Source organism: Megasphaera sp. AM44-1BH, assembly GCF_003467125.1.
Taxonomy (GTDB): domain Bacteria; phylum Bacillota; class Negativicutes; order Veillonellales; family Megasphaeraceae; genus Megasphaera.
On the sequence record NZ_QSFA01000021.1, the window covers coordinates 1 to 41,742 of the forward strand.

General features: G+C 49.1%; 37 protein-coding genes and 1 other RNA gene. 30 read left to right on the forward strand and 8 right to left on the reverse strand.

Annotated elements, in window-relative coordinates; all coding sequences use genetic code 11:
• Positions 1 to 143 precede the first annotated feature (143 nt).
• Positions 144 to 1,100, reverse strand: a complete 957-nt coding sequence (locus DW949_RS11460) for an NAD(P)H-dependent glycerol-3-phosphate dehydrogenase (RefSeq protein WP_118023351.1) — start codon at positions 1,098 to 1,100, stop codon at positions 144 to 146.
• A gap of 165 nt (positions 1,101 to 1,265) precedes the next feature.
• On the opposite strand from DW949_RS11460, the gene deoD reads away from it, so the two are divergent.
• Positions 1,266 to 1,973, forward strand: a complete 708-nt coding sequence (gene deoD / locus DW949_RS11465) for a purine-nucleoside phosphorylase (RefSeq protein ID WP_118023352.1) — start codon at positions 1,266 to 1,268, stop codon at positions 1,971 to 1,973.
• A gap of 28 nt (positions 1,974 to 2,001) precedes the next feature.
• Positions 2,002 to 2,316: an MGMT family protein gene (locus DW949_RS11470; RefSeq protein ID WP_118023353.1), complete on the forward strand. Its 315-nt coding sequence runs from the start codon at positions 2,002 to 2,004 to the stop codon at positions 2,314 to 2,316.
• Between the two features lie 81 nt (positions 2,317 to 2,397).
• Here the strand turns inward: DW949_RS11470 and DW949_RS11475 are convergent, their stop codons facing one another.
• Together DW949_RS11475 and DW949_RS11480 are read right to left on the reverse strand one after the other, a co-directional pair.
• Positions 2,398 to 3,393, reverse strand: coding sequence for an isocitrate/isopropylmalate dehydrogenase family protein (locus tag DW949_RS11475; RefSeq protein WP_118023354.1), 996 nt, complete (start codon positions 3,391 to 3,393; stop codon positions 2,398 to 2,400).
• A 2-nt stretch (positions 3,394 to 3,395) separates the two neighbouring features.
• A complete protein-coding gene (locus tag DW949_RS11480) occupies positions 3,396 to 4,736 on the reverse strand; it encodes a citrate synthase (RefSeq protein ID WP_118023355.1) in 1,341 nt (446 codons plus the stop codon).
• A 314-nt stretch (positions 4,737 to 5,050) separates the two neighbouring features.
• Here DW949_RS11480 and DW949_RS11485 point away from each other — a divergent pair, with 314 nt between their 5' ends.
• Positions 5,051 to 7,330: a hydratase gene (locus DW949_RS11485; protein WP_118023356.1), complete on the forward strand. Its 2,280-nt coding sequence runs from the start codon at positions 5,051 to 5,053 to the stop codon at positions 7,328 to 7,330.
• 20 nt (positions 7,331 to 7,350) lie between these two features.
• Here DW949_RS11485 and DW949_RS11490 read toward each other — a convergent pair whose 3' ends face one another.
• A complete protein-coding gene (locus tag DW949_RS11490; RefSeq protein WP_118023357.1) occupies positions 7,351 to 8,190 on the reverse strand; it encodes an AraC family transcriptional regulator in 840 nt (279 codons plus the stop codon).
• 173 nt (positions 8,191 to 8,363) lie between these two features.
• Here DW949_RS11490 and dapF point away from each other — a divergent pair, with 173 nt between their 5' ends.
• The 4 genes from dapF to DW949_RS11510 all read left to right on the forward strand — a co-directional run bounded on the left by dapF (position 8,364) and on the right by DW949_RS11510 (position 12,075).
• Entirely contained in the window at positions 8,364 to 9,203 is an 840-nt protein-coding gene (gene dapF, locus DW949_RS11495; protein WP_118023358.1) for a diaminopimelate epimerase, read from the forward strand.
• A gap of 141 nt (positions 9,204 to 9,344) precedes the next feature.
• A complete protein-coding gene (locus tag DW949_RS11500; protein WP_158570682.1) occupies positions 9,345 to 10,229 on the forward strand; it encodes an ROK family protein in 885 nt (294 codons plus the stop codon).
• Positions 10,219 to 11,367 carry a DNA/RNA nuclease SfsA gene (gene sfsA / locus DW949_RS11505; RefSeq protein ID WP_118023360.1) on the forward strand — a complete coding sequence of 383 codons (1,149 nt, stop codon included), beginning with the start codon at positions 10,219 to 10,221 and terminating at the stop codon, positions 11,365 to 11,367. Before DW949_RS11500 ends, sfsA begins: the two co-directional genes overlap by 11 nt.
• A gap of 120 nt (positions 11,368 to 11,487) precedes the next feature.
• A complete protein-coding gene (locus tag DW949_RS11510; protein WP_118023361.1) occupies positions 11,488 to 12,075 on the forward strand; it encodes a hydrolase in 588 nt (195 codons plus the stop codon).
• 50 nt (positions 12,076 to 12,125) lie between these two features.
• Here the strand turns inward: DW949_RS11510 and DW949_RS11515 are convergent, their stop codons facing one another.
• Positions 12,126 to 12,716 carry a phosphoribosyltransferase family protein gene (locus tag DW949_RS11515; RefSeq protein ID WP_118023362.1) on the reverse strand — a complete coding sequence of 197 codons (591 nt, stop codon included), beginning with the start codon at positions 12,714 to 12,716 and terminating at the stop codon, positions 12,126 to 12,128.
• Between the two features lie 169 nt (positions 12,717 to 12,885).
• Here DW949_RS11515 and DW949_RS11520 point away from each other — a divergent pair, with 169 nt between their 5' ends.
• From DW949_RS11520 to eis, 13 genes are all read left to right on the forward strand, one after another.
• Positions 12,886 to 13,335, forward strand: coding sequence for a GtrA family protein (locus tag DW949_RS11520; RefSeq protein WP_118023363.1), 450 nt, complete (start codon positions 12,886 to 12,888; stop codon positions 13,333 to 13,335).
• Positions 13,336 to 13,352: 17 nt separating this feature from the next.
• Entirely contained in the window at positions 13,353 to 14,903 is a 1,551-nt protein-coding gene (locus DW949_RS11525; protein WP_118023364.1) for a M20/M25/M40 family metallo-hydrolase, read from the forward strand.
• A 160-nt stretch (positions 14,904 to 15,063) separates the two neighbouring features.
• Entirely contained in the window at positions 15,064 to 16,161 is a 1,098-nt protein-coding gene (locus DW949_RS11530) for an OmpA family protein (RefSeq protein ID WP_118023365.1), read from the forward strand.
• Positions 16,162 to 16,214: 53 nt separating this feature from the next.
• Positions 16,215 to 16,434, forward strand: an RNA gene (gene ffs / locus DW949_RS11535) — signal recognition particle sRNA large type.
• Between the two features lie 50 nt (positions 16,435 to 16,484).
• On the forward strand, positions 16,485 to 18,419 hold the full coding sequence (gene dnaX, locus DW949_RS11540) for a DNA polymerase III subunit gamma/tau (RefSeq protein WP_118023366.1): 1,935 nt from the start codon (positions 16,485 to 16,487) through the stop codon (positions 18,417 to 18,419).
• Between the two features lie 24 nt (positions 18,420 to 18,443).
• Positions 18,444 to 18,764, forward strand: coding sequence for a YbaB/EbfC family nucleoid-associated protein (locus tag DW949_RS11545; RefSeq protein WP_118023367.1), 321 nt, complete (start codon positions 18,444 to 18,446; stop codon positions 18,762 to 18,764).
• Complete coding sequence (gene recR, locus DW949_RS11550; RefSeq protein WP_118023368.1) at positions 18,764 to 19,354, forward strand: recombination mediator RecR; 591 nt, start codon at positions 18,764 to 18,766, stop codon at positions 19,352 to 19,354. Before DW949_RS11545 ends, recR begins: the two co-directional genes overlap by 1 nt.
• Positions 19,355 to 19,361: 7 nt before the next feature.
• Positions 19,362 to 19,607, forward strand: coding sequence for a pro-sigmaK processing inhibitor BofA family protein (locus DW949_RS11555; protein ID WP_118023369.1), 246 nt, complete (start codon positions 19,362 to 19,364; stop codon positions 19,605 to 19,607).
• A gap of 19 nt (positions 19,608 to 19,626) precedes the next feature.
• Entirely contained in the window at positions 19,627 to 20,766 is a 1,140-nt protein-coding gene (locus DW949_RS11560) for an efflux RND transporter periplasmic adaptor subunit (protein ID WP_233539587.1), read from the forward strand.
• Positions 20,767 to 20,785: 19 nt separating this feature from the next.
• On the forward strand, positions 20,786 to 21,562 hold the full coding sequence (locus tag DW949_RS11565) for an IclR family transcriptional regulator (protein ID WP_118023370.1): 777 nt from the start codon (positions 20,786 to 20,788) through the stop codon (positions 21,560 to 21,562).
• A complete protein-coding gene (locus tag DW949_RS11570) occupies positions 21,563 to 22,192 on the forward strand; it encodes a DNA-3-methyladenine glycosylase (RefSeq protein WP_118023371.1) in 630 nt (209 codons plus the stop codon). It abuts the gene before it with no gap.
• A 91-nt stretch (positions 22,193 to 22,283) separates the two neighbouring features.
• On the forward strand, positions 22,284 to 23,147 hold the full coding sequence (locus DW949_RS11575; protein ID WP_255417831.1) for a DUF2156 domain-containing protein: 864 nt from the start codon (positions 22,284 to 22,286) through the stop codon (positions 23,145 to 23,147).
• 58 nt (positions 23,148 to 23,205) lie between these two features.
• The gene (eis, locus tag DW949_RS11580) at positions 23,206 to 24,369 is read left to right on the forward strand and encodes an enhanced intracellular survival protein Eis (protein ID WP_118023373.1); all 1,164 of its coding nucleotides are present in this window, start codon (positions 23,206 to 23,208) and stop codon (positions 24,367 to 24,369) included.
• A 106-nt stretch (positions 24,370 to 24,475) separates the two neighbouring features.
• On the opposite strand, the gene DW949_RS11585 is transcribed toward eis, so the two are convergent.
• Together DW949_RS11585 and DW949_RS11590 are read right to left on the reverse strand one after the other, a co-directional pair.
• Entirely contained in the window at positions 24,476 to 24,694 is a 219-nt protein-coding gene (locus DW949_RS11585) for a hypothetical protein (protein WP_118023374.1), read from the reverse strand.
• Positions 24,695 to 24,884: 190 nt separating this feature from the next.
• Positions 24,885 to 25,448: a flavodoxin family protein gene (locus DW949_RS11590; protein WP_118023375.1), complete on the reverse strand. Its 564-nt coding sequence runs from the start codon at positions 25,446 to 25,448 to the stop codon at positions 24,885 to 24,887.
• A gap of 203 nt (positions 25,449 to 25,651) precedes the next feature.
• Here DW949_RS11590 and DW949_RS11595 point away from each other — a divergent pair, with 203 nt between their 5' ends.
• Both DW949_RS11595 and DW949_RS11600 read left to right on the forward strand, forming a co-directional pair.
• Positions 25,652 to 26,254 carry a hypothetical protein gene (locus DW949_RS11595; RefSeq protein WP_118023376.1) on the forward strand — a complete coding sequence of 201 codons (603 nt, stop codon included), beginning with the start codon at positions 25,652 to 25,654 and terminating at the stop codon, positions 26,252 to 26,254.
• A gap of 129 nt (positions 26,255 to 26,383) precedes the next feature.
• Positions 26,384 to 27,295 carry a ketopantoate reductase family protein gene (locus DW949_RS11600; protein ID WP_118023377.1) on the forward strand — a complete coding sequence of 304 codons (912 nt, stop codon included), beginning with the start codon at positions 26,384 to 26,386 and terminating at the stop codon, positions 27,293 to 27,295.
• A 78-nt stretch (positions 27,296 to 27,373) separates the two neighbouring features.
• On the opposite strand, the gene DW949_RS11605 is transcribed toward DW949_RS11600, so the two are convergent.
• Complete coding sequence (locus DW949_RS11605) at positions 27,374 to 28,741, reverse strand: aminopeptidase (RefSeq protein WP_118023378.1); 1,368 nt, start codon at positions 28,739 to 28,741, stop codon at positions 27,374 to 27,376.
• 119 nt (positions 28,742 to 28,860) lie between these two features.
• Between DW949_RS11605 and DW949_RS11610 the strand changes: the two genes are divergently transcribed.
• The 8 genes from DW949_RS11610 to DW949_RS11645 all read left to right on the forward strand — a co-directional run bounded on the left by DW949_RS11610 (position 28,861) and on the right by DW949_RS11645 (position 41,604).
• Positions 28,861 to 30,090, forward strand: a complete 1,230-nt coding sequence (locus tag DW949_RS11610) for a M20 family metallopeptidase (RefSeq protein ID WP_118023379.1) — start codon at positions 28,861 to 28,863, stop codon at positions 30,088 to 30,090.
• A 91-nt stretch (positions 30,091 to 30,181) separates the two neighbouring features.
• The gene (gene fusA / locus DW949_RS11615) at positions 30,182 to 32,257 is read left to right on the forward strand and encodes an elongation factor G (protein WP_118023380.1); all 2,076 of its coding nucleotides are present in this window, start codon (positions 30,182 to 30,184) and stop codon (positions 32,255 to 32,257) included.
• Positions 32,258 to 32,362: 105 nt separating this feature from the next.
• Positions 32,363 to 33,664, forward strand: a complete 1,302-nt coding sequence (locus DW949_RS11620) for an acetyl-CoA hydrolase/transferase family protein (protein ID WP_118023381.1) — start codon at positions 32,363 to 32,365, stop codon at positions 33,662 to 33,664.
• 181 nt (positions 33,665 to 33,845) lie between these two features.
• Positions 33,846 to 35,171: an acetyl-CoA hydrolase/transferase family protein gene (locus tag DW949_RS11625; protein ID WP_233539589.1), complete on the forward strand. Its 1,326-nt coding sequence runs from the start codon at positions 33,846 to 33,848 to the stop codon at positions 35,169 to 35,171.
• 295 nt (positions 35,172 to 35,466) lie between these two features.
• Positions 35,467 to 37,947 carry a DNA gyrase subunit A gene (gene gyrA / locus DW949_RS11630; RefSeq protein WP_118023383.1) on the forward strand — a complete coding sequence of 827 codons (2,481 nt, stop codon included), beginning with the start codon at positions 35,467 to 35,469 and terminating at the stop codon, positions 37,945 to 37,947.
• 199 nt (positions 37,948 to 38,146) lie between these two features.
• Positions 38,147 to 38,860: a GntR family transcriptional regulator gene (locus tag DW949_RS11635; RefSeq protein WP_147349061.1), complete on the forward strand. Its 714-nt coding sequence runs from the start codon at positions 38,147 to 38,149 to the stop codon at positions 38,858 to 38,860.
• A gap of 295 nt (positions 38,861 to 39,155) precedes the next feature.
• Complete coding sequence (locus tag DW949_RS11640; protein WP_118023385.1) at positions 39,156 to 40,124, forward strand: bile acid:sodium symporter family protein; 969 nt, start codon at positions 39,156 to 39,158, stop codon at positions 40,122 to 40,124.
• Between the two features lie 64 nt (positions 40,125 to 40,188).
• Positions 40,189 to 41,604 carry an FAD-binding oxidoreductase gene (locus DW949_RS11645; protein WP_118023386.1) on the forward strand — a complete coding sequence of 472 codons (1,416 nt, stop codon included), beginning with the start codon at positions 40,189 to 40,191 and terminating at the stop codon, positions 41,602 to 41,604.
• The last annotated feature ends 138 nt before the right edge of the window (positions 41,605 to 41,742 follow it).

Below are 41,742 nucleotides of genomic sequence, written 5' to 3' on the forward strand. Positions count from 1 at the left end.
TGTATGTAGCTGCGTAAAAAGGCCGGCAGACGAATCTGCCGACCAAAGAAATCTTATATTTTTTATTGTCCTCTTGACGGGGAGCAGTTCATACTTCATGCGGCAGCCTGTTCTTTAGTTATTCCTTTGCAATGATCCAGCTGTCATTCCTCCTTCTGGGAACGAAGGAAAAGCGTACGCAGTTCTTCTGCCGGATCTTTGTGCTGGAAAATGATATCGTAAATAGCCTGGGTGATGGGAAGCTCTACCTGCCATTGAGACGACAAATCCATGAGCGCTTCACAGGTATATACCCCTTCGGCTAATTTATGGAATGGTTTCTGCAGAATAAAATCTTCACCAAAACGGCGGTTATTGCTGTGCTGGGAAAAGAGTGTTGCTTCATAGTCCCCAAGATGGCTCAGTCCATATACGGTCATGGCACTGCCACCCATAGCGGCGATGAGATGGGATAATTCATGGGTACCCCGGGCCATAAGAGCACCTTTAAGACTGCTGTAATGAAATCCATCGAGCATGCCGGCAGCAATGCCATAGACATTTTTGGCAGCTGCGCCGATTTCCGTACCCAGTAGATCCGTTCCATAATAAAAGCGGATGAGAGAACTGCTGAAAATGTCGGCAATGCGCCGCGTCCGTTCTTTATTATCCGAGGCCATGACCATGCAGTTCGGCATGCCGGAAAGAAACTCCTGTACATGGCCGGGACCTACCCAGACGACGGTACGGACATCTTCTCCCAGTTCTTCTTTCATAACAGTAGAAAGCCGTTTACCGGATCCCTTTTCCAGTCCCTTCATGCATAGAACAAAGGGCATATGAGTCAGACGCGTAGCTCTGATTTGTTTTGCCAGACTGCGAAGCTGCTGGGCACTGATACTGATAATGACGATATCGGCACCAGCCAGGGCTGCTGTAAGATCTGCCGTGAGGGCAATGCCGAGAGGCAGATGAAGATATTCATTCTGACGCTGTGAAATGAGTTCTGCCAGATGGGGAGAACCGGGACGGCCCCAGAGCGTGACATTATGACCGATACGATGGGCATACCAGGCGTGGAAAGATCCCCAGCGGCCACAGCCTAAAACGGTAATATTCATAAAGAGAAAACCTCCGGATGATACAAGAATCAACAAACAGGATGTATTCCTGTGCGTTTATATTATACCATGAATCAGGAGCAGGATAAAATTAGGCAGACTAACAGGATTCATGATACAATACATATATCAAAATAATTCTGAATGGAGAAAGGAGTCCTTGTCATGAGTTTACATATTGAAGCCAGAGACGGAGAGATTGCAGACCGTATTTTACTTCCCGGAGACCCTTTGCGGGCAAAATATATCGCTGAAACATTTCTGGAAGGCGCCCGGTGTTTTAACCGCGTACGCAATATTCTGGGATATACAGGTACGTATAAAGGACAGCGCGTTTCTGTCATGGGAACGGGAATGGGAATCCCATCCATTTCTATTTATGTCCATGAACTCCTGGAAAGCTACGGAGTAAAGACCCTGATCCGCGTCGGTACGTGTGGCGCCATGCGGGAAGATATACAGCTGCGGGATGTCCTCATTGCCCAGGGGGCTACGACCGATTCATCCATTGTCCGCAATATTTTCGGCCCGTCTATCAACTATGCTCCTCTGGCTGATTTTGATCTGCTCCGCACGGCCTATGAAAAAGCCAGAGCCAACGACCTTTCCGTCCGCGTCGGCAATATCGTATCGGTAGACCGTTTTTATGATGAAGAAATCGATAATAAAAAACTCACCGATTATGGTATCATGGCTGTAGAAATGGAAACAGCCGCTCTGTATATCCTGGCAGCGAAATATAAAGCCCATGCCCTGGGGATTTTTACGGTCAGCGACCATCTCCTGACGGGGGATGCCTGCACGGCAGAAGAACGGCAGACTTCGTTCAATGACATGATCCGCATTGCCCTCGATACGGCAGTGAGCGAATGAAAAAATCCGTACGGCAGAAGGCAGCGATATGACCGTTTTACAGGATGACCTGATTTATGAAATTCTTTCCGTGGTCAGTGAAATACCGGAAGGCCGGGTCGCTTCTTACGGACAGATTGCACGGCTCATCGGCAGAGATAACAATGCCCGTCTGGTAGGAAAAGTCCTGAGTATGGCAGAATATTATGGCAGATATCCCTGCCACCGGGTTGTCAATAGTGCCGGCAGACTGGCACCTTCTTTTTCATCACAAAGGAAGCTTCTGGAAAAAGAGGGCGTTGCATTTAAGAAAAATGGCTGTGTGGATATGAAAACGTATCAATGGGATGAGGGTATGATTTGAACCAGACAGGTTACGCAAAAAAAGCGATGTATCTGTAATAGACGTTATTACAGGTACATCGCTTTTGTCATATCTTCTGTTTCAGAGTTTGGCGATGATAGCGTCGCGGTATTCTTCTGTTTTAGCTGTTCCCCCCAGATCCGGTGTGAGGCATTTCTTTTCAGCCAGCACCTCATCGACGGCACGGCGGATTGCTGAAGCCGTGTCTGTTTCTCCTATGTATTCGAGGAGCATGCAGGCCGACCAGAGAAGGGCTGTAGGATTGGCAATGTGTTTGCCGGCAATATCAGGAGCACTGCCATGGACGGCTTCGAACATAGCGTAGTCGCTGCCGATATTCATGGACGGAAGAAGACCCAGGCCGCCGATAAGGCCACTTGTCAGGTCGGAAATGATGTCGCCGTAAAGATTCGGCATGACCATGACATCGAAGTTTTCGGGATGCATGACCAACTGCATGCACGTGTTGTCTACGATTTTGTCATCACTTTCAATCTGGGGATATTCTTTGGCTATATCGCGGAAAATGGACAAGAACATGCCATCGCTGAGTTTCATGATATTGGCTTTGTGGACGCAGGTCACTTTATGACGATTATGGGACAGGGCGTACTCAAAAGCGGCGCGGATGATGCGGCTGCTGGCATGACGGGTAATGATTTTGATGGAATGCATTTCATCATCATTGATTTTTTCTTCTACGCCGGCATAGAGATCTTCTGTGTTTTCACGGAACGTCACCAGATTGACGTTGGGAAATGGCGTTTTGACGGCTGTGTTGGATTTTGCCGGGCGGATATTGGCAAAGAGATCGTATTTTTTGCGCAGCATGACATTAATGGAACGGAATCCTTTGCCGACCGGTGTGGTAATTGGCGATTTGAGCAGGATGTGCGTCTTTTCAAAGGACTGGAATGCGGCATCCGGCACGAGGGCACCGTGGCGTTCGTATTCAGCAGCACCTACGTTGAAAAATTCATAATCAAGAGGGGCTTTGGCAGCATTCAGGATGTCAATGACGGCATCGGTGATTTCCGGGCCAATGCCATCGCCTTTAAATACAGTAATCGTTTTCATCGTTATCGATCCTCCATAGGAATATATTCGCGGATTTCGCCGACATACTTGGCAGCCGGACGGACGATGCGGTCGTCATATTGTTTATGTTCGATATTATGAGCCAGCCAGCCGACGAAACGACTGATGACAAAGAGCGGCGTATACAGATCACGGGGAATCCCCAGAAGCTGATACGCAAAGCCGCTGTAGTAATCGACATTGCTGCACATGTGGGTTCCTTTGGCTTCGGAAAGAGTTTTTATGGCTACTTTTTCAAAGCGGCGGTAGAAATTGTATATTTCATCCATGCCTTTTTCTTTGGCAACGATGCCGCAGAAGTGGCGCATGATTTCGGCACGGGGATCGGACAGCGTATAAACGGCGTGACCGAATCCGTAGACCAGACCGCTGTGGTTCTTGAATTTCTTCTGCAGTATTTTATGTACGACATCTTCCATCTGGGCATCGGTCGCCTTGATACCGATGGCATCGATAATGCGTTCCATCATGATGGATACTTTGACATTGGCACCGCCGTGACGGGGCCCCTTGAGGGCTGCGATAGAAGCGGCCATGGCAGAATAGATGTCCGTATTGGTAGAAGACACGACGAGATTGGCAAAGGTCGAGTTGGTACCGCCGCCGTGATCGGCATGGAGAAAGAGGAGAATATCGAGAAGATGCGCTTCTTCTTCAGTAAATCTGCCGTCCAGGCGGAGCATGGAAAGGATATTCTGGGCCGTCGAGTAATCTTTACGGGGATAGTGGATGACCAGACTCTGCCGGTTGTAATAATGTACTTTGGACATATAGGCGTAGACGGCAATAGAGGGCAGTTTACTCATAATATTGAGGCCTTTGCGCAATGTCTGATAGACATCGATATTATCCGGATCGGGGTCATAATTGTACAATGTGATGAGTGCATGCTGTAATTTGTTCATCAGGTTCTTGCCGGGCAGACGCAGGAGATTCATTTCCAGAAATTCGTCAGGCAGGTCATAGCCGCTCTGCAGGACTTTACAGAAGGCATCGAGTTCTTCCCGTGTCGGCAGGTAGCCGAAAAGGAGAAGAAAACAGGCTTCCTCATAGAGAAAACCGTGATAATCTTCCCGTTCGATGAGAGTACGCACATCGATACCACGATAGTACAGGATGCCGTCACAATCTATTTTATGGCCTTCGGCGTCGCGTTTATAGCCGACGACATCGGCAACCCGGGTCAGACCGACTAATACGCCTGTATGGTCTTCATTACGCAGACCCCGTTTGACGCCAAACTTAGGGAACCATTCACGCGGAATCTGTGTGTAGTTTTGTGATTTGCCATAAAATTGCGCCAGATAAATATTCTTATCCATGAAATTCCTCTCTTTCCGATAACGGTATAAATAACGAAATGAAAACTTTTAAATATTTATCATTTTTTATATTTATACATTCATAGATTTACTCCGCCAAGCTCTCTGAGAGTATAAGTTATTATAGCATAATTACGGGAAAAGTAAAACGAATGGCGAAAATAATTTTCCCATTTCTGACACTAGGCAGGATAAGAATAATTATGATATAATATGGACGTAACGAATAATATTTTCAATATGTGAAAATTATTTACGTTCATTTCAATATCAGCAAACAAAAACAATTGTACAATAAGGGAGGAATCAAGGCGATGATAAAGCTATTTGACGGTGGTGCCTGGCTCATCCATGGGACAGAAGTCGTTCCGGAACAAGAAGAAAAAAAGGCAGAGGCTCTGGCAGGTCATGCTCTTTCTAAAAAAGAAGGGCAGAAGGGAACGATTGCCTATTCTATTTTAAAACAGCATAATACAGCTCCGGATATGGATCATCTGAAAATAAAATTTGATGCTATGGCTTCCCATGACATCACTTTTGTAGGGATTATCCAGACAGCCAAGGCATCAGGCATGACGAAGTTTCCACTGCCGTATGTCATGACCAATTGTCACAATTCTCTTTGTGCCGTCGGCGGTACGATCAATGAAGATGACCATCTTTTTGGATTATCAGCGGCTAAAAAATACGGCGGCATCTATGTACCGCCCCATATTGCCGTCATCCATCAGTATATGCGGGAAAAAATGGCCGGCTGCGGCCGCATGATTCTGGGCTCGGACAGCCATACACGGTACGGAGCCCTGGGAACGATGGCTATGGGGGAAGGCGGCGGTGAACTGGTCAAACAGCTCCTTTGCGATACCTATGACATTGCCTATCCCGGCGTCGTCGGCGTATATCTGACGGGCCGGCCCCGCCCCGGCGTAGGACCTCATGATATTGCTATTGCCATCGTCGGTGCTGTATTCAAAAATGGCTACGTAAAAAATAAGGTCATGGAATTTGTTGGTCCCGGCGTTGCTTCCATGACGACAGATTACCGTAACAGTGTCGATGTTATGACGACAGAAACGACCTGTCTGTCGTCCGTATGGCGTACCGATGATGACACGAAAGCCTACCTTACCCAGCACGGCCGGCCCGATGCATACAAAGAATTAAATCCGGCTGATGTGGCATATTATGATGGGTTTGTCGAAGTAAATCTTTCGACGATCAAGCCGATGATTGCCCTTCCATTCCATCCGAGCAATTCTTATGAAATCGATGAATTTAATCAGAATGCCGGTGATATTCTCCGGGAAGCAGAAAAACGGGCCCAGGAACTCATCGGGGACAGGGACATTCCCTTCAGTCTGACCGATAAACTCGTCGATGGCCGGCTCCATGTCCAGCAGGGCGTCATTGCCGGCTGTGCCGGAGGCAATTATGTCAATGTCATGGCAGCAGCGCATATACTGAAGAATGCATCGTGTGGCAATGGCGTATTTTCCCTCGATGTATATCCGTCCAGTCAGCCCGTTTATATGGATCTTGTCAAAAAAGGTGCTGTTTCAGAACTTCTGGCAGCTGGTGCTGTCTTTAAGACGGCTTTTTGTGGTCCCTGCTTTGGTGCTGGTGATACACCGGCCAATAACGCGCTCAGCATCCGTCATACGACGCGGAATTTCCCGAACCGTGAAGGCAGCAAGCCCGGTCAGGGACAGTTCGCTGCTGTGGCACTCATGGATGCCCGTTCTATTGCGGCAACCGCTGCCAATGGCGGTGTCCTCACATCAGCGGAAGCCTATGCCGATGACTATGAAGTACCGCCTTATGACTATGATGACAGTGCCTATGCAGCCCGTGTATACCACGGATTTGGCAAAGCAGAAACCGGTGCGGATCTCATTTATGGGCCGAATATCAAGGACTGGCCGGCTATGGAACCATTGGCCGATGATATCCTCCTCCGGGTATGTTCCAAAATTACCGATGCCGTCACGACGACAGACGAACTGATTCCGTCAGGAGAAACGAGTTCTTATCGTTCCAATCCCCTGGGTCTTGCTGAGTTTACCCTGTCCCGCCGCGATCCTGGTTACGTGGGACGGGCCAAAGACGTCCAGAAACTAGAACAGGCACGTCTTTCCGGACAATGCCCGGCAGGAGTGGACCCGGATATGAAAGGTGTGTACCAGACGATCAGCCAGCATTTCCCACAGACTTCGATGAAGACGACGGAAATCGGCAGCATGATTTACTGCACCCGTCCCGGTGACGGTTCTGCCCGTGAACAGGCTGCCAGCTGCCAGCGCGTCCTGGGAGGACTGGCCAATATATGCCAGGAATATGCAACCAAACGGTACCGTTCCAATGTCATGAACTGGGGGATGCTGCCGTTCCAGATGCGGGGAGAACCGGAATTTGAAGTAGGCGACTATATCTTTATTCCCGGTGTACGCCAGGCCCTTTCGGGCGACCTGCAGCATATCAGGGCTTACGTTGTCGGCTCATGGAAAGAACTGGATTTGTATATTGCGCCTATGACCGATACGGAAAAGGAAATCGTCAAAGCCGGATGCCTCATTAATTTCAATCGCAACCGCTGACATGTCCACAGAATCTGAGATTATTCCGTAAAATCTGAATCGAGAATCTGATTGCTGTATTTGGGCGCAATGGCATATTGCTTTTTCCAGGCACGGTAAAACGTGGAATAATGAGTGAAACCGCAATCGTAACATACGGTAGTGAGAGCCCGTCCCTCTTCGATGAGGTGACGGGCTTTTTGCAAACGTTTAGTAGTTATATACTGGCCGATAGAAAGTCCCGTTTCTTCTTTAAACAGATGCATGATGTAGTCCGGACTGAGAAAGCAGGCCCGGGCAATAGAAGAAATGGTCAGCTTTTCGGTCAGATGAGCAGCTATGTAATCCATGACCTGCACGATTTTTTCATTTTTTTTGTCCTGATGGACATAACCGATTTTTTTATCGTTGACAGCCTGGGTGAGATATATGAGGAATTCCGTAAAAATGGCCTCTTTCAGTATATCGCCGGCCGGCCCGCTGACGGACCAGGCCTGACGGAGCCGGCAGGCCGTGCTGTATACGCTGCCTGCTTCCTGATGCTGGCGCAGAATAGGCGAGGGAGTCTGAAATACAGGACGGACAGGGAAACCGCGGCGGGCAAAAGAATCTATGAAGGAAGGAGACAAATAAGCGATAATCCGTTCATAGACGTCATCGCCACTGATGACAGGACGATGAATCTGGCCAGCGGGAATGACGACGACATCGAAAGGTTGCAATACATAGGACGTGCCTTCAATATCATAGGTGACATGGCCCTGCAGAAACAGTGTGATTTTGTCGAAGTCATGATAATGATAGGGACAAGTCCAGGACTTTTTATCGCAGACATGGAACAGCCGGAATTTTTCGTAGAGATATCCTGTTTTTTCTGCCATCGGTTTCTCCTTTTTTACTAAAATTCACTCTTTGATTAAACAGAATTTGCAATATATAAAGCATTATTTACATATATTTGTCACTTTCGGTTATTGTATAATACTGCTTGTAAGATTTCAAGAAGAAATGAATGTGTCTATATAAAACTAGATAGAGTTTGGAGGTATATCCTATGAAATTTGTAAAAATGCATGGGTTAGGCAATGATTTTGTATTCCTGGAAGATAAAAACGGAGCAGATAAAGATTTTTCCGGACTTGCCAGAAAGATGTGTGCTCCTCATACGGGCATTGGCGCCGATGGCATCATCGTAATCGTCCCTAGTGATACAGCCGATGTACGCATGCGGATTATTAATGCCGATGGCAGTGAAGCGGAAATGTGCGGCAATGGCATCCGCTGCTTTGCCAAATATGTATATGATCATGGCATTATCCAGAAAAAAGAATTTGCTGTAGAAACACTGGCAGGCATTATGAAACCGAAAGTAACCGTAGGGGATGACGGCAAAGTCAGCCTGGTCACCATCAATATGGGAAAACCCTTTACGGACCGTGCCCAGATTCCTATGGAAGGCCCGGCAGGCCCTGTCATTGACGAACCTGTCGAAATCGATGGAAAAACCTATCGTATTACCAGTCTTCTCATGGGCGTACCCCACACGATGACTTATGTCAAAGATGTAGACGCTGTCAATCTTCCTGAACTGGGACCTAAATTTGAAACGTATAAAGCCTTTCCCCGCAAGACGAACATGAATTTCGTACAGGTCATAGATGATCATACGATCAAAGTCCATACGTGGGAACGCGGAGCTGGTGCCACCCTGGCCTGCGGAACCGGTTCCTGTGCCTGCGCTGTCGGTTCGTTCCTCAATGGCTTTACGGGACGCAGCGTCGATGTCCAGTTGTATCTCGGTACTCTTCATATCGAATACAATGAAGAAGACGGCAACGTATATATGACCGGTCCGGCTGCTGTTACCTTTACCGGTGAATGGCTGGAAGACTGAAAACTATAGAAGAAATGAAAGGGCTGTCCTGGAGACGGCTCTTTTTTTCGTGTCACCGGAGCAGTAAATATGCTATACTAGAAAAGAATGCCAGTAAGGTTTTCTGTCAGATATAACCGATATGCGAAGGGATGTGTGCCTATGAACTATATATGTGCCGATATCCGTACGGATATGATTGTTTATAGTCTGGCTGACGAAAGGGGAACGTTGTCAGACTCCAAAGGAATCCCTGTAACGGAGAAAGACTGGAAGTCGGTAGTGCAGGCACTTCATTCTATAGTCCGTTCTTATGACGGAGAAGAAAAACTGGACGGACTGGCTCTGTCGGTTCCCTGTCTGGTCGAACCGGGAGAAGGTATCATCCTTTCCGGAGAGGAACAGGGTCAGGACTATCATCTGGCAGAATCGGTGACGGCAGCCTGCGGACTCCCGTGCAGTGTGGAAAATACGGTCAAATGCACGGCTCTGGGGGAATACTGGCTCGGTGCCGGACAGCGGTCCCATCTGCTGTTCTGCCTGAGCATGGGAAACCGTATCAGCGGTGCTGCTGTCATCGATGGATGTATACTCCATGGTGCTTCTTTCAGCGCCGGAGAAATCGGTTATATGAAAATCGGTTCTTCCGTGACCTTTGGCGAAGCCGCCTCCATACAAGCCCTTCTTCAGAATGTCGCTGCAGCCCGGCAGGTTCCGGCATCCTCGCTGGATGAGAAAAAGCTGTTCCGTCAGGCAAAAAGCGGTGATGCTGTGGCAGTCATGGCAATCCGCCGCCTTGTCGATCATATGGCTGCCGGGATTGCCAATATCTGCTATCTTTACAATCCCGATATGGTCATCATCAGCGGCAGTCTGGCGGCCCAGATGCGGTATGTCCGGCCCCTTCTCATGGGAGAACTCAAAAAAAGACTCCGACCCATGGTATATGAACATACGCGCGTCACCTTTGCTCATCTGGGAGAAACGGCAGCCCTGACCGGCGCACTATATTGGTTATTACAGAAAGTACGTCACCATGATATATAAAGAACCTGTAGAAATTGGATATTTTATCAGCCGGCCCAACCGGTTCATCGCCTTTGTTTCTATCCATGGCAGAGAAGAACGCTGTCATATGCCGAATCCGGGACGGATGTGGGAATTGTTGTACCCGGGTACGAAGCTCTATGTCCGGCACAGTGCCAAGCCGGGACGGCGGACGGCCTGGGATGTAGTGGGAGTGGAGCGGGACGGCGTGCCCATCCTCCTCGATACCCAGTATAACAACGATACGGCGGCCCGCCTGATTGCAGAAAAAAAGATTCCGGGATGGGAAGACTGGCAGCTCCTGCGCCGGGAAGTTACCGTCGGGGACAGCCGGTTTGATCTGCTTCTGGGACGGGGAAAAGAATTATTTTATGTAGAAGTCAAATCGTGTACTCTGTTCAGTCGCACGGGGGCTATGTTTCCTGACGCAGTCACGGCACGGGGACGCAAACATATCCTGGAACTGGCGGCCATGCACCGTCAGGGCATTCATACGGGACTGTTGTTTCTTGTACACTGGGACCGGGCCCGCTGGTTCCTGCCCGATTATCATACAGATCCCGATTTTGCCTCGGCGTTCATGGAAGCTGCGCCGGATCTGGACTGGAAGGCGCTGGCTCTTTCGTGGGACCCGTCCTTTACGGAACCGTCACCGGCACGACTTCTTTCCTATCCTGAAGACGTTCTTATAAGGGAACATCATGACTGTGGCGATTATCTCTTTGTCATGCATCTGAAAGAGACGGAAGACATTGTCATCGGGGCCAGAGGCAGCCTGCATTTTCCAGCCGGATATTACGTGTATACGGGATCAGCCCGGAAACATCTTACTGCCCGTCTGGCCCGTCATCAGCGGCGCCGCAAGAACATGCACTGGCATATCGATTATCTGCGTCAGTATGCTGATGTTGTTGCGGCCATTCCCATACGGACGACTCAGGACCTGGAGCATGATCTGGCTCATGCCGTCGATAGTATTGCCATGTGGCGGATAGAAGGCTTTGGTTGTACCGATTGTGACTGCGCCAGTCATTTATTTGGCTTTTCAGAAAATCCCGTCCATCTGCCTTCCTTCATTCAGATCGTCGAAGATTTCCGCATGAACCGTCTGGATGACGAGATATATGCCGGTATTTGAATTACAGTTATAGAATTATATTCTAAAAATATAGAAGCCGTGGCAAAAAAGGCTGGCCACGGCTTATTTCTATGGTATAATAAATACTAATCTAATGTAAATACAGGGGGTATATAAAACATGGAAAGAGCAGAAGCACTAGCTTTACTTCGCAAATATAACGGGGAACCGTTCCATATCATGCATGGCCTTACCGTCGAAGGTGTCATGCGCTGGTATGCCAAGGAACTGGGATACGGCGATGACGTCGATTTCTGGGGGCTCGTAGGACTGCTCCATGATATTGATTTTGAAAAATATCCGGAACAGCATTGCAAAAAGGCGCCGGAACTCCTCGCTGAAATCCATGCCGATGATAAACTGATCCACGGTGTCGTCAGCCATGGATACGGCCTGACTGTCGATGTCAAACCGGAACATATGATGGAAAAGGTGCTTTACGCTGCAGACGAACTGACTGGCCTTATCTGGGCCGCTGCCAAGATGCGTCCATCGAAAAGCACAAAAGATATGGAAGTCAAAAGCCTGAAAAAGAAATTCAAAGACAAACGGTTTGCCGCCGGCTGTTCCCGGGACGTCATCAAAAACGGTGCAGAAATGCTGGGCTGGGATTTGAATGACCTCTTTGAAAAAACGATTCTGGCTATGCGTTCCTGCGAAGATTCGGCACGGAAAGAATGTCTGGAACTGACAGGGGTAGAAGAATAAAAATCGTTCAGGAGACCGCCTGATGGATTGTCATCGGGCAGTCTCCTTTTTCATTCACTGTAATCCGGTACAGGCAGTGTCTTCAGGAAATAATACGAAGGCAGGGTTGCCAGCCGTTTGTCTTTTTCACAATCTTCATCAAAAATAGCAAAGAAAGAAGCCCGCACGTTTACATTTTCCAATACGTTGTGGATGGCAATAAGGGTCTTGCCTGTGCTCGACACGTCGTCGAGGACCAGGACTTGTTTTCCTTCCATCATCCGTGCCTTATCTTCTGTCAGATACAGGTGTTCCAGTCCGTTATGGGTGCGTGACTGATAGGTGCCGCTCCAGAACGGATGCTGTTCCTCATCAGCAGATAAGGATTTGCGGAGCATAATGACCTGGCAGCCATTCATAAAGGCCAGCTGTGTTGCCAGCGTAATGCAACGGCATTCGGGCGTTACGATGATATCGATATGATTGCTGATATTGTGGTTCATGTAACGGTTGGCTTCCACTGCGGCATCATGCATCAAATATGGGTTATGTATAAAATCGACCTTGATCAGGCTGCTGCCGCCGGCTCCCTGGCAGACAGGCAGCGTATATACGTGATGGTTAAATTCTACTTTATAGGTTGATTCAGGCGATGGGGCCATATTCTATCACCTCCCTGGGACACTACACACATTAAGTATACATTTTTTTAAATAATTATGCTATAGAAATGATAAAATTTATAGCATTTATTTTTTATATGTCCTATAATAAAAATATACTATAACAATCGCTGGCACAGATACAGGAAATCACTGCGGAAAGGACCGTATGAAACAGAAAAAGATTTTTGGATTTGACTATACAAACAACGAGTACATGAAATTGTTCATGTATCTTCTGGTCGGCGGCAGCGCGGCTCTCCTGGAATGGGGGCTGTTCTATCTGATTTTCCAGGCCCTGACCGGAGCATCCGTGTTTTCTCTGCAGACGCAGAATGTACTGGCAGCGACGACCTTGGCTTTTGCCATTTCGACATTGTACCACTATATTCTCTGTAACGTCTTTGTGTTTGACAGTGGCAGCCGCTATCAGCGCGGTGCGGAAATTTCTCTCGTATTTCTCGTCAGTGTCATCGGACTGGGGTGGAACCTGCTTCTCATGTGGATTTTCACATCGCCGTCCATCCTGGGACTGCCGCCGCTTCCGGCAAAAATCATGGCCAGCGCTATTGTGACCGTATGGAATTATTTGTCACGTAAAAAATGGATTTTTAAATAAAAAAAGGGGATGGGGTTATGGAAAAAGAGCAGCGTGTATTAGATATCCTGAAAGAAATGATTGCCATCGACAGTGAAACAAATACGGCCAAGGAAGTCGATATGGAAAAGTATCTGCAGAAAAAACTGTCCTCCATGGGAGATATGGTAAAGGTCAGTCTCATGCGTGTCCCCAACGATCCGGCCGGCCGGTCTGTCGTCTGCGGGTTTATACCGGGGCGGAAAAAAGACACGGTCATTTTCCTCAATCATCACGATGTCGTCGGTACAGAGGCGTATGGCATCCTGCGGGATGATGCCTTTTCTCCGGACAGACTACTGCAGGAACTGATACAGTTTGAAAAAGACGAATCCGTCCTTTCCGACTTAAAGAGCGGCGAATGGATGGTCGGACGCGGTTCCTGCGATATGAAGGGCGGAGCGGCAGCCCAGCTGGCGGTATTCGAAGAATATGCGGCCCAGGGGGGCGGTGAAGCCGGACTGCTTTTTGTCTCCCTGCCTGACGAAGAATCGTACTCGACGGGAATGCGGACAGCAGTGCCTGTATTGAAGGAACTGCGTGATACGTATGGACTCATTTACCGCGTCCTCATCAATAGTGAACCAAACGAAAAAGAAAACGGGAAAATCGTGGCTTTTACTGGTTCAGTAGGAAAGCTCCTGCCTGTTGTCATCGTACAGGGAAAATCAGTTCATGTAGGCAATTATCAGCAGGGAATCAATCCGCTGGGGGTGTTGTCACGTATCGTAGCGGAAACAGAAGGAGATGCGTCTCTGGCCGATACCTGTGGTGACGAAATGACGCCGCCGCCGGCCTGGATTTTTCAGCGGGACCGCAAAGACAAATATGACGTATCCCTGCCGCACCGGGCTGCTGCCTGTGCCAATTTCATGACCTATACGAAGACACCGGAGGACGTCATGTATCTGCTGAGAAATGTGGCCCAGAAAGCCGTTGCAGACGCCCTGAGCCATACCGGTCCCGGCCTTTCGATGGAAGTCATGACCAGTGCCGAACTGCTGAAACGGGCGGAAGACTATCCGGGATTTGATGTATTCTATGAAAATGCCAAAAACAACAGTTTTATCCGCTTTCAGAAAGGAGAAACGTCTTACGCCCAGGAAACGATACGCCTGATAGAAGCCGTCCTCGATTTTACGGGCATGAATCAGCCTATGGTCATCATTACCTTTGCCCCGCCATATTATCCGGCAGCAGATAGTCTGATTCTCCATGATGGGCGGTACGACGGGCTGCGGCAGGTCATCGGGGAAATGACGGATATCCGCTATGACCATTATTTCAACGGTGTCTCCGACTGCAGCTATTGCTGTGTCGATCCGAATCTGGATGAATCACTGCTGGAACATAATTTACCTCTGTGGGGAAAGTCCTATGGATTTGATTTCAGCGCTATGGAAGAAATGCAGATACCCTTCCTGCTCCTGGGGCCATGGGGAAAAGACCTGCATGAACGGACTGAACGGGTCAATATAGACAGTGTATCCTCCCGGCTTCCTAATGTATTGCGTAAGGTTATAAGCTATGTAGGCGAAACGGCAGAATAGAGCAAACCGTAATTCTTTTTTATTGTACTTTCTAGAAAATTGTAACAAAACTGTAACAATCAAGTGGTAGTATAAAGACGTAACAAAGGTCCGTAATGATTTTTTATTAGAAATTGTTATGAATCAATGATGCATTTATTTATGAAAGCGTGGGATACTTATGATGAAAAAGAAAGTATTGGCACTCGTTGCTGCGGCAGCGTGCGTATCTTCGTTTGCGTTTGCAACTCCGCAGACACAGTTTGAACAGGGCCAGTGGCAGATCGACCTCGGCGCCTGGAATCCGAAGGCTGAAGTAGATTCTTCCAACTGGTATAATGGCAGTGGAGATGTAAGCTCTGATTCCAAATGGAATTTCCAGGGCGGTCTTTCTTATGCTTTTACGGACAAATTGGCCTTGCAGTATAACTACTATGGCCTGAAAACTGAAGGCAATCATGAAACAGCAGGTTATAAGACAGATGGCGACGAACACGAAGTCAACCTCGTCTATGGCCTTAACAAGAACTTTGCTGTATTCGCCGGCTGGAACCGTATCAATAACGACCTCGGCGGTTGGAGCGATACCAATAACGTTGCTCAGATCGGCCTTATCGCCAAAGCTCCGCTTGCCAAGAATTTCGACATCTATGCTAAAGGCGCTCTCGGCACGAAGAACACTTCTATGTGGGAAGCAGGCCTCGGCTACAGCATTACGCCGGACCTCGACATCAGCGCCGGTTACCGTTACCTCAACACGAAACTGGCTGACAAAGGTGAAATCGGCCTGAAAGACGATGCCAACATTTCCTATAAAGGCTTTATCGCCGGCCTGTCCTATCGTTTCGGTGGCGGCCACAAAGCAGCTCCGGTAGAAGAAGCTCCGGCTCCTGTCTATGAAGCTCCGGCTCCGGCTCCCGTAGAAGCTCCGCATGTATATAATGATTACTATCTCGACAGCATCCACTTCGGATTCGACGAAGATCAGCCGCTTGCTTCTGAACAGGGCAAACTCGACAACTTCGTATCCGTTGCCAAAGCCAACCCGACAGAACAGTTCAAACTGACAGGTAATACAGACTCCAAGGGCAGCGATGCATACAACACGGATCTTTCCAAACGCCGTGTAGATAATGTAGCTCAGTATGCTGTCAATAATGGCGTACCGGCTTCTCAGATGATCCTGGATTACAAATCCTTCCATGATCCTGTAGCCAGCAACGATACCGATCAGGGCCGTGCTGACAACCGCCGTGTTGATATCTGGGAACATAAATAAGAATAAGATGTATAAAAAGGCCTGCCTTATGAGACGGGCCTTTTTTATACCGGTTTTACAATGTAAAAATGCTTGCTATTTTTCCATTTATACGATATAATTACATAGCTAACAGAATAAAAGTACTGGTGCGTGGCAATCCGTTGGGACTTGTGCAATGGGAACCTATGAACCTCGTCAGGTCCGAGAGGAAGCAGCGATAAGTAGTCATTTCCATGTGCCATGAGGCAACCTGACGGGTTGTCATACACGAGTACTTTTCAGTTGGTCAAAGCAGCTATGCCGTTAGCTGCTTTTTTTTACATCTTTCCGAAAGGACTATCATGGCATATATCGCGCTATATCGTAAATGGCGTCCTAAGACCTTCGAAGACGTAGTGGGCCAGCGCCAGATTACGGAAACCCTGCAAAAAGCAATAGATACGGATAAAGTAGCCCATGCCTACCTGTTTTCCGGTCCCCGTGGCACAGGCAAGACCAGTACGGCTAAAATCTTTGCCCGGGCCATGAATTGCGTTCATGGGCCGACGTCCCATCCATGCAATACGTGCGATGTATGCCGTCATATCCTTGCCGGGGAATCCCTTGATGTCGTAGAAATCGACGCGGCATCCAACCGCAGCATCGAAGATATACGAAACTTGCGGGAAACAATCAAATTCATGCCAGCAGAAGGCCGGAAGAAGATTTACATTATTGATGAAGTGCATATGCTGACGACAGAAGCATTTAATGCCCTTCTCAAGACTCTGGAAGAACCGCCGGCCCATGTCATCTTCATCCTGGCTACGACAGAGCCGGAAAAAATCCCGATGACCATCCTGTCCCGCTGCCAGCGCTATGAATTCCGCCGCATTACCAGTCATGACATAGCAGAACGGATTCTCTACATAGCTGATCAGGAGCACATTGATATTACCAGAGGGGCTGCCCATATCCTTTCGGTGCAGGCTGACGGAGGTATGCGCGATGCCCTGAGCCTTCTGGACCAGTGTGTAAGTAATGCCGATGGGACCATCAATGAAACGCTGGTCCGCAATCTACTGGGACTGGTGGGCAGAGACTGGCTGTTTTCCTTGGCCGATGCCGTATTTTCCCATAAAGGGGACGTCATCATCAGTGCTGTCGATGATATAGTCCGTATGGGAAAAGAGCCCCGGGTCATACTGACAGAACTATTGGAACACCTGCGGGCACTCATGCTGTATCAGGCAGCGCCCAAATCGGATACACTTTCGGCTTATGCTGATTCGATGAAAGAACTGGCAGCCCAGGCAGAACGGGTCGAACCGGGACAGGTCTTCCGCATTCTCGGCGTACTTCAGGAAGCGCTCATGACGGCTAAAAATTCGCCGGCCCCGCGCGTTGCCGTGGAAATGGGGCTGCTCATGGCAAGCCAGGGCGGGACGGCCAGTACTCATGCCGGTTCGGAACCTTCGGCAGATGCGGCGCAGATCCAGGCACTGACAGACCGGGTGACACGGCTTGAACAAGCGTTGTCCCGGATCCGGATGCCATCGGGAAATGTCAAAAAAGAAACGGAAGAGATTCCGTTGCCAGACGATGAATTTTCCAGTTCCGGAGCATTGCCGGACGAACCGTATGACGATGCCGGATTTTTCAAGGCGCCTCCAGAAAGGATGTCTCCTGTTCCATCCGTACAGGAAAAGGAACCTTCTGTAAAAGTGGAACAGTCCGTACCAGATACTCCGCCGGTACAGGCCGCTCCTTCCCGTACATCCCATAATACCTCAGCGGAAACGGCTCCATCCCATCCGGTACAGGTACCGGAAAATTATGATGCAATCTGGAAACAGGTCTGCCAGATACTGGAAAAGAAGAAGAAGATGCAGGTCGTATCCTGTATACGACTGGGCAAGGTCATATATATTGGAGAAACAGAAGTTATCCTGGTATTAAAATCGGCCTTTATGGTCAAGAGGGCCAACCGGGAAGATTACTATAAATATGTCGATGAAGCCCTGGCCGGTATCCTGGGCAGAGGCTATCATATGCGGGCCTATCAGGAAGGAGATCCCGAACTGGCAGGCTACGAAAAAAAAAACAGTGAAATCACGGTGACCCGATCTCCCGCTTCTCCGGAAAAAACGGAATCACATGCAGTATCCGTTCCGGAAGAAGAGGCGGCCATGGAACCGGTGGCTCCCGGGGACATCCCTCCGGCAGCGCGCCAGGTTCTGGAACCGGTGCTCCAGAAGCTGGGAGACTGTCATATATATATAGAAACTAAAAAATAAGCAGAAAATCAGGAGGATATGAATATGTTTGGTGGAAATATGCAAGGTATGATGAAGAAAGTACAGAAAATGCAGAAAGATATGAAAAAACTGCAGGAAGAACTGAAACAGCGGACCGTTGAAGTGACGGTCGGCGGCGGTGCCCTGACCATCGTCATGAATGGTGAAAAAAATGTGGAAAGTGTAAAAATCAACGATAAAAGTGTCATCGATCCGGAAGATACGGAAATGCTGGAAGATCTGATTGTCGCCGGCGTCAACGAAGCCAGCAAAAAAGTCGATGATCTCATGGCTCAGGAAATGAGCAAAATCACGGGCGGCATGAAGCTGCCGGGCATGTTCTGATGGATACGCCTCTGGACCGTCTGACAGAACAATTCCGGCGCCTGCCTGGCATCGGCATCAAGACGGCGCGCAAGCTGGCTTATTATATGGTACAGCAGCCGGAAGAAAGCGTGGATGCCTTTATCGGTGCTATCCGCGATGCCAAAGCGCAGATGCATTTTTGTTCGGTCTGCTTCAATTTATCGAGTACCGATCCGTGTCCTATCTGCAGTGATCCCCGGCGCGATCACTCCATTATCTGCGTCGTCGAAACGCCGCAGGATGTGATGGCTATCGAACGCAGCGGCGATTATCATGGCCTTTATCATGTCCTGCACGGTGCCCTGTCGCCCCTCGACGGGGTAGGCGTCGATGACCTGCGGATCAAAGAACTCCTGCAGCGCCTGCAGGATACAGAAGTCAAAGAAGTCATCCTGGCGACCGATCCGGACGTAGAAGGGGAAGCGACCGCTCTGTACCTTGCACGTCTGTTGAAGACGGCCGGCATGCGGGTTACCCGTATTGCCCGGGGACTTCCCATGGGTGGCGATATTGAATATGCTGATGAAGCTACTCTGGCTGGTGCCGTAGCCAATCGGCAGGAAATGTGAGGACCTTATGGATTTCTACGGCATTGGCATCGGTATCGTCATTCTCATACTGGTGCATAAACTGATTCTGGCACCGTTGCGCCATCTCCTGGGTAATGTCGTCGTCGGTCTGCTGCTCCTGTATGGTGTCAACCACTTCGGCTATCTCCTGGGCCTGGCCCATGTGCCCATTACCCTCATAACGGGGATTCTGGTCGGTATTTTCGGCCTGCCCGCCGTAGCTGTTCTTACTTTGTTCTATACGTTTTTCTGAGATTCCGAAAGAAGGAAATATGGTGCGAATCAAAAAATGGGCAGTTGCAGCCTGTGTTGCCATCTTTGCTGCCGCAGTCCTTTCAGGGTGTGGCAACAGTGTGACTACTAAAACAGAAAGTGTAACCAAATCGGATCATCCCGTGGCCCTGACCCTCGATGCCAATATTACAGCCCTGCACATGACCAATGTAGTGCCCAAGCTTTCAGGCAAACTCGTCTCGACGCCCCTTACGGTAGGGCAGGAAGTCAAAGCCGGCGAAGTAGTCGTACAGGTCGATTCGGCTCCATACCAGCAGAGTGTCAGTGATGCAGAAGCCCAGCTGGTAGCGGCGTCTTCTGCAGCGGCAACGGCTCCTGTATATCAGGCTCCGGCTGCCAGTGGTGGCGGTGACAGTGCCCAGCGGGCAAAACTCGACGTCTGGTATAATGAAGGAGCTATTTCCAAAGTCGAATACAATCAGATGATGGCCCGTACGGCGCCACCGGTCCAGTCCGCTCCCGTCCAGGAAGCTGCCCCGGCTGTCGATTCGGGACGTATTGCCCAGCTGCAGCAGGCGGTACAATCGGCCCGGGAAATGCTGAGTAATGCCACGATTTATTCGCCTATTGACGGCCGCGTCACATCCGTAGCCGATAACCCGTCTGTTGCCGTCGCCGGCAATGTCCTGGCTACGATTCAGCAGATGACGCCGCTGGTAGCGACGTTTGCCGTACCGGAAGATTATATAGATGCGCTGCAGACTGCCAAGAGTAATGGCACAATCAAAGTATCTATCATTGCCCCGTCTGGTGAATCGGAAACAGGGGAACTGACCTACCTTTCTGAAGTGAAGGATCCGGCAACGGGCTCCTATATGGCCAAAATTACCTTCAATAACGATAAGAACCTGTTTGTGCCCGGCGAATTTTACCATGTCCGCCTTTCAACACCACAGGAAGTATCCCAGATTACTGTACCCAAAACGGCTGTCAAAACGAAAGACAGTGGAGATTTCGTCTATATCGTCAATGACAAAGGACTGGCTGATGCCCGTTCTGTCCTGACAGGGGACGAAGAAGCCGGACGGGTAGTTATCCTGAACGGCCTCAGCGAAGGGGAAAAGGTAGTCATCGATCCGCCCGATTCACTGGAAATCGGCATGAAAGTCAATACGTAGGAAGAAAGCAGGCGATTCCATGAATATAGAAGACACAGGTAAGAGAGGACGGCAGAACAGTCTGCTCAAATCGCTGGAGAAAAGTCTCGATGTCCTCGATATCTTTGTCGAATGCAATACCGGTCTGACCCTGAAAGAAATAGCGGCCCGGACCGACCTCAATACTTCGACAGCTTTCCGCATCGTCAATACGCTGGAACGCCGCCAGTATCTGACGCGCAATGAAGCGTCCAAGCAGTACCGGCTGGGTCCGAAAGCACTGGCTCTGGGATATTCTTCCCATTGGACAGAAAACGTCGTGACCCTGGCAAAACCGTATCTGCGGCGGCTTCAGCAGATTTTTAATGAAACGGCAAGTATTTATGTAGCCGAAGGGGATAACCGTATCTGTCTGGACCATGTAGAAAGTACCCATTCCCTGCGCCGCGTCATTCCTATGGGTGAATCACTGCCTATCTACAAAGGCGCTGCCGGCAAAGTACTTCTGGCCTGGGCAAGCAAGGCTGAACGGAACCGGGTCATCGTCCAGTATGGCAATTTGTCGGAAAGTGAATTTGCATCTATCCGGCATAATGGTTATGCCATTACCCAGGATGAAAGCGAACACGGTCTGTTTGCCCTTTCCGTTCCGATTTTCAATTTTGAGGAACAAGTCATTGCCTCGCTGACTATTGCCGGACCGAGCATGCGGTTTTACGATTCTATCCGGCAGAAAATGCTCTTTACCATGAGCCAGTACGCCTATGAAATTTCCTATTCACTGGGCTATCGGAAAGACAAAGATAAGGACAGATAAATGAATGACGGGATCATAGGACAGAAATGGCCGCAGGAATGGTACGGGGAAGGCGTCTGCCAGGCTGCCCGTCATCTGCTGGGAGCTATTCTGATACACGTCATAGGTGATAAGTTCTATGCAGGCCGCATCGTCGAGACTGAGGCGTATGGTGGAAGTTTTCAAGGCTGTCCTGATGATGCGGCCCATAGCTTTCGTGGCAGGACGGCCCGGACAGAGCCTATGTTCCGGCCCGGGGGCTGCAGTTATGTCTATCAGATTTATGGCATGTACTATTGCATGAATGTCGTGACCGGTCGTGCCGGTAGTGGGGAAGCCGTTCTTATCCGTGCTGTCGAACCGCTATCCGGCCTGGAAGATATGTTCCGGAACCGTCATATGGACATCCATACACAGAACCCGCAACATCTGACGAACGGACCGGGAAAACTCTGTCAGGCTATGGAAATTACGAAAGCCCAGAATATGCTGGATCTCTGTGGCGATGAGTTATACATTGCTGAGCCGGCTGTGCGCAGACCGCTGAAGGTATCCTGTTCTGCGCGCATTCATGTAGACTATGCCGAAAAGGGGAAGACATTTCCCTGGCGTTATTATATTGAAAATAGTAAATCCGTATCCAGACCCTGAATTATTTATACTCATGGATACGTGTTCATATATTTAGGGGGAGATTATTATTATTGAATTCAGAGAAATCCGTCTGGAAGATAAACCAATTATAGATGATTATTTTCAGCAGAAGCGGTATGAACAGGCTGATGCGACGTTCATGACGCTGTTTGCCTGGCAGAAGCCTTATGAAATCCAGTGGGCCGAAGAAGACAATGTCATGTATATCCGTTCCGGCCGGGGAAAAAAGCAATTCTGGATCCCGCCGTTTGCCAAAAAAGATGGCAGTTTTTTAAAGGGCGTGCAGCGGATGCATGAATGGTTCGATGAACACGGCTATCCCTTTCTCATGAAAGGTGTCACACCGGCAGCTGCTGAACGGATCCGGACACTCTGCGAAGACTGTTATGAATTTACGCCGGACCGGGATAATTACGAATACGTGTATCTCACACAGGACCTGATTAACTTATCAGGAAAGAAATTCCGTCAGAAAAAGAATAACCTCAATCATTTCCGCAATCAGTATATCGGAAAATGGGAATACGTGCCTATTACAGAAGACATATTTGATGAATGCCTGGCAGCGGAAAAGACATGGTATGACCAGCATGAGGAACAGGATGACGATGAAGAACTGCTGGGCGAACGCCACGCCATCGAAGAAGTATTCAACAATTGGGAAATCCTCCAGCCGACAGGCGGCGCTATCCGCATGTATAATAAAATCGTCGCTTTTTCCATTGGGGAGATGCTCAATGACGACACGGCTATCATCCATTTTGAAAAGAGTGACCCAAATATCCGCGGCCTGTATCAGGTCATCAATCATGAATTTGTCGTTCATGCCTGGCCTCATACGACCTATATCAACCGGGAAGAAGATATGGGCATACCGGGCCTGCGCCATTCAAAAGAATCGTACAACCCGCACCATTACGTAGAAAAATTTGATGTGACGTTGAAAAAATAAAAACAGGGGGCTGTCTTTGCACGACAGCCTCTTTCTTATAGAGAAAGGGGATGTTTCTATGAATTTCCGTTTAGCTGGTGAACAGGACCGGGGCCTGGTAGAAAGCCTCTGGGATTACTGTTTCGAACATCGGGAAGATCCGTTTTTTCAGTGGTATTTTACGAATTTCTATAAGCCGGAACAGGTCCTCATGGGCTTTCAGGGTGACCAGATGGCCTGTCTGACCCATCTCAATCCCTATACACTGAATCTCCGGGGCAGACAAATACCGACGTCCTACATTGTCGGCCTGGCAACGCATCCGGCAGCCCGGCGCGGCGGCGTCGGCGGCAAACTGCTTACGGCAGCTTTGAAAGAAATGAAACGGCGCGGCCATTATATCAATATCCTCATGCCCAGCAAAGCTGGTTTTTATCAGCCCTACGGTTATGAATTGTACTGCCATCAGTGGAAAGAAACGATGCCACTCGATGCCCTGCGCCCCCTTACAGACCGGACGCTTCACTATGGATTTATTACCAGCCCCGATGAATGGACCTATCTGGCGCCGGTATACGATGCTTATACGCGGAACCTTTCTGGTTATGCCGTCCGGGATGAACAGAGCTGGCGCAGTCATATCAGCGCTCAGCTGGCAGAAGGCAATATCGCCGTCTGCCTCGATGGAGACCGGCCGGTCGGATATCTTTTTTATCAGCTTGGTGAACCGACTATCGTAAGCGGCGAGTTTGTGTATGCTACGGCAAAAGGGAAAAAAGGGCTGCTTAATTATATCTATAATCACCGCTCACAAGGCGATACATTTCAGTGGAACGAAGGAATCCATGACCAGTCGTACCGCTTCTATCCCGATGGCAAACAGGGCCATGAAACTATGCCTTTCATGACCGGACGTATTGTCGATGTCCAAGGCGCACTGGAAGAACTGCCGTACCGGGCGGAAGGCAGCCTTACCTTCCGCACAGACGATCCTCTGGCGGACTGGAATACAGGGATATGGCGCCTGACGGTGCAGGACGGCACGGCCAGAGTAGAAAAACGGCCTGATGATGAAACACCTGATGCTGTTATGCCTGTTGGTACACTGGCGCTCCTCGTATTTGGGGCGATGGATGTTAGCGACCTGGTATTCAACGAAAAGATACAGGGAACGGATCAGGCACTGGAAACATTACAGGCCCTGTTCCCGACAGAAAAATGCTACATCAATGAATGGTACTAAATTGGACCGGCAGAAGTTTCGATACGATTTATGTGTCATTCAGAATTTGGGAATCATAAAAGAAGGACTGTCCATGATGGTTTTGTTATCATGGGCAGTCTTTGTATTACCGGTATATGAAATAGATGACCGTACCGATCAGTATACCTGTGCCCATATATACAGCCATCAGGGTCAGAATGAGATGGCGCCGGGCAGAAAATACGGGCTGGGAGGCACCGGGTACAGAACCGGCAAGCATGACATAGGTGTCACGTCCTGTATTGAAAAAATGGTGATGGAACTGACCACATTCTGCCAGGTCAGAAGCTGGGATAAAACCCATTCGGAGCGCGGCATAGTTTGGTTAGTCATGATATCCCTCATTTATGCTATAGTCATTTCTATAGTACGAAATGTTATCAGAAAAAGCAAGTAAAAAGAGGCTGTCCAGATACAGTGACCCCCATACATTGGATTCCAGGTCTGATGTATGGGGGTCACTCTGCTTTTTATGCGATTTTTGGCGCTATTTCTCAGCGGATGAAATTGGTCATGATTTTGGCTTCTGTTTCCGGTGCTGTAATGCCAGCCTTTTTACCGGCTTCGATGCACTTCAGTATCCACGCCATGTTGCGGCCAAGGACGCGCATGATCTGAAGTCCTTCGGCATCCTGACGGACTTCATCAGGCGTATTGCCATGTACCATGGGCCAGTAGTTGGAAGCGACGCTTACCATCTGATGATAGGCCAGGTATTTATTGAGGACATCGAGAGTAGCTGTCGTTCCGGCACGACGGGCGGATGCGACGGTTGCCCCGACTTTGTGTACGAGGGCCGCACCGGCTTTTCCGGCGAGCTGATCCATAAAGGAAACGATTTCTCCTGACGGGGAAGCCCAGTATACGGGAGAACCGATGACGAGACCATCGGCGGTCTTCATTTTTTCAGCAACGGCATTGACCGTAGCCGTATCCGGAACAGCATGGATGATTTCTGCATCAATACCGTTTTCTTTCAGCGTATCAGCGACGACGGAAAGTGCTGTATAGGTGCAGCCTTTTTCACGGCGGCTGCCATTAAGCAAGATAACTTTCATGAAAATCCCTCCTGTATGTCATTGCAAATTTTTATCAATTTTGCATATTTACTATATCACGCAAAAGACAAATAGTCAAACAAAAAAAGAGTAAACGTAATTGTGCCGAAATAAGGGTGTTTTTCATCATAAAAAAGTATATACTAAAAATAAATACGAATACAGATATCATCGTGTATATGTCAGATAAGGAAGTGAGTATTATGGCGTATCGGGAATGTCCCGGCTGTGGATTTTTTTATGTCAGTGATGAAGAAGATACGTGTCCCGAATGCGGATGGCTCGTGCCCCGGAAATGCCCGTTCTGCGGCAGTGAATATACAAATAGGGATATCATTTGTCCGGGATGCGGGAGACAGATCGATACCCTTACCCATCAGATACTGCCTGATTCCGATGAAGCGGACGATGACTTTGATACAGGATATGACAGAGGGTTTGACACAGGATTCGATAAAGGCTATGAGTACGGCCATGATCAGGGCTTTGAAAAGGGATTTGAAGCGGGCCGCAATAATGATATGACAGCGCTGGGAGCTGTGCAGAAACGAAGACAAGACCGAAAAACAAGGCAAACCATGCAACAGACAGATGCGGCTGTGACAGAAGAAGCAGGAAATGCTTCTGCAGAGGAAACGTCGGTGGTGGACCCGGTATCAGCACAGGAGACACCGACGCCATGGACATCCAAAGTGATTGGCGTCCTGCTCGTTCTCCTCTGTCTGGCTGTCGTTATCGGCATTGTAGGCCTGGAACCAGTGGCCGTCGTCTTTGTTCTCCTTGTTATATACGTCCTGCTCCGTTGAATAATTTCTTGCCAGAGCCTGTGGGGAAACGAAAGTATAGAGATGAAAAAAGACTGTTTTTACCGGTTTCTTATGCTAAAATGGTAAAAACAGTCTTTTAATTTTTATATGTTGAGGGAGTGATGACCTATGAAAATCATGGTAACGGGAATTGGCGGTATCGGTGGATATATGGCGTCGTTTTTATGCGCCTATTATGATAATGTAACGCTCATCGCCCGCCGCAAACGGAAGGAATCTCTCATAGAAAAGGGGCTTATCCTGCACAGTGACTTTTTTGGTGAACACGTAGCTCATCCTGCCGTTACAGACAATCCGTCGTCGTGTGGCATCCAGGACGTGATTTTTGTCTGCGTCAAGAATTATTCCCTGCCGGCAGCATTACAGGCCGTGATTCCCTGCATAGACGATCATACGATGGTTGTCTGCATGCAGAACGGCGTCGATCATAGTGAGGTCGCCCGGTCTATCCTGCCAAAAGGGAAAATTATGGATTCGACTATTTACATCAATACGGAAGCCCAGGATGACTTTTCTATCCGCCAGTCCGGGGCCTTTGCCCGCATGTATATCAGCGGTTCTGAAGGAGAATACAGCAAAACTCTGCATGACCTCCTCGACCACCCGGGGCTGAAAGTACGGTATGCCGACGATATCCGCGTCGAAGTATGGAATAAGTTCATTACGAACTGCGCCATCAACGTAATTACAGCCTATTATGAAGATACCTTTGCCGGCGTATTTGCCCGTCCGCAGGGAAAAGAGGAATTCCATACCCTTCTCCATGAGGCCTATACGATTGGAAAAGCCCAGGGAGTCAATCTGGCCGATGACCTGGTCGATACGATTTATCATCGCGTCATAGGACAGAAAAATCAGAATGTGACCAGTTCCCTTGCCCACGATGTCATGGCCCGCCGGCCTAATGAACTGGAAACGTTCAGTGGCTATCTCGTAAAGACAGCCGCGAAACTGGGAATAGATATTCCCTTGTCAAAGAAATTTTATGAGGCGTTGAAAGAACGGACTTCTTCAAAGTAACCAGTCCTTTTAGTAAACAGATTGAACAAGCAGGTTCTGTCGCATGCGACAGGACCTGTCATTTTCGGTATACAAATATTATTTGCTTTCAAAGAAGGCTTTATAGGCGAGATATCCGCTATAGGCATCGGATTTGGCAACGATTTCCAAGGGAGCGTGCATGCTGTGCATGGCGACGCCGCAGTCTACGACATCGCAGCCCCAGTCGGCCATGATATAAGCAATGGTGCCGCCACCGCCCTGATCGACTTTTCCCAGTTCCCCAATCTGCCAGGGGACATCGGCGGCGTTAAAAATCTGGCGTACCTGGGATAAAAATTCTGCATTGGCATCGTTGCTGCCGGCTTTTCCGCGGGCTCCGGTGTATTTGCACAGGCAGATGCCATAACCGAGCCGTGCCGCGTTTGTTTCTTCGTAGGCATCGGCGAATACAGGGTCCAGGGCAGCGCATACGTCGGCGGATAAAACCTGGCTGTTCCGCATGGTCCGGCGCAGCCATAGTTCTTCCGTATGGCCCTGCAATGCCAGGAGTTCGGCGACGAAATCAGGGAAAAATGCCGAGTGGACACCGGTATTGCCGACGGAACCTATTTCTTCCTTATCGGCAAACAGGGCTACCTGTGTCTTAGTGCCGGCATGGGCCGTGAGGATGGCTGCCAGATTGCCATACGAGCATACCCGGTCATCGTGGCCGTGGCTCATGATCATAGAACGGTCCAGGCCGACATCGCGGCTCTTGATGGCCGGGATAATTTCCAGTTCGGCACTGGCGAAATCTTCTTCTTCGATACCGTATTTCTTTTTCAGCAATTCCAGGACAGCCGGCTTTGTCTTTTCTTCTTCGCTGTTGGTTCCGACGAGGGGCATGAGCATTTCCCCGCTGATGGCTTCGGAAAGTTTTTTGGCTGCCTGGTCTTTACCGAGGTGGGGGAGCAGGTCATTGATGAAAAATACGGGATCGTCAGGGTCTTCACCAATAGAAACGTCAATGCGCCGGCCGTCTGCTGTATACACGACGCCAATCAGGGACAGGGGCAGGCAGACCCACTGATATTTCAAAAGACCTCCGTAATAATGGGTCTTGAAATACACAATGCCATTTTTTTCCGCAACAGGCATGGCTTTCAGATCGAGCCGGGGGCAGTCGATATGAGAACCGACGATTTTCATGCCCTGGGCGACAGGTTCGGTGCCAATGACGGCGAGGATGACTGATTTGCCTTTCTGGTTCCAGTATACTTTGTCACCGGCCTTGAGGGTGGCATAGTCATGGAGTGGTTTAAAACCAGCAGTTTCAGCCTGACGGATGATTTCCTTATTGGCCAGCCGTTCCGTCCGGGCTGTATCGAGGAAGTGACGGTATTTTTTGCTGTATTCTTCCATTTCCAGACGCTGTTCTTCAGAAAAACGGGCCCAGACACTGTTTTCTCTATCAAATGTTTTCATTTATATTCCTCCTTATGGTATAATTAACCAAAATGGCAGGACGGCCATTTTTACATTATGCATGTCTAACATCACCATTATAGTGATATTTCCTGATAAATAAAAGGGGGAACAGGAAAATGGCACAAGATATAATAAAACAGCTGGTTGAAAAATATACGTCCCACATATGTGAGCTCCGCCGTACGATTCATGCTCATCCGGAGCTTTCGTATCAGGAAGAGGGGACGGCGGCCCTGGTGGATGCGGAATTCCGCAGTCTGGGGCTGGAAGTGCATGAACATGTTGGCGGTATCCATGCCGTTGTGGGAATTCTTCATGGCGGTAAGGGAAAGGGACTGACCATTGCGCTCCGGGCCGATATGGATGCCCTGCCGGTCACAGAAGAAACGGGACTTCCTTTTGCTTCAGAAACGCCCGGCGTCATGCATGCCTGCGGCCATGATGCACACACATCGATTCTCCTCGGCACGGCCCGTGTCCTGACGGCACTGAAAGATACTTTTGCCGGAACGGTCCTTTTTATCGGCCAGCCGGCAGAAGAAAAATCTCCCGATGGCGGGGCTAAAGCCGTCGTCAGATCGGGAATCCTCGAAGGGACCGATGCCGTGTATGGCCTTCACGTATGGCCCGGGCTTCCTACGGGTCAGGTCGGGATTCTGGCCGGTCCCATGATGGCGGCTTCGGATCACGTGACCGTTACGATCTGCGGAAAAGCCAGTCATGCTGCCATGCCGCATCGTGGTACCGATGCTATCGTAGCGGCCGGACAGTTCCTGACGGCAGTACAGAACATCATCAGCCGCCAGATTAATCCGCTCTATCCGGCAGTCCTCACTTTCGGGACCATTCACGGAGGTACACGGTATAACATCGTAGCCGATAAGGTCATCATCGAAGGTACGTGCCGCACGTATCACAAAGAAGCCCAGGATATGGTGGAAGATAAGCTGCAGCGGCTGCTGAGCGGTCTCGACACGATGCTCGGTACAGAAAGCACGCTTCAGTATGACCGGGGCTATGATGCGGTCTTCAATGATGCGGAGCAGGCGGAATTTATCAAAGATGTCGTACGGACCCGGTTCGGGGGAGACGCTCTGGCAAACGTCAGGGAACCGGCCATGACGGCAGAAGATTTCTCCGGCTATCTCAAAGCGTATAACGGTGCTTTTTTGTGGCTCGGGGCAACGGCACCGGGAAAACCGGTCTGGCCGCTCCATAATTCTCATTTTGCCGCCGATGAAAACTGCCTGCCCTTCGGCATGGAACTCATGAGTTCTCTCGTGCTGGCGGCGCTTTCCAATCAGGATGTCAGCATCATCGCACCGGATGCGGCGCATAAAGCATAGATAAGTTAGAAAAAAATCATAAATAAAAAAGGAAATCGCCTCCATATCACGAATATATATAGTAACGTGATTTTTAGGAGGCGATTTATATATGAAAGAATATGCTAGTGACAAGATCCGCAACGTGGCTGTACTCTCCCATGACGGAGCCGGTAAGACGGCCGTCGTCGAATCCCTGTTGCTTGCCTGCGGCGCAGTTGATGCCGTCGGTGTGGGCAAGGACAACAAACACATCATGGACTTTGAACCGGAAGAAATCAAGCGCAATGTAACTATCCAGCTCGGTATCGCGCCCTGCGAATGGCAGGGATACAAGCTGAATTTCATTGATACGCCGGGGTATTCTGAATTCTGCGGTGAAGTCCGGGCTGCCCTTAGGGCCGCTGACGGTATCCTCATGGTCGTTTCGGCCGATGCCGGTGTAGAAATGGATACGGAACGCGCCTGGGATTACGGTGTGGAACTACAGCTGCCGCGCATGATTTACGTCAATAAAATGGATGCTGAAAACGCCGATTTCTTTGGCTGCCTCGAAAAGATGCGCGCTGTTTTTGGCAAATCTATTATGCCGCTTCAGATCCCGATCGGAGAAGGCAATGATTTCCGCGGCATTATCGATGTCTGCAAAATGATTGCCTGGGAATGGAAAAATGGCAAAGCTGAAGAAATCAAAGTACCGGCAGAATATATGCCCAAAGCCCGTGAAGTCCGTGAAATGTGCATGGAAGCCGCCGCTGAAGGCGATGACGAACTGCTGGAAAAATATCTGGAAGGGGAAGAACTGACTATCGACGAACTGCGCCAGGGTCTGCGCCAGGGTATGCTGACCGGCCGGGTATGCCCGGTCATGTGCGGCAGTGCCGTCCATCATATCGGAACGACAGAACTTCTGGGCCGGCTCATCCGTTATATGCCGGACGCATCCCAGAAAGTCATGATGGGAACGGATAAAAAGACGGGCGAACCGGTCATGGTATATCCCAACAAGCCGTTTACGGGATTTGTATTTAAGACACTCATCGATCCCTTTGCAGGAAAATTGAGTTACGTCCGCATTTTCTCCGGTGAACTCAAAGAAGGGAATAAGCTGTATAATGTGACCCAGGATACGGAAGAAAAACTGGGCAAGATGTTTACCCTCGTCGGCAAAGAACAGGTACCAGTCAAAGAAGCTATTGCCGGTGATATCGTCGTCATTCCGAAACTGGCCCATGCTCGTACAGGTGATACCTTTGCTACGGCAGAATTCCCTGTAGAATACGATCCGATCCGCTTCCCCAATCCGCTCCATACAGTTGCCATGGTCCCGGAAAAGAAAGGCGACGAAGAAAAACTGATGACGGCGCTGTCGAAAATCAGTGAAGAAGATCCTACCTGCCAGGTGGAAAAGAATGCCGAAGGCAAGCAGATACTCGTCCGCTGCATGGGCGACGTCCATCTGGAACACATCATGAACAAGATGGAACGCAAATACGGCGTCAAAGGAATCCTCGAACCGGTCTATATTCCGTACAGAGAAACCATCAATGGTGTTACGGAAGTAGAAGGCAAACATAAGAAACAAAGCGGTGGTCATGGCCAGTATGGTCATGTCAAACTCAAACTGGAACCGCTTACCAACGGGGAAGACTTCGAATTTGTCGATGCTATCTTCGGCGGGGCTGTGCCGCGCCAGTATATCCCGGCTGTCGAAAAAGGCGTAAAAGAAACGCTGGAAAAAGGCCTCATTGCAGGCTATCCTATGATTCATGTCAAAGTCACTCTGGAAGACGGTTCCTATCATCCTGTCGATTCGTCGGAAATGGCCTTTAAAGTAGCGGCAGCACTGGCATTGAAGAAAGGCGTGCCCGAAGCGAAACCAGCGATTCTCGAACCGGTTTATAACGTCGATGTCATCGTGCCGGAAGAATATATGGGTGATGTCATGGGCGACTTCAGCGGACGCCGTGGACGCATCCTTGGTATGGAACATCATCCCAGCCATAAAAACCTGATTGTGGTCAAAGCGCAGGTACCGCTGGCAGAAATGAGCGGTTATGTAACGATTCTGCGTTCGATGACCCAGGGGAAAGGTACATTCAACATGTCCTTCTTTGATTATGAAGAAGTACCGAAAAAGACAATGGATGAAATCATTGCCGCTTCACAGGCTGGTAAGGAAGAATAAATCCCTCCTCACGTATCCTCGCCGCATATTGTGTGCGGCGGGGATTTCTTTTGGGAATGGAACCCTATGCTGTCGATTCTTTTGTAATTGAAAGGAGCTATTGTCATGGATGTAATGCAAGAATATGCCGATAAGAAAAAGACGCCGGAACAGATTGCCGCCTGTGTGGAATCGGGCTGGTCCTGCTGTGCTGATATTTCGGGAGCGATTCCACCGGTCCTGGCGGAGGCACTGGGGAAACGGGCCGCTTCCGGGGAAATACAGGATGTGACATGTCATACTCTGCTCGATGTAACGCCTCTGGGAACGCTGTCTCCCGAAGCCTATCCGAATATTACGCCAGTTACCTGGTTTTCCGGTGGCGGTCTGCGTAAAGCGGCCAATGAGGGGCGCTGTGATATCATGCCCTGCTATTATCACGATGCGCCGGGACTGTTTGAACGATATATCGATATTGATGCTTTCTTTGCCCAGGTCTCTCCTATGGATAAGCACGGGTATTTCAGTACCAGCCTGAGCGGTTCCTGCAGTGCTGCCATGATACGGAAAGCCCGTCATATTTATCTGGAAGTCAATGACCAGCTTCCACGGGTACTTACGGCACCGCAGATCCATATTTCCCAGGTCGATGGACTGTGTGAAACATCCCATGCCCTGCCGATTGTGCCGCCGGTACAAATCGACGATATCAGCCGTACCATCGGTGGATATATCGCCGAAGAAGTCCCCGACGGGGCGACACTGCAGCTCGGTATCGGCGCCGTGCCGGAAGCCGTAGGGCTGGCCCTCAAGGATAAGCATGATCTGGGAATCCATACGGAACTGTTCACAGACAGCATGGTAGAACTCATAGAATGCGGAGCCGTCACCAATGACAGAAAACCGATTCACCAGGGAAAGACGGTGGCGACACTGACCTTTGGTTCCCAGCGTATCTACGATTTTATCGATGATAATCCGGCATTTCTCATGCTGCCTGTCGATTATGTCAATGACCCGGCAGTCATTGCCCGCCATCCTGATTTTATTTCCGTCAATGCGGCTATTGAAGTCGATTTCTTTGGCCAGGCCTGTTCGGAATCGACGGGGACACGACATATTTCTGGTACAGGCGGCCAGGCTGATTACGTGCGCGGCGCCATCTGCTCACCGGGCGGAAAGAGCTTTATTGCCTTCCCATCTACGGCAAAAGGTGGTACTATCAGCAAAATCGTGCCGACTCTGACACCGGGGGCCATCGTTTCGACGAGTAAAAATGATATTGATTACGTCGTTACAGAATACGGCATAGCCAAATTGCGGGGGAAAACCCTTTCCCAGCGGACAAAAGCCCTGATAGGGATTGCCCATCCGAAATTCCGGGAAGAACTGACCTTTGCTGCTAAAAAAATGCACATTCTGATTTAATATGCGGGTATTGCGTATAATACAAAATATAAATATAAATTTCGCATAGATATCTTGCGTAAAACGTTTTAATAAGCTATACTGTATCTGTGAATTTTAGAACAATATTTTCGTAATACGTGTAGTGGTAAAACCACACAGTGGGAAAGGTTTGGTGAACAGAATGTCAGAATGGACGGCCATGTATAAACAGAAACTGACGACTCCGGAACAAGCAGTTACACTCGTAAAGGACGGTGACTGGGTCGATTATGGCATGACGACCTCCCAGCCGGTACTGCTCGATAAAGCGCTGGCGGGCCGCAAAGATGAGTTACACGATATTAAAGTACGGGAAACCATGTCCCTGTTTCCCCGTCAGGTCTGCGAATGCGACCCCGGTTGTGATACCTTTACGGTCATGAACTGGCATCTCAGCGGATATGACCGCAAACTGGCAGCACAGTCGCGCATGTTTTTTAATCCCATGTGTTTCCGCAATGAACCGTCGATTTACCGTAATATCATTGATGTCGATGTCGCTATGATCACCGTAGCGCCCATGGATAAACATGGCTATTTCAACTTTGGCCTTTGTGCCGCCGTGACCGAAGCTATTACGAAAAAGGCTAAAAAAGTCATTGTCGAAGTCAATCCACATATGCCGCGTTGTCTTGGCGGCCGTGGGGAAGCTATCCACATTTCTGACGTCGATGCCATCGTCGAAGCACCGGATGTGCCGGTGCCGACCATTCCCTTTGTCCTCGGCAATGATATCGATCAGAAAATCGCGTCTTATATCGTCGATGCTATCCCTGATGGGGCTACTCTGCAGCTGGGCATTGGAGGCCTGCCCAACAGCGTAGGTGCCATGATTGCCAAATCGGATTTGAAGGACCTCGGTGTCCATACAGAAATGCTCGTCGATGCCTTCTACCTTATGGCTAAGGAAGGCCGGCTGACAAATAAAGTCAAAAACCTGAACCGCGATAAAGGCGTCTTTGCCTTTGCCCTTGGCTCTCAGGACTTATATGACTGGGTAGATGACAATCCTGCCCTGGCAACGTTCCCTATCGATTACGTAAATGATCCGGCTGTCATCGGGCAGATTGATAATTTCATTTCCATCAACAGCTGCATCGAAGTAGACCTCTATGGACAGGTATCGGCCGAATCCATGGGGACCCATCAGATCAGTGGCAGCGGCGGCCAGCTTGACTTCACCGACGGCGCGTACCGGTCCAAAGGCGGCAAATCGATCATTGCCATGCATGCGACCCATACAGATAAGAAGACCGGTACAGTTACATCCAATATCAGCCCTGTCCTGAAAGCGGGTACAACTGTCACCGATCCCCGCTCCCAGACACACTGGATTGCGACAGAATACGGCATGGTAAACCTTATGGGCAAATCGACCTGGCAGCGTGCAGAAGCCCTTATCGGCCTGGCACACCCTGATTTCCGGGACGAACTCATCAAAGAAGCGGACAAGATGCATATCTGGCGCAAGAGCAACAAACGGTAATTGACATTCCTTTGCAGAATCTAAAAACACTGCTGTATATCGTTAGATATATAGCAGTGTTTTTAGGTCAGGCTGGAAGCCGCGTTCCCCGTTGTGGGGAGTATCATTTATAAATGGACCATGGTGCTGGTTTAATATTGCTGAAATGCATCCTAAATGGCCCGGCAAGGCGTTTTTTTGCTATTTGGGTTTATTTACCTATCTATTTCCTCTGATTTTTGGTATAATAGTACAGATGCTCTATATATAGATATATATAAGCGATTATTTTTTTTATTATATATGAGGTGACATTGTGGACGAACAAAACGTTGATAAAATTTTGCCGGTTTGTCTGGAAAGTGAAATGCAGACCTCGTACATCGATTATGCGATGAGCGTTATCATCACGCGTGCCCTGCCGGACGTGCGCGATGGTCTGAAACCTGTTCACCGCCGCATTCTGTATGCGATGCACGAAGCGGGCATGACACCGAACAAGCCCTATAAGAAATCAGCACGTATCGTCGGTGAAGTTTTAGGTAAATATCATCCCCATGGTGATAGTTCTGTATACGATGCAACCGTCCGCCTGGCCCAGGATTTTTCTACCCGGTATCCACTGGTAGATGGTCATGGCAACTTCGGTTCTGTCGATGGCGACTCGGCGGCAGCTATGCGTTATACAGAAGTCCGCATGGCTAAAATTACAGGTGAAATGCTGGAAGATATCGACAAGGATACCGTCGATTTCATGCCTAACTATGATGGTTCTCTTCAGGAACCGACGGTCCTGCCTTCCAAGATCCCGAATCTGCTGGTCAATGGTTCGGCTGGCATTGCTGTCGGCATGGCGACGAACATCCCGCCCCATAACCTGGGCGAAGTCATCGACGGCTGTGTCATGCTCATCGATAACCCTGAAGCCAGTCTGGAAGAACTGATGACAAAAATACAGGGACCGGATTTCCCGACAGGTGCTAAAATCATGGGCCGCGATGGCATCATCAAAGCCTATGCGACGGGCCGGGGCAGCATAAAGATGCGCTCCTGTGCAGAAATCGAACCGATGAATAAAGGTAAGCATCGTATCGTCGTTTCGGAAATCCCTTATCAGGTCAATAAGGCACGGGTCATTGAAACCATTGCCGATCTGTCCCGGAATAAAGAAATCGATGGCATTACGGCACTGCGGGATGAATCGGACCGCAAGGGTATGCGCATTGTCATCGAACTGCGCGCCGATGCCAATCCGGATATTGTGCTGAATAAGCTCTATAAGCATACACAACTGCAGGAAACGTTTGGTGTCATTATGCTGGCCCTCGTCGATGGGCATCCCCGCGTCCTGACATTGAAACAGGTACTGCATTATTATCTGGCGCACCAGCAGGATGTCATAACCAGACGGTGCAAGTTCGAACTGGAAAAGGCACTGGCCCGGGCCCACATCTTGGAAGGCCTGCTCATCGCCCTTGACCATATTGATGAAGTCATCCGGACGATCCGCGAATCCCAGACAGATGAAATTGCCAAGACGGCTCTCATGAGCAAGTTCGGTCTCAGCGAAAAACAGTCGGTGGCCATCCTCGATATGCGTCTGCGCCGCCTGACCGGACTGGAACGGGAAAAAATCGAACAGGAATATAAAGAACTGGAAGATCGGATTGCCTATCTGCGCGATGTGCTCTCCGATACGCATAAAATCATGGGTATAGTAAAAGACGAACTCCTGGATGCCAAAAAGCGGTTTGCCGATCCGCGGCGGACACAGATTGTGGCCGATACATCGGAATTTGGCGTAGAAGATATGATCCCTGATGAACGCATGGTCCTGACACTGACCCGTCGTGGATATATCAAACGCATCAATGCCAATGTATATCATACGCAAAATAAAGGTGGCCGGGGCATCAAAGGGATGGGGACGAAAGATGAAGATGCAGTCAATCATCTGCTCTATACCTCGTCGCTGAACACGGTGCTCTTCTTTACCAACCTGGGCCGTGTCTACCGCCTCAAGGCATATGAAATCCCGGAAGCCAACAGCCGTAATTCCAAGGGAATCGCTGCGATTAACCTGCTGCCTCTCGACAGCGGGGAAAAAGTCAATGCCCTGATCGATCTCGATCAGGTGGATCCGTCCATGAATCTCTTTATGGCTACGGAACAAGGCAGGGTCAAAAAGACGGAACTGCAGGAATTCAAAAATGTCCGCCGCAACGGTCTCATTGCTATTTCCCTCGTCGAAGGGGACCATCTGGCCAAAGTGCGTCTCACGACGGGCGGGCAGAACATCATCCTGGCAACGAAACTGGGGATGGCTATCTGCTTCAATGAAGACGATGTCCGTCCGATGGGCCGCAATACCCGCGGTGTCCGCGGCATTGATCTGGCTCCGGGCGATATGGTCATCGGGGCTGATATACTCACACCGGGCTGCCAGGTCCTCACAGTCAGTGAAGAAGGATTTGGCAAGCGCAATAACGTGGAAGCCTACAAGGTGCAGAACCGCGGCGGCAAGGGCGTCAAGAACTTCAAGATTACTGAGAAAACCGGCGATGTCGTCGGCGTCGAAGTCGTCCGCGATAATCAGGAACTGATGCTCATTACCGGCAATGGAATCGTCATCCGCACCGATGTGGAAAGCATTGGCATCAAGAAAGGCAAGATTACATCAGGCGTCAAGATCCAGAGGCTGGAAGAAGACGACAAAGTAACGGCCCTTGATACGATTGCCATCGATGGAGAAGATGAAGAACAGGATTCTCCGCAAGATTTGTTTCAAAAACAATAAAGAATTCAGAAAGAGGCGTCCCTGAGGGGCGCTTTTTTCTATGCAGAAAATGAAACATTATGTCTTGTTCTATACCGATTTTGATAAATCCGGATATACGGGGATTTCCTGACTCTTTTACCGGTACGGATATGATAAAATAGTAACTGATCATAGCGGTAATGGGGTGAACAAAGTGGACAAGCAGTCGGTTGAACGTATGAGAAAACAAAATCCGTTCCTGTCTCTCAGCGAGATAGTGTATGATATTTTACTTCAGGAAATTGTCAGCTTCCGTCTGGCCCCGGGCAGCCGTGTCAATGAAAGTACCGTTGCCGAAGTACTGGGCGTCAGCCGGTCCCCTGTCAAGAATGCTCTGACAAGGCTCCTGCATAACTCTTATGTTGTCCGTCAGCCGGGATACAGGGTTGCCGCATTTTCTGAAAAGGAATATACAGATATTGCAGAGCTGTCGGAGCTGATTGAACCCTATGCGGCAGGCCGGGCTGCCATTGCCATTAAAGGTGAGGAACTGGACGCCCTGTATGACATAGCAGAACAACTTCACCGCATCTGTGTAGAGAATGGAAATTTACAGCACCGGTATATTGATATCGTAGACCTGGAATATCAGTTTCATTCCCGCATCGTCCATCTGGCAGATCATCCTTTGCTGGAAGAATTTTATGAACACATTAAATATAAGCTATACCGGTATAGAAGCTATCTGAATTATGATCCGCCCGTAGGATATTTTAAAGTCGTCGGGATGGAACATCTGACGATTTGTGACATCTTGAAAATGCGGGATCAGGGTATGGCTGAAGCGATTATGCGGCGGCATCTCTCCCTGGCCCGGGCCGAGTTCAAACGCAAATTTCCTGCCGGAAGCAACCGGGATTGCAGTAAAAAAAGTCCTTTTTCGTCACAATAATACAAAAAAGAAAGAAATTATCTGGCAAAATATTAATTTATTATGATATTTTGCCGGATTTTTTTATTATATAACGATAAAAGGAAGAACCAAAATGTAATAATTTATACAAAAATGGACGAAAAGGAGTCCCGAATGAGAAGAATAAAATGAACACAAACGTCATACTGGTCGGAGTTTGACTCTTTAATTGGATAATGTTAACATAAATGCATGAAAGAAATTCGATTCGGTAATAATTAAATAAGGCAACGATGTTTTCAGGTATCATTTTATGTGTAAGGAGGTATGAAGCATGAGTGGTTTCGAAAAGTTCGTAAAATTTGTCACTAAATATGTGACGCTGTGGGTCATTTTATGTGCCGTATTTGCATATTTTGTGCCGACACCGTTCAAACCATACGGTGGGACGATTCCCTGGTTCCTGGGCATTATTATGCTGAGCATGGGCCTTTCTATGACGCCCAATGATTTCAAGCTGGTTCTGACCCGGCCGAAAGATGTCATCGTCGGTATCGTGACACTGTATGCGTTTATGCCTCTCGTCGGGCTGGGGCTGGGAACGGTATTCAATCTGGATCCGATGCTGACTGTCGGCCTCGTGCTTCTGGGTTGCACACCGACAGGGACATCTTCCAATGTCATGACCTTCCTGGCTAAAGGCGATAAGGCTCTGGCCGTTACGGTATCGAGCCTGAGTACCATCGTAGCGCCGGTCGTCATGCCTATGCTGCTTCTCTTTTATGTGGGAAAATATCTTCCTATTGATGCGGTAGGCCTGTTTATGAGTATCATTAAAATCGTTATTATTCCTATTGCACTGGGACTTCTGATTCACAAATTCTTTAATAAACAAATGCCGGTTATTCTGAAAGTCGTGCCGTTGGCAACAGTAGCTGCCATCGTCTGCATCATTTCCGTCATCGTTGCGCTCAACGTAGAACGGCTGCAGGCTGTAGCAGGAATGGCTGCTTTGACATTGGTACTGTATACGGGTATCGGTCTGGCTATCGGATACGGTGTAGCCCGTCTGCTGCGCATGAAAGCTCCGAAACGGAAAGCCATGACGTTTATCGTCGGTGTACAGAACACGGCACTGGCAGTTACTCTGGGCATTACGTATTTTGATCCTATGTCGGCAATTCCGGGAGCTATCGGCGTTGTCTGGACGACCGTATTCTGCTCCTTTGTTGCCTCACTCTGGGGGAACAAGACAGAAGATGCAGCAGAAGCAGCTCCCCCTGCACAGGGAACCGCTCATTGAGCTCAATGATATGGATACGATGCCGCAGTGTATGAGGCATTAATATAGGAAGGAGAGATAGGTTATGGCAAGATTTAACAAGGTATCGGCAGAATTATTGGACGAACTGAAAAAAGTACTGGGAGAAAAAGGCGTAACCGTAGATCCGGAAAAATTGCAGACGTATCAGACTGATGAAGAAGGCAACCCCTATTGGTTCCGTACCCCGGAAGTAGTCGTATTCCCGAAAACGACAGAAGAAGTAGCAGCGGTCATCAAATTGGCGAATAAGTACCTCGTACCGATTACTCCACGCGCTGCTGGTTCCGGCGTTGCCTGTGGTGCCATCCCTGTCTATCATGGCATCGTCATGGAACTGGACAAGATGGATAAAATCCTTAAAATTGATGAAGACAACCTCTACGCTGTCGTCCAGACAGGTGTCCGTACGAGTGTCATCCAGCAGGAATGCAAGCAGCGGGGACTCCTGTATGCTGGCGATCCCTGCAGTGCTGACAGCTGCCAGATCGGTGGTAACGTAGCAACCAATGCCGGCGGCAACAAGGCCGTAAAATATGGGACGACGCGGAATCAGATTTATGGTATGAAAATCGTTACGCCGACCGGTGATATTGTAGATGTCGGTGCGCGGCTGCAGAAGTGCTCGACCGGGTATTGCCTGGAACAGCTCATCTGCGGGTCTGAAGGTACCTTGGGCGTGGTAACGGAAATTACGCTTAAACTGCGTCCGCTGCCGCCGTATAAATTTGACCTGGTAGCTATCTTTGATGAAGACGCCAAAGCCTTTGCCCTGCCGAATAAGATTTTAAAGGCCGGTATCGAACCTACCAGTATTGAATACATGGATAACAAGGCACTGAAGATGTGCAGCAATTTCTGCAAGGTAACGCTGCCCCATGTAGAAGAAAACTGCTGCTATGTCATCATTACCGTAGAATCCTTTGATGAAGATGAACTGGATAAGAAGATGGAAAAAATCAGCGATCTCTGTGACGATATGGGTGCTGTAGATGTCATCCAGGCTGATGACCGTATCTGGGGATGCCGCCGTCAGTTTGCAGAAGCAGCCCGCGATATCGATATCATGTTCGTAGCAGAAGACTTCGTTGTACCACTCGACAAGATTGCTGAAATTACAGCAGAAGTGCCGGGACTGGAAGAAAAACACGGAATCTACACAGTAACATCGGCCCATATCGGCGATGGCAATATTCACGTACTGCCGCTTAATAAAGACGGCCTGTCACCGGAAGACTGGATGAAGAAGATGGCCGGTTTCCATAAAGACCTCTTTGAAAAAGTATATGCCCTGGGTGGTAAGATGTCTGGTGAACACGGCATTGGCTACAAGAAACTCGTTGATTTCAAACGCTGCACTCCGCCGGGTGAATATAAGATGATCCGGGCTATCAAGAAAGCACTGGATCCGAATGATATCCTCAATCCGGCCAAGATTGTCGATCTGGAAGACAGCATCTGATGTAGTATCTACCCCTCCATGTATGAATTAGATATCCCGAAGCAGCAGACAGGCGTCCGTGTTGGGCGCCTGTTTGCTTTTTTTGAGATTTTGTAAAAAATCCCCCTTGACAAGAGGGGCAGAGTGGGATATACTAAA

Bases quoted from the DNA above. Each gene is read 5' to 3' on its own strand.
- recR (WP_118023368.1), top strand. From the start codon at position 18,764: ATGGATACGCCTCTGGACCGTCTGACAGAACAATTCCGGCGCCTGCCT.
- DW949_RS11555 (WP_118023369.1), top strand. From the start codon at position 19,362: ATGGATTTCTACGGCATTGGCATCGGTATCGTCATTCTCATACTGGTG.
- dnaX (WP_118023366.1), top strand. From the start codon at position 16,485: ATGGCATATATCGCGCTATATCGTAAATGGCGTCCTAAGACCTTCGAA.
- DW949_RS11590 (WP_118023375.1), bottom strand. From the start codon at position 25,448: ATGAAAGTTATCTTGCTTAATGGCAGCCGCCGTGAAAAAGGCTGCACC.
- DW949_RS11610 (WP_118023379.1), top strand. From the start codon at position 28,861: ATGGCACAAGATATAATAAAACAGCTGGTTGAAAAATATACGTCCCAC.
- DW949_RS11530 (WP_118023365.1), top strand. From the start codon at position 15,064: ATGATGAAAAAGAAAGTATTGGCACTCGTTGCTGCGGCAGCGTGCGTA.
- DW949_RS11620 (WP_118023381.1), top strand. From the start codon at position 32,363: ATGGATGTAATGCAAGAATATGCCGATAAGAAAAAGACGCCGGAACAG.
- DW949_RS11600 (WP_118023377.1), top strand. From the start codon at position 26,384: ATGAAAATCATGGTAACGGGAATTGGCGGTATCGGTGGATATATGGCG.
- DW949_RS11500 (WP_158570682.1), top strand. From the start codon at position 9,345: ATGAACTATATATGTGCCGATATCCGTACGGATATGATTGTTTATAGT.
- DW949_RS11585 (WP_118023374.1), bottom strand. From the start codon at position 24,694: ATGGGTTTTATCCCAGCTTCTGACCTGGCAGAATGTGGTCAGTTCCAT.
- sfsA (WP_118023360.1), top strand. From the start codon at position 10,219: ATGATATATAAAGAACCTGTAGAAATTGGATATTTTATCAGCCGGCCC.
- DW949_RS11475 (WP_118023354.1), bottom strand. From the start codon at position 3,393: ATGAAAACGATTACTGTATTTAAAGGCGATGGCATTGGCCCGGAAATC.
- DW949_RS11560 (WP_233539587.1), top strand. From the start codon at position 19,627: ATGGTGCGAATCAAAAAATGGGCAGTTGCAGCCTGTGTTGCCATCTTT.
- DW949_RS11510 (WP_118023361.1), top strand. From the start codon at position 11,488: ATGGAAAGAGCAGAAGCACTAGCTTTACTTCGCAAATATAACGGGGAA.
- DW949_RS11525 (WP_118023364.1), top strand. From the start codon at position 13,353: ATGGAAAAAGAGCAGCGTGTATTAGATATCCTGAAAGAAATGATTGCC.
- DW949_RS11595 (WP_118023376.1), top strand. From the start codon at position 25,652: ATGGCGTATCGGGAATGTCCCGGCTGTGGATTTTTTTATGTCAGTGAT.
- DW949_RS11625 (WP_233539589.1), top strand. From the start codon at position 33,846: ATGTATAAACAGAAACTGACGACTCCGGAACAAGCAGTTACACTCGTA.
- eis (WP_118023373.1), top strand. From the start codon at position 23,206: ATGAATTTCCGTTTAGCTGGTGAACAGGACCGGGGCCTGGTAGAAAGC.
- DW949_RS11565 (WP_118023370.1), top strand. From the start codon at position 20,786: ATGAATATAGAAGACACAGGTAAGAGAGGACGGCAGAACAGTCTGCTC.
- DW949_RS11645 (WP_118023386.1), top strand. From the start codon at position 40,189: ATGGCAAGATTTAACAAGGTATCGGCAGAATTATTGGACGAACTGAAA.
- DW949_RS11470 (WP_118023353.1), top strand. From the start codon at position 2,002: ATGACCGTTTTACAGGATGACCTGATTTATGAAATTCTTTCCGTGGTC.
- DW949_RS11570 (WP_118023371.1), top strand. From the start codon at position 21,563: ATGAATGACGGGATCATAGGACAGAAATGGCCGCAGGAATGGTACGGG.
- DW949_RS11480 (WP_118023355.1), bottom strand. From the start codon at position 4,736: ATGGATAAGAATATTTATCTGGCGCAATTTTATGGCAAATCACAAAAC.
- DW949_RS11520 (WP_118023363.1), top strand. From the start codon at position 12,886: ATGAAACAGAAAAAGATTTTTGGATTTGACTATACAAACAACGAGTAC.
- dapF (WP_118023358.1), top strand. From the start codon at position 8,364: ATGAAATTTGTAAAAATGCATGGGTTAGGCAATGATTTTGTATTCCTG.
- DW949_RS11640 (WP_118023385.1), top strand. From the start codon at position 39,156: ATGAGTGGTTTCGAAAAGTTCGTAAAATTTGTCACTAAATATGTGACG.
- DW949_RS11605 (WP_118023378.1), bottom strand. From the start codon at position 28,741: ATGAAAACATTTGATAGAGAAAACAGTGTCTGGGCCCGTTTTTCTGAA.
- fusA (WP_118023380.1), top strand. From the start codon at position 30,182: ATGAAAGAATATGCTAGTGACAAGATCCGCAACGTGGCTGTACTCTCC.
- DW949_RS11635 (WP_147349061.1), top strand. From the start codon at position 38,147: ATGAGAAAACAAAATCCGTTCCTGTCTCTCAGCGAGATAGTGTATGAT.
- DW949_RS11490 (WP_118023357.1), bottom strand. From the start codon at position 8,190: ATGGCAGAAAAAACAGGATATCTCTACGAAAAATTCCGGCTGTTCCAT.
- DW949_RS11515 (WP_118023362.1), bottom strand. From the start codon at position 12,716: ATGGCCCCATCGCCTGAATCAACCTATAAAGTAGAATTTAACCATCAC.
- DW949_RS11460 (WP_118023351.1), bottom strand. From the start codon at position 1,100: ATGAATATTACCGTTTTAGGCTGTGGCCGCTGGGGATCTTTCCACGCC.
- DW949_RS11545 (WP_118023367.1), top strand. From the start codon at position 18,444: ATGTTTGGTGGAAATATGCAAGGTATGATGAAGAAAGTACAGAAAATG.
- deoD (WP_118023352.1), top strand. From the start codon at position 1,266: ATGAGTTTACATATTGAAGCCAGAGACGGAGAGATTGCAGACCGTATT.
- DW949_RS11485 (WP_118023356.1), top strand. From the start codon at position 5,051: ATGATAAAGCTATTTGACGGTGGTGCCTGGCTCATCCATGGGACAGAA.